Source organism: Pseudomonas aphyarum (assembly GCF_028657055.1).
In the GTDB taxonomy this organism is placed as follows: domain Bacteria; phylum Pseudomonadota; class Gammaproteobacteria; order Pseudomonadales; family Pseudomonadaceae; genus Aquipseudomonas; species Aquipseudomonas aphyarum.
The window spans coordinates 57,524-113,341 of record NZ_JAMDGS010000002.1; the positions used below are offsets into that span (position 1 = coordinate 57,524).

General features: G+C 60.7%; 56 protein-coding genes. 33 read left to right on the top strand and 23 right to left on the bottom strand.

Going from position 1 to position 55,818, the window contains the following annotated elements:
* The first annotated feature begins 20 nt into the window (after window positions 1-20).
* The 5 genes from atuD to ppnP all read left to right on the top strand — a co-directional run bounded on the left by atuD (window position 21) and on the right by ppnP (window position 4,980).
* Window positions 21-1,178, top strand: a complete 1,158-nt coding sequence (atuD, locus tag M5G18_RS01915) for a citronellyl-CoA dehydrogenase (protein WP_007908685.1) — start codon at window positions 21-23, stop codon at window positions 1,176-1,178.
* The gene (locus M5G18_RS01920; RefSeq protein ID WP_273898428.1) at window positions 1,175-1,972 is read left to right on the top strand and encodes an enoyl-CoA hydratase/isomerase family protein; all 798 of its coding nucleotides are present in this window, start codon (window positions 1,175-1,177) and stop codon (window positions 1,970-1,972) included. Before atuD ends, M5G18_RS01920 begins: the two co-directional genes overlap by 4 nt.
* 67 nt (window positions 1,973-2,039) lie before the next feature.
* A complete protein-coding gene (locus M5G18_RS01925; RefSeq protein ID WP_273898429.1) occupies window positions 2,040-4,001 on the top strand; it encodes an acetyl/propionyl/methylcrotonyl-CoA carboxylase subunit alpha in 1,962 nt (653 codons plus the stop codon).
* A gap of 69 nt (window positions 4,002-4,070) precedes the next feature.
* Window positions 4,071-4,613, top strand: coding sequence for a 3'-5' exonuclease (locus tag M5G18_RS01930; protein ID WP_273898430.1), 543 nt, complete (start codon window positions 4,071-4,073; stop codon window positions 4,611-4,613).
* Between the two features lie 82 nt (window positions 4,614-4,695).
* Window positions 4,696-4,980, top strand: a complete 285-nt coding sequence (ppnP, locus tag M5G18_RS01935; protein WP_007940055.1) for a pyrimidine/purine nucleoside phosphorylase — start codon at window positions 4,696-4,698, stop codon at window positions 4,978-4,980.
* Between the two features lie 71 nt (window positions 4,981-5,051).
* Here the strand turns inward: ppnP and M5G18_RS01940 are convergent, their stop codons facing one another.
* Complete coding sequence (locus tag M5G18_RS01940; RefSeq protein WP_273898431.1) at window positions 5,052-5,858, bottom strand: MOSC domain-containing protein; 807 nt, start codon at window positions 5,856-5,858, stop codon at window positions 5,052-5,054.
* A 90-nt stretch (window positions 5,859-5,948) separates the two neighbouring features.
* A complete protein-coding gene (locus tag M5G18_RS01945) occupies window positions 5,949-6,884 on the bottom strand; it encodes a chemotaxis protein CheV (RefSeq protein WP_090284879.1) in 936 nt (311 codons plus the stop codon).
* Between the two features lie 452 nt (window positions 6,885-7,336).
* On the opposite strand from M5G18_RS01945, the gene M5G18_RS01950 reads away from it, so the two are divergent.
* The 3 genes from M5G18_RS01950 to M5G18_RS01960 all read left to right on the top strand — a co-directional run bounded on the left by M5G18_RS01950 (window position 7,337) and on the right by M5G18_RS01960 (window position 9,840).
* Window positions 7,337-7,807 carry a hypothetical protein gene (locus tag M5G18_RS01950; RefSeq protein WP_273898432.1) on the top strand — a complete coding sequence of 157 codons (471 nt, stop codon included), beginning with the start codon at window positions 7,337-7,339 and terminating at the stop codon, window positions 7,805-7,807.
* A gap of 483 nt (window positions 7,808-8,290) precedes the next feature.
* A complete protein-coding gene (locus tag M5G18_RS01955) occupies window positions 8,291-9,184 on the top strand; it encodes a sensor histidine kinase (protein ID WP_273898583.1) in 894 nt (297 codons plus the stop codon).
* Window positions 9,181-9,840 (top strand): response regulator, encoded by a 660-nt coding sequence (locus tag M5G18_RS01960; RefSeq protein WP_007955750.1) that lies wholly within the window; start codon window positions 9,181-9,183, stop codon window positions 9,838-9,840. The genes M5G18_RS01955 and M5G18_RS01960 overlap by 4 nt, the downstream gene beginning before the upstream one ends.
* Here the strand turns inward: M5G18_RS01960 and yegS are convergent.
* The gene (yegS, locus tag M5G18_RS01965; protein ID WP_273898433.1) at window positions 9,824-10,741 is read right to left on the bottom strand and encodes a lipid kinase YegS; all 918 of its coding nucleotides are present in this window, start codon (window positions 10,739-10,741) and stop codon (window positions 9,824-9,826) included. The two genes, M5G18_RS01960 and yegS, sit on opposite strands and share 17 nt — an antisense overlap.
* A gap of 314 nt (window positions 10,742-11,055) precedes the next feature.
* Between yegS and M5G18_RS01970 the strand changes: the two genes are divergently transcribed.
* On the top strand, window positions 11,056-11,364 hold the full coding sequence (locus tag M5G18_RS01970; RefSeq protein WP_273898434.1) for a hypothetical protein: 309 nt from the start codon (window positions 11,056-11,058) through the stop codon (window positions 11,362-11,364).
* Between the two features lie 57 nt (window positions 11,365-11,421).
* Here M5G18_RS01970 and M5G18_RS01975 read toward each other — a convergent pair whose 3' ends face one another.
* Both M5G18_RS01975 and moaB read right to left on the bottom strand, forming a co-directional pair.
* Window positions 11,422-12,648, bottom strand: a complete 1,227-nt coding sequence (locus M5G18_RS01975) for a molybdopterin molybdotransferase MoeA (protein WP_273898435.1) — start codon at window positions 12,646-12,648, stop codon at window positions 11,422-11,424.
* Window positions 12,632-13,171 carry a molybdenum cofactor biosynthesis protein B gene (gene moaB / locus M5G18_RS01980; RefSeq protein WP_007955742.1) on the bottom strand — a complete coding sequence of 180 codons (540 nt, stop codon included), beginning with the start codon at window positions 13,169-13,171 and terminating at the stop codon, window positions 12,632-12,634. Before moaB ends, M5G18_RS01975 begins: the two co-directional genes overlap by 17 nt.
* 81 nt (window positions 13,172-13,252) lie before the next feature.
* Here moaB and mobA point away from each other — a divergent pair, with 81 nt between their 5' ends.
* Window positions 13,253-13,855, top strand: a complete 603-nt coding sequence (gene mobA, locus M5G18_RS01985) for a molybdenum cofactor guanylyltransferase MobA (RefSeq protein WP_273898436.1) — start codon at window positions 13,253-13,255, stop codon at window positions 13,853-13,855.
* Window positions 13,856-13,933: 78 nt separating this feature from the next.
* Window positions 13,934-14,155: a YgdI/YgdR family lipoprotein gene (locus M5G18_RS01990; protein ID WP_007955739.1), complete on the top strand. Its 222-nt coding sequence runs from the start codon at window positions 13,934-13,936 to the stop codon at window positions 14,153-14,155.
* An 83-nt stretch (window positions 14,156-14,238) separates the two neighbouring features.
* Here M5G18_RS01990 and M5G18_RS01995 read toward each other — a convergent pair whose 3' ends face one another.
* The 3 genes from M5G18_RS01995 to M5G18_RS02005 all read right to left on the bottom strand — a co-directional run bounded on the left by M5G18_RS01995 (window position 14,239) and on the right by M5G18_RS02005 (window position 15,918).
* A complete protein-coding gene (locus M5G18_RS01995; protein WP_273898437.1) occupies window positions 14,239-15,132 on the bottom strand; it encodes a pseudouridine synthase in 894 nt (297 codons plus the stop codon).
* Between the two features lie 68 nt (window positions 15,133-15,200).
* Window positions 15,201-15,518 carry a hypothetical protein gene (locus tag M5G18_RS02000; RefSeq protein ID WP_007955735.1) on the bottom strand — a complete coding sequence of 106 codons (318 nt, stop codon included), beginning with the start codon at window positions 15,516-15,518 and terminating at the stop codon, window positions 15,201-15,203.
* 163 nt (window positions 15,519-15,681) lie between these two features.
* Complete coding sequence (locus M5G18_RS02005) at window positions 15,682-15,918, bottom strand: glutaredoxin family protein (protein ID WP_007955734.1); 237 nt, start codon at window positions 15,916-15,918, stop codon at window positions 15,682-15,684.
* A 190-nt stretch (window positions 15,919-16,108) separates the two neighbouring features.
* On the opposite strand from M5G18_RS02005, the gene M5G18_RS02010 reads away from it, so the two are divergent.
* The gene (locus tag M5G18_RS02010) at window positions 16,109-17,821 is read left to right on the top strand and encodes a cation:proton antiporter (RefSeq protein ID WP_273898438.1); all 1,713 of its coding nucleotides are present in this window, start codon (window positions 16,109-16,111) and stop codon (window positions 17,819-17,821) included.
* On the opposite strand, the gene M5G18_RS02015 is transcribed toward M5G18_RS02010, so the two are convergent.
* Window positions 17,818-19,026, bottom strand: coding sequence for an ammonium transporter (locus tag M5G18_RS02015; protein WP_273898439.1), 1,209 nt, complete (start codon window positions 19,024-19,026; stop codon window positions 17,818-17,820). The genes M5G18_RS02010 and M5G18_RS02015 overlap by 4 nt on opposite strands.
* Window positions 19,027-19,344: 318 nt before the next feature.
* On the opposite strand from M5G18_RS02015, the gene M5G18_RS02020 reads away from it, so the two are divergent.
* The 8 genes from M5G18_RS02020 to M5G18_RS02055 all read left to right on the top strand — a co-directional run bounded on the left by M5G18_RS02020 (window position 19,345) and on the right by M5G18_RS02055 (window position 30,699).
* Window positions 19,345-19,659, top strand: a complete 315-nt coding sequence (locus M5G18_RS02020) for an ElaB/YgaM/YqjD family protein (RefSeq protein WP_007955729.1) — start codon at window positions 19,345-19,347, stop codon at window positions 19,657-19,659.
* A gap of 2 nt (window positions 19,660-19,661) precedes the next feature.
* Entirely contained in the window at window positions 19,662-20,048 is a 387-nt protein-coding gene (locus M5G18_RS02025; protein WP_007955728.1) for a phage holin family protein, read from the top strand.
* Window positions 20,045-20,383, top strand: coding sequence for a hypothetical protein (locus M5G18_RS02030; RefSeq protein ID WP_064598290.1), 339 nt, complete (start codon window positions 20,045-20,047; stop codon window positions 20,381-20,383). The genes M5G18_RS02025 and M5G18_RS02030 overlap by 4 nt, the downstream gene beginning before the upstream one ends.
* 123 nt (window positions 20,384-20,506) lie before the next feature.
* Complete coding sequence (locus M5G18_RS02035; RefSeq protein WP_273898440.1) at window positions 20,507-21,670, top strand: EAL domain-containing protein; 1,164 nt, start codon at window positions 20,507-20,509, stop codon at window positions 21,668-21,670.
* 68 nt (window positions 21,671-21,738) lie between these two features.
* Window positions 21,739-23,067 (top strand): deoxyguanosinetriphosphate triphosphohydrolase, encoded by a 1,329-nt coding sequence (locus M5G18_RS02040; protein ID WP_273898441.1) that lies wholly within the window; start codon window positions 21,739-21,741, stop codon window positions 23,065-23,067.
* Between the two features lie 361 nt (window positions 23,068-23,428).
* Window positions 23,429-24,055, top strand: a complete 627-nt coding sequence (locus tag M5G18_RS02045; RefSeq protein ID WP_273898442.1) for a response regulator transcription factor — start codon at window positions 23,429-23,431, stop codon at window positions 24,053-24,055.
* 8 nt (window positions 24,056-24,063) lie between these two features.
* Window positions 24,064-27,708 carry a transporter substrate-binding domain-containing protein gene (locus M5G18_RS02050; protein ID WP_273898443.1) on the top strand — a complete coding sequence of 1,215 codons (3,645 nt, stop codon included), beginning with the start codon at window positions 24,064-24,066 and terminating at the stop codon, window positions 27,706-27,708.
* Between the two features lie 48 nt (window positions 27,709-27,756).
* Complete coding sequence (locus M5G18_RS02055; protein ID WP_273898444.1) at window positions 27,757-30,699, top strand: HD domain-containing phosphohydrolase; 2,943 nt, start codon at window positions 27,757-27,759, stop codon at window positions 30,697-30,699.
* Here the strand turns inward: M5G18_RS02055 and M5G18_RS02060 are convergent, their stop codons facing one another.
* Together M5G18_RS02060 and M5G18_RS02065 are read right to left on the bottom strand one after the other, a co-directional pair.
* Window positions 30,700-31,182 carry a GAF domain-containing protein gene (locus M5G18_RS02060; RefSeq protein WP_011335287.1) on the bottom strand — a complete coding sequence of 161 codons (483 nt, stop codon included), beginning with the start codon at window positions 31,180-31,182 and terminating at the stop codon, window positions 30,700-30,702.
* Window positions 31,179-32,069 (bottom strand): ATP-binding protein, encoded by an 891-nt coding sequence (locus M5G18_RS02065; RefSeq protein ID WP_007955716.1) that lies wholly within the window; start codon window positions 32,067-32,069, stop codon window positions 31,179-31,181. Before M5G18_RS02065 ends, M5G18_RS02060 begins: the two co-directional genes overlap by 4 nt.
* Window positions 32,070-32,193: 124 nt before the next feature.
* Between M5G18_RS02065 and M5G18_RS02070 the strand changes: the two genes are divergently transcribed.
* The gene (locus M5G18_RS02070) at window positions 32,194-34,557 is read left to right on the top strand and encodes a hybrid sensor histidine kinase/response regulator (RefSeq protein WP_420793313.1); all 2,364 of its coding nucleotides are present in this window, start codon (window positions 32,194-32,196) and stop codon (window positions 34,555-34,557) included.
* Here the strand turns inward: M5G18_RS02070 and M5G18_RS02075 are convergent.
* From M5G18_RS02075 to msrB, 3 genes are all read right to left on the bottom strand, one after another.
* On the bottom strand, window positions 34,541-35,002 hold the full coding sequence (locus M5G18_RS02075) for a MarR family winged helix-turn-helix transcriptional regulator (protein ID WP_273898446.1): 462 nt from the start codon (window positions 35,000-35,002) through the stop codon (window positions 34,541-34,543). The two genes, M5G18_RS02070 and M5G18_RS02075, sit on opposite strands and share 17 nt — an antisense overlap.
* Entirely contained in the window at window positions 34,999-35,484 is a 486-nt protein-coding gene (locus M5G18_RS02080) for a glutathione peroxidase (protein WP_273898447.1), read from the bottom strand. Before M5G18_RS02080 ends, M5G18_RS02075 begins: the two co-directional genes overlap by 4 nt.
* Before the next feature lie 102 nt (window positions 35,485-35,586).
* A complete protein-coding gene (msrB, locus tag M5G18_RS02085; RefSeq protein WP_011335291.1) occupies window positions 35,587-35,982 on the bottom strand; it encodes a peptide-methionine (R)-S-oxide reductase MsrB in 396 nt (131 codons plus the stop codon).
* A gap of 225 nt (window positions 35,983-36,207) precedes the next feature.
* Between msrB and M5G18_RS02090 the strand changes: the two genes are divergently transcribed.
* The gene (locus M5G18_RS02090) at window positions 36,208-37,419 is read left to right on the top strand and encodes a pyridoxal phosphate-dependent aminotransferase (RefSeq protein WP_007955711.1); all 1,212 of its coding nucleotides are present in this window, start codon (window positions 36,208-36,210) and stop codon (window positions 37,417-37,419) included.
* A 303-nt stretch (window positions 37,420-37,722) separates the two neighbouring features.
* Window positions 37,723-38,610, top strand: coding sequence for a protease HtpX (htpX, locus tag M5G18_RS02095; RefSeq protein WP_007955710.1), 888 nt, complete (start codon window positions 37,723-37,725; stop codon window positions 38,608-38,610).
* 59 nt (window positions 38,611-38,669) lie between these two features.
* Here the strand turns inward: htpX and M5G18_RS02100 are convergent, their stop codons facing one another.
* Complete coding sequence (locus M5G18_RS02100; RefSeq protein WP_273898448.1) at window positions 38,670-39,323, bottom strand: thiopurine S-methyltransferase; 654 nt, start codon at window positions 39,321-39,323, stop codon at window positions 38,670-38,672.
* A 102-nt stretch (window positions 39,324-39,425) separates the two neighbouring features.
* Here M5G18_RS02100 and M5G18_RS02105 point away from each other — a divergent pair, with 102 nt between their 5' ends.
* Window positions 39,426-40,193, top strand: coding sequence for a DODA-type extradiol aromatic ring-opening family dioxygenase (locus M5G18_RS02105; protein ID WP_273898449.1), 768 nt, complete (start codon window positions 39,426-39,428; stop codon window positions 40,191-40,193).
* A 77-nt stretch (window positions 40,194-40,270) separates the two neighbouring features.
* On the opposite strand, the gene M5G18_RS02110 is transcribed toward M5G18_RS02105, so the two are convergent.
* Entirely contained in the window at window positions 40,271-41,944 is a 1,674-nt protein-coding gene (locus tag M5G18_RS02110) for a DEAD/DEAH box helicase (protein WP_007955707.1), read from the bottom strand.
* 422 nt (window positions 41,945-42,366) lie between these two features.
* Here M5G18_RS02110 and M5G18_RS02115 point away from each other — a divergent pair, with 422 nt between their 5' ends.
* A complete protein-coding gene (locus M5G18_RS02115) occupies window positions 42,367-43,158 on the top strand; it encodes a crotonase/enoyl-CoA hydratase family protein (protein WP_007955706.1) in 792 nt (263 codons plus the stop codon).
* Window positions 43,159-43,161: 3 nt separating this feature from the next.
* Here M5G18_RS02115 and M5G18_RS02120 read toward each other — a convergent pair whose 3' ends face one another.
* Complete coding sequence (locus M5G18_RS02120; RefSeq protein WP_273898450.1) at window positions 43,162-43,917, bottom strand: spermidine synthase; 756 nt, start codon at window positions 43,915-43,917, stop codon at window positions 43,162-43,164.
* 150 nt (window positions 43,918-44,067) lie between these two features.
* On the opposite strand from M5G18_RS02120, the gene M5G18_RS02125 reads away from it, so the two are divergent.
* The gene (locus M5G18_RS02125) at window positions 44,068-45,414 is read left to right on the top strand and encodes a class II 3-deoxy-7-phosphoheptulonate synthase (RefSeq protein WP_007955704.1); all 1,347 of its coding nucleotides are present in this window, start codon (window positions 44,068-44,070) and stop codon (window positions 45,412-45,414) included.
* A gap of 17 nt (window positions 45,415-45,431) precedes the next feature.
* On the opposite strand, the gene M5G18_RS02130 is transcribed toward M5G18_RS02125, so the two are convergent.
* Both M5G18_RS02130 and M5G18_RS02135 read right to left on the bottom strand, forming a co-directional pair.
* Window positions 45,432-46,652: a winged helix-turn-helix domain-containing protein gene (locus M5G18_RS02130; protein WP_273898451.1), complete on the bottom strand. Its 1,221-nt coding sequence runs from the start codon at window positions 46,650-46,652 to the stop codon at window positions 45,432-45,434.
* Between the two features lie 64 nt (window positions 46,653-46,716).
* Window positions 46,717-46,932: a DUF1127 domain-containing protein gene (locus M5G18_RS02135; RefSeq protein ID WP_085700039.1), complete on the bottom strand. Its 216-nt coding sequence runs from the start codon at window positions 46,930-46,932 to the stop codon at window positions 46,717-46,719.
* A gap of 97 nt (window positions 46,933-47,029) precedes the next feature.
* Here M5G18_RS02135 and M5G18_RS02140 point away from each other — a divergent pair, with 97 nt between their 5' ends.
* Entirely contained in the window at window positions 47,030-47,884 is an 855-nt protein-coding gene (locus M5G18_RS02140) for a LysR substrate-binding domain-containing protein (protein ID WP_007955701.1), read from the top strand.
* Here M5G18_RS02140 and M5G18_RS02145 read toward each other — a convergent pair.
* Window positions 47,874-48,623, bottom strand: a complete 750-nt coding sequence (locus M5G18_RS02145) for a sulfite exporter TauE/SafE family protein (RefSeq protein WP_085744971.1) — start codon at window positions 48,621-48,623, stop codon at window positions 47,874-47,876. The two genes, M5G18_RS02140 and M5G18_RS02145, sit on opposite strands and share 11 nt — an antisense overlap.
* Before the next feature lie 112 nt (window positions 48,624-48,735).
* Here M5G18_RS02145 and M5G18_RS02150 point away from each other — a divergent pair, with 112 nt between their 5' ends.
* The 4 genes from M5G18_RS02150 to M5G18_RS02165 all read left to right on the top strand — a co-directional run bounded on the left by M5G18_RS02150 (window position 48,736) and on the right by M5G18_RS02165 (window position 51,979).
* Window positions 48,736-49,692: a LysR family transcriptional regulator gene (locus M5G18_RS02150; RefSeq protein WP_273898452.1), complete on the top strand. Its 957-nt coding sequence runs from the start codon at window positions 48,736-48,738 to the stop codon at window positions 49,690-49,692.
* An 83-nt stretch (window positions 49,693-49,775) separates the two neighbouring features.
* Complete coding sequence (locus M5G18_RS02155) at window positions 49,776-50,240, top strand: MarR family winged helix-turn-helix transcriptional regulator (RefSeq protein ID WP_047295464.1); 465 nt, start codon at window positions 49,776-49,778, stop codon at window positions 50,238-50,240.
* Window positions 50,241-50,512: 272 nt separating this feature from the next.
* Complete coding sequence (locus tag M5G18_RS02160) at window positions 50,513-50,932, top strand: organic hydroperoxide resistance protein (RefSeq protein ID WP_034155242.1); 420 nt, start codon at window positions 50,513-50,515, stop codon at window positions 50,930-50,932.
* Window positions 50,933-50,965: 33 nt separating this feature from the next.
* Window positions 50,966-51,979 carry an alpha/beta hydrolase gene (locus M5G18_RS02165; protein WP_273898453.1) on the top strand — a complete coding sequence of 338 codons (1,014 nt, stop codon included), beginning with the start codon at window positions 50,966-50,968 and terminating at the stop codon, window positions 51,977-51,979.
* Window positions 51,980-52,045: 66 nt separating this feature from the next.
* Here M5G18_RS02165 and M5G18_RS02170 read toward each other — a convergent pair whose 3' ends face one another.
* Both M5G18_RS02170 and earP read right to left on the bottom strand, forming a co-directional pair.
* On the bottom strand, window positions 52,046-52,615 hold the full coding sequence (locus M5G18_RS02170; protein WP_007955690.1) for an elongation factor P: 570 nt from the start codon (window positions 52,613-52,615) through the stop codon (window positions 52,046-52,048).
* Between the two features lie 48 nt (window positions 52,616-52,663).
* Complete coding sequence (gene earP, locus M5G18_RS02175) at window positions 52,664-53,806, bottom strand: elongation factor P maturation arginine rhamnosyltransferase EarP (RefSeq protein ID WP_273898454.1); 1,143 nt, start codon at window positions 53,804-53,806, stop codon at window positions 52,664-52,666.
* A gap of 124 nt (window positions 53,807-53,930) precedes the next feature.
* On the opposite strand from earP, the gene M5G18_RS02180 reads away from it, so the two are divergent.
* Both M5G18_RS02180 and M5G18_RS02185 read left to right on the top strand, forming a co-directional pair.
* The gene (locus M5G18_RS02180; protein ID WP_085607160.1) at window positions 53,931-54,338 is read left to right on the top strand and encodes a hypothetical protein; all 408 of its coding nucleotides are present in this window, start codon (window positions 53,931-53,933) and stop codon (window positions 54,336-54,338) included.
* Between the two features lie 2 nt (window positions 54,339-54,340).
* On the top strand, window positions 54,341-54,823 hold the full coding sequence (locus M5G18_RS02185; RefSeq protein ID WP_273898455.1) for a GreA/GreB family elongation factor: 483 nt from the start codon (window positions 54,341-54,343) through the stop codon (window positions 54,821-54,823).
* Window positions 54,824-54,831: 8 nt separating this feature from the next.
* On the opposite strand, the gene cysB is transcribed toward M5G18_RS02185, so the two are convergent.
* A complete protein-coding gene (gene cysB / locus M5G18_RS02190) occupies window positions 54,832-55,806 on the bottom strand; it encodes an HTH-type transcriptional regulator CysB (protein ID WP_007955684.1) in 975 nt (324 codons plus the stop codon).
* Window positions 55,807-55,818: the final 12 nt, after the last annotated feature.

Below are 55,818 nucleotides of genomic sequence, written 5' to 3' on the forward strand. Positions count from 1 at the left end.
ATTAAAGGAGAACAATAAAAATGATCTTCACCCCGGAACACGAAGCACTGCGCCGTACCGTCCGCCAGTTCGTCGAGCACGAGATCAACCCGCATGTCGATGAGTGGGAAAAGGCTGGGCGCTTTCCAATCCACGAGATTTTCCGCAAGGCCGGCGACCTCGGTCTGCTGGGGATTTCCAAGCCGGAAAAATTCGGCGGCATGGGCCTGGATTACAGCTATTCGATCGTCGCCGCCGAAGAGTTCGGCACCATCCACTGCGGCGGCATTCCGATGTCGATCGGCGTGCAGACCGACATGTGCACCCCGGCCCTCGCCCGTTTCGGTTCCGATGAGTTGCGCGAAGAGTTTCTGCGCCCGGCGATCACCGGCGAGCAGGTCGGTTGCATTGGTGTCTCGGAAGTCGGCGCCGGCTCCGACGTCGCCGGGCTCAAGACCACCGCGCGCAAGGACGGCGACGACTATGTGATCAACGGCAGCAAGATGTGGATCACCAACTCGCCGAGTGCCGACTTCATCTGCCTGCTGGCCAACACCTCGGACGACAAGCCGCACATCAACAAATCGCTGATCATGGTGCCGATGAACACGCCGGGCATCAGCCTCAGTTCGCATCTGGACAAGCTCGGCATGCGCAGCTCGGAAACCGCACAGGTGTTTTTCGACAACGTGCGCGTGCCCCAGCGCAATCGCATCGGCCACGAAGGCGCCGGGTTCATGATGCAGATGCTGCAATTCCAGGAGGAACGCCTGTTCGGCGCGGCCAACATGATCAAGGGCCTGGAATACTGCGTCGACAGCACTATCGAGTACTGCAAGGAGCGCAAGACCTTCGGCAATGCGCTGATCGACAATCAGGTGATCCACTTTCGCCTCGCTGAATTGCAGACCGAAATCGAATGCCTGCGGGCGCTGGTCTATCAGGCCACCGAGCAATACGTGAAAGGCCAGGACGTCACCCGACTGGCTTCGATGGCCAAGCTCAAGGCCGGGCGCCTCGGCCGCGAAGTCAGCGACAGTTGCCTGCAATACTGGGGCGGCATGGGTTTCATGTGGGACAACCCGGTGGCCCGCGCCTACCGCGACGTGCGGCTGGTATCGATTGGCGGCGGCGCCGACGAAATCATGCTGGGGATCATCTGCAAACTGATGGGCATCCTGCCGGGGAAAAAGAAATGAGCGCCCTGCCCGATTGCCAGACGCTGCTGCTGGAACGGCACAACGGCGTGTTGCACATCACCCTCAATCGCCCGGAAAGCCGCAACGCCATGAGCCTGCAAATGGTCGCCGAGTTGCGCGCCGTGCTGGCAGAGGTGCGCGATGACCGCAGCGTCCGCGCGCTGGTGCTCAGCGGTGCCGGCGGGCATTTCTGTGCCGGCGGCGACATCAAGGACATGGCCAACGCTCGCGTCCAGGGCAGCGATGCCTATCGCGATCTGAACCGTGCCTTCGGATCATTGCTGGAAGAAGCGCAGCACGCACCGCAAGTGCTGATCACGGTGTTGCAAGGCGCTGTGCTCGGGGGCGGCTTCGGCCTGACGTGTATCAGCGATATCGCCATCGCCGATCATCAGGCGCAATTCGGTCTGCCGGAAACCAGCCTCGGCCTGCTGCCAGCGCAGATCGCGCCGTTTGTGGTGCAGCGCATCGGCCTCACTGAAACCCGACGCCTGGCCCTGACCGCCGCCCGCTTCGACGGCCATCAGGCGCGGCGCCTGGGGCTGGTGCATTTTGTCGAGCAGGATCCGCAGGCGCTCGCCGAGCGGCTGGATGAAGTGCTCGATCATGTCTTGTGTTGCGCCCCGGAAGCGAATGCCATGACGAAAAAGCTGCTGCTGGCCAGCGCCGGCCAGCCGTCGAGTGAATTGCTGGATGAAGCCGCGCAGTGGTTCAGCGCAGCGATGACCGGTGCCGAAGGGATCGAAGGCACGATGGCGTTTGTGCAAAAGCGCAAACCCGGATGGAGCGCCTGACCCTGTGGGAGCGGGCTTGCCCGCGATGAGGCCCTTCAATTCACCGCCAACATTCAGGAAAACCACCATGCCCGCCCTCCACAAAATCCTGATCGCCAACCGCGGTGAAATCGCCTGCCGCATCCAGCGTACCGCCCAGGCCCTCGGCTATCGCACGGTCGCCATCTTCAGCGACGCCGACGCCGATGCACTGCACGTGCAGATGGCCGATCAAGCGGTGAACATCGGCCCGGCGCCGGTGCAGCAGTCCTACCTGAACATCCCGGCGATCCTCGACGCCGCCCGGCGCAGCGGTGCCGACGCGATCCATCCGGGCTACGGTTTTCTCTCGGAAAATGCCGAATTCGCCCGCGCCTGCGAACAGGCCGGCCTGACCTTCATCGGCCCCAGCGTCGAAGCCATCGAACTGATGGGCAGCAAACGCCAATCGAAAATCGCCATGCTCGCCGCCGGCGTCCCGTGCATCGCCGGTTATCAAGGCGCCGAGCAGGACGACGCGACCCTGACCCGTGAAGCCGAGCGCATCGGTTACCCGCTGATGATCAAGGCCAGCGCCGGTGGGGGCGGGCGTGGCATGCGACTGGTGCACAGCGCCGAGGAACTGCCGGCGCAATTGCGCACGGCGCGCTCCGAAGCCTTGAACGGTTTCGGCAGCGATGAACTGATCCTCGAACAGGCGCTGACCGAACCGCGTCATGTCGAAGTGCAGCTGTTCGGCGATCACCACGGCAACCTGATCTACCTCGGCGAGCGCGATTGTTCGATTCAGCGCCGCCATCAGAAAGTCATCGAAGAGGCGCCGTGCCCGGTGATGACCGAAGAGCTGCGCCAGGCGATGGGCGAAGCGGCGCTCAAGGCCGGGCGTGCGGTGAACTATGTCGGCGCCGGCACCGTGGAGTTTTTGCTTGATGCCGATGGCAGGTTTTACTTTCTGGAGATGAACACCCGGTTGCAGGTCGAGCACCCGGTGACTGAATTGATCACCGGGCTGGATCTGGTGGCTTGGCAACTGTCGGTCGCCGAAGGCCAGCCGCTACCGCTGACCCAGGCGCAGGTGAAACTCGATGGCCACGCGATGGAAGTACGCCTCTACGCCGAAGATCCGGCCCAGGGTTTTCTTCCGCAGACCGGGCGTGTCGAAGCCTGGATGCCGGCACTGGATCGCGGTGCACGGATCGATCACGGCCTGATCGAAGGCCAATCGGTCTCACCGTTCTACGACCCGATGCTCGGCAAACTGATCGCCCACGGCGCAACCCGAGAAGAGGCCCAGCGCAAACTGCTGTGTGCGGTTCAGGACAGCGTGTTGCTGGGCGTGCAGAGCAATCAGCGGTTGCTCGCCAGCCTGTTGCAGCATCCGCAGTTCATCAGCGGGGAATTCGGCACTGGCTTCATCCCTCAACACTTCGCCGATCATGACTGCCTTCGCGCCTATTCGCCCAGTGCCGAAGAGCTGGCCATCGCGGCGGTGCTGTTTTACCAATCCGCCGCGCAGCAACACCGCGCCCCGCTGTCCGGATGGCGCAACACCGCCGGTGCGCCGCTGCTTTATCGCATCGGCCTCGACGCCCGCGACTGGAACGTGCAACTGCGCGCCAGTCCGGACAACACGTTCGCAGTGCAGGTCGCGGAGCGCGTCATCGAACTCAAACTCATCGAACACACCGTCGGGGCCATGACGCTGGAAATCGATGGCCTGCGCCAGCGCCATGCCTGTCGCCTGCGCGACGACCAGCTCTGGCTGTTCACCCACCCCGGCAGCCTGCATCTGGTGGATCGAACTCATGCGGTGATCGACAGTCAGACCAGCGTCAGTTCCGGCACGTTGAAAGCCCCGATGGATGGCGCCATCATCGATGTGCTCGTCAGCGAAGGCAGCCCGGTCAGCAAGGGCCAACTGCTGGTGGTATTGGAAGCGATGAAAATGGAGCACCCGCTCAAGGCCGGCATCGACGGCGTGCTCAAGCGGGTGCAGGTCAAGGTCGGCGATCAGGTAAAAAATCGTCAGGTTCTGTTGCAGGTCGAGTAGTCGCCGCGCGCATCCGCAAGGTTTGACTACGCTCTGAATAATCAGGACGCGGAAATCAGGAACCCTGCGATGCCCCATTGGCTGGTCATAGATCTGGAAGCCACCACCGATGAGGGTGGCTGGCCGGTTACGGAAATGGAGATCATCGAGATCGGCGCGACCCTGGTGGATCGCGCCGGTCGCGAACGGGATCACTTCCAGCGCTTCGTCAAACCGACGCGGCGCCCCTTGTTGACGCCGTTTTGCCGCGAACTCACGCACATCACCCAGGCCAACATCGACGCGGCGCAGCCGTTAAGTGAAGTGTGGCCTGCGTTCGAACGCTGGCTCGGTCAGCACGAGACACGCCTTGAAGGATGGGCCAGCTGGGGCGATTACGACCGCAAGCAGTTGCTTCAGGAATGGCAGCGCCTGCAACTCGACAGCGCCCTGAGCCGGGTGCCGCACATGAACCTCAAACAGCGATTTGCCAAGGCCCGACGCCTCGAACGGCCACTGGGCCTCAATGGCGCGTTGCAACTGGCGGGCATGCAATTCACCGGTCAACAACACCGGGCACTGGAAGATGCGCGCAATACCGCCCGATTATTGCCATTGGTGCTGCCGCTCTAGCGCAGGTGACGGCGCCATGAGCCTTGTGCATACTGGCCGACCTTTTTGACCCTTTTTAAGCCCTTTTCGAGAGGAATCGCCCATGTTTAAAGTCAACGAGTACTTCGACGGCACCGTCAAGTCGATCGCTTTTGGCACTGCTGAAGGCCCTGCGACCATCGGCGTCATGGCCCCGGGCGAATACGAATTCGGCACCAGCCAGCGTGAAATCATGCACGTGGTTTCGGGCGCACTGACCGTCAAACTGCCGGACAGCAGCGACTGGGAAACTTTCGCCGCCGGCAGCCAGTTCAACGTGCCCGCCAACAGCAAGTTCCAGCTGAAAGTGGCCGTCGACACCGCTTACCTGTGCGAATACCGCGGCTGAACCCACGGTTTTCGGCGGTCATAAAAAATGCCCGTGTCCAAGGACACGGGCATTTTTCGTTTCAGGGCCGGTTATTCGAGGATTTCCACCGGCATGCCGACTTCAAGCCGGCCGTTGCCGTCGTTGACCAGGTTCTGGCCGAACATCGCACCGTCGGCCTGGGCACGGCTCTTCTGCAGGGTCGCCAGTGGTTCGCGGTCAGCGCTGCGCTCCCCGGTCTGCGGATCGATCGTGGTGAGAATGCACCGCGAGCAGGACTTGACCACGCGGAACTCGACATCGCCGATACGGATCCGCTTCCAGCCATCCTCGGCGTAAGCATCACTGCCTTCGATCACCAGATTCGGCCGGAACCGCAGCATTTCCAGCGGACGCCCGACTGCCTGCGACAGGTGTTGCAGCGAGGCCTCACCAATCAGCAGTAGGGGGAAACCATCGGCGAATGCCACTTGGTCGTCATCGTTGCCGTACCCGGCCTGGGTCGTCCGGGCGCGATCCAGCGGTACTTGCACCAGTCGGGTCGGCTTGCCAATGAATTCGCTGACCCAACGGGCCGCCTCTTCACCGGCATCCGGCACACGCAGGGTGTCACGCCAGATGGTCACGCCACGCAGATCGTCGTCGCTACCGGGCAAGGCGACATCGATTGCCGAATGCCCCGGCGCGTTGAGCGTCAGACCGCCGCTGGCATTCCACAGCGCCGACAGCTGGCTCATCTTCGCTTCGGCACGCTGGGTCAGGAATCGCCCGCTGGCTTCGTCCACCAGCATCCAGCGTCGGTCGCCCTCAAGCCCCAGTTTGTCCAGGCCGATCCCTTGCAGGACCTCACCCTTGGCGGATTTCAACGGGTAACGATAAAGCGCGCTCAGACGCAGCATGGCCAGCTCCCTGGTGGGTCAAAAACGCCACCCTATACGAGCTTTGTCAGCGAATCAAAGGCTGACGCAGGGTCAGCCTCGACAGCTTGATCAGGCCGGCACTTCGTCGAGCATCAGACGCTGGCGCACCACATCGACCAGTTTGTCCGGCTGGAACTTGGAGAGGAAGTTGTCGCAGCCGACCTTCTTGACCATCGAGTCGTTGAAACTGCCGGACAGCGAGGTGTGCAACACCACATACAGGCCACGCAGGCGGGGGTCGTTACGGATTTCGGTGGTCAGGCGATAGCCGTCCATTTCAGGCATTTCGGCGTCAGTGAAGATCATCAACAGCTTGTCGGTCATGTGCACCCCGGTATCGGCCCAGGCCTTGAGCATGTTCAGGGCTTTCAGGCCGTCGCTGGCGATGTGCATCTTCACGCCCAACTGGCCGAGGGTGTCGCGCAATTGCGAGAGCGCCACGTTGGAGTCGTCCACCAGCAACACTTCGCGGCCACGGGCGCGTTCCAGCACCGGATCGTCCAGTTTGTCGCGGGAAACCTTGGCGTTGTACGGCACGATTTCGGCGAGGACTTTCTCGACGTCGATGATTTCCACCAGTTGATCGTCGACCTTGCTGATGGCCGTCAGGTAATGCTGGCGACCGGCGCTGGTCGGCGGTGGCAGGATGGCTTCCCAGTTCATGTTGACGATGCGGTCCACGCCACCGACGAGGAACGCCTGCACCGAACGGTTGTATTCGGTAACGATGATCGTGCTGTTCGGGCCCGGCACCAATGGCCGCATGCCAATCGCCTGGGACAAGTCGATCACCGGCAGCGTCTGCCCACGCAGATTGACCACGCCGCAGACAAAAGGGTGACGCTGGGGCATCAGGGTCAGTTTCGGCAACTGCAGGACTTCCTGAACCTTGAACACGTTGATCGCGAACAATTGGCGTCCGGCCAGTCGAAACATGAGAATTTCCAGGCGATTCTCACCCACCAGTTGCGTGCGTTGGTCTACCGTGTCGAGAATGCCGGCCATCAATGACTCCTGGGCTTGTTCTGATGAATTCACTATTGGGGGTTATCGGCTGAATCTGGCGGATCTTGATCCCGTCACAAATCACCAACAAAATGCCATGAGCAGGCATTGATGTCACATTAACATCATGCTTTACTGGCCCGGTGAAATCATCTGCTACATTCTCTTCGGCGCGACCCCGATTTGCGCCACAGGTTCCCGTGCCTAAGGGAATCCCCTAGTAACAATCAGGCCCAACCTGATATTCGCGATATCCAATAGCCATTAATGTGACGCCATTCTCATTGCATGAACGGAGTCAGGCTATTGTGTGCGATCGCAGTTCAGTGGAAACACATCCTCTTGAAACCCCAGGTCTGTGCCAATGCACACCGGGGCGCGGTCTCGCGACGATTCATGATCGTCGACACACACGGCATTCCCTCATCAGACATGACGTGGTGGAGATAAGCATGCCGAACGACCGTAGTGACTGGGCGCAGCGGTTCCCCGAATTTCTTGTCGAGGCTGAAACGCTCCTGGCCAAGTCTGAAGAATGCCTCAGCCACTTGCAGCTGATCAGCAATGACAAGGACGCCATCGACTGCATGCTGAGCACCCTCCTCAAGCTGGCGAACAAGGCCGATGCCCTGGCGCTGGGGGCGGTGTCCGAATTCTCCCTGCACCTGCATGGCCTGCTCACCCAGGTTCAGGATCACGTGGATTTGCATGCGCAGGCCCTGGAAGCACTGAAAGACTGCTTTACGCTTATGGCCTGGCAACTGGAACTGGTTGACCCAAGCACCGGTCAATTGGGCCTCGATGAAAGCGAACAGGTGTCGCTGATTGAAGCCTTTGCCTGCCAGGTCGGGCAGACTCACTTTCAAATGCCGCTCAACGGCAAGCCGATTTCCCTCGTCTCCTGGTCGGAGCGCCAAGCGTAACCGGGCACACACTGGGCAGTTCGGGCCCGTCAGTTTTCGCCGTCGAATGTCGCAATTGAATAGTTCATGCCTGCCTGCGACACCTTCCAATAAATAATTACGAGCGATGAATGCAGACTATCCTCTGCGGATGTCAGGGTTTTCCTGCGTAAAAGAAAACTTGCGGTTGCATCGATAATTATCGAATCAGGTACTTCAACTTTTCCATTATGGAACCCTCGTCCAACATGGCCTGTTTCCTGACTCTTTGGACATATAGGGCAAACGCGACCAACGGTATGTTAAGTGGTATTATGCCGCCCGTTAGTTGTTTCAGTTAATGGCATTGTGACTTCAATGAGCGGCCTCTACCGAAGTTGGCGCTCAATTATCGATCACTGAACCGTTTTGAAATCAACAACCTGAATGACAGTTTTCCAGACAGAGACCGCCAGCCCTTCTGACCGGTCTGCCCGCAGCGAACATCCATTGGCTCCATCCGCTATGTACGCCAGCCTCAAGTCAATCACCACATGGCCTCCCTCCCGAGAAAATGCCCGCAGGTTCACACTCCTGCTGTGTACGGCTTCGGCCCTGGGCAGTCTGTTGAGCTATGGCGTCTCCGCCCCGATATCGCTTGGCCTGCTGCTGATCAACGTGGCGGCTGCCGGTTGCGTCTGGACCCAACATCGTCTGTCGCGCAAATCCATCAAGTTCCAGCCTCAGGAACTCGCCGACCGTTTGCTGGAAGTCCAGGAAAACGAGCGCCATCGCCTGAGCCGTGAACTGCATGACGATATCGGCCAACTGCTGACCGCCGCCAAGCTGCAAAGCGAATGGCTCAAGCGTCGCTTGCCCGCGGACATGCAGGAACACTGTTCAGTACTTTGCGAGACGCTCGAAGAAACCCTCAACAAGGTTCGCGACGTTTCGGCCATTCTCAACCCGCGGCAACTGACCAGCCTTGGCCTTGAAGCGAGCCTGCGTGCACACCTGCTCAAGGTGTTGACCAATACGTCGGTGCACTGGAGCCTGGACTGCCAGCAGCGCCTGAATGGAATTCCCGAAGAAATGGCCGTCGCTGCCTTTCGTATCACTCAGGAAGCGGTGACCAACATCCTTCGCCATGCGCAGGCCAAAAACCTGTTGATTCGCGTGCAACGCCTGCCACAGGGCCTGACTCTGCTGATCAGCGATGATGGGCTGGGCTTTTCCCCGGCGGCGAATCCGGGTCGCGAAGGACAGCGGGGCATGGCCGGGATGGCCGAACGCATCGAGCAACTGGGCGGCACACTGAGCGTGACCAGCGAGCCGGGCAAAGGTACTCAAATCGAAGCACTATTCCCCTGGGCGCCCCGTGCACTCGAGCGGGCCAGTACGAATAAGGTTATGCGTTGACTTGTAACTTACTTCTGGTGGATGACCACTCGCTGATCAGGGCCGGCGTGCGCGCCCTGGTGCTGGATATTCCCGGTTATGCGGTTATCGGCGAGGCCAATGACGGCTCGCAGTTGCTCGAGATGGTCGAGCTGCTGTCTCCCGATATCGTATTGCTGGACATTTCCATGAAAGAAACCGGCGGTCTGGAGGCCTTGCAGCGGCTCAGACGCGTACGCCCGCACGCCAAAGTGCTGATTCTGTCGATGCACACCGACCCCGCGCTGATCATGCAGGCGCTGGAGTCCGGTGCGCACGGTTACCTGCTCAAGGACACCACGGCCACCGAACTCGAACATGCACTGGAAGCGCTGCGCAACAACGAACGCTATCTGAGCCCAGCCATCGCCCACACCGTGATCAATCAGGCGCTGACCCGTAACCTCAAGCAGCAGCCGGAAGTCGCCGAGTCACACAACCTCACGGCACGCCAGCTGGAAATCCTGCGCTTGATCGTGCGCGGCAAGTCCACGCGGGAAATCGCCAATGGCCTGGGGCTGAGCATCAAGACGGTCGAAACCCACCGCTCGCAGATCATGAAACGCCTGCAGATCTACGATGTGGCGGGCCTGGTGCTGTTCGCCGTGCGGGAACAGATCATCAGTCTGGACGACTGAGCCGGGGCGTTGTACTCAACAGCGGCGAGTCCTTGGGCAAATGCACACGCAAGGCTCGGGGGCGCGCCGCAAACCGCAGACTGTCGCCCTCCAGAGGCTCGCCGTCGAGATTGATGCAAAGCCCTTCGGCGACCTTGATTTCAACCCACGGCAAACGCGTACGCACGAACATGTTGTCGATGCCAAACCCGTCGCTGAGCAGATTTTTCAGCGTGCCGACCAGCTCCTGCGGCGCCGGCAGAATGCTGATATCCAGAAGGCCGTCGTCCACCAGCGCTTCCGGGCACAACACATGCCCGCCACCGGCCTGACGGCCATTGCCGATCCCCAGCGCCAGCAGCTCGCCACGCCAGTGAAAATCCGGCCCCTGCAATTCGCCATAGGCGGCATGCAGCTCACTGAACCGCGATAAGCCGGTGAACAGATAGGCCGCGCCACCCAGCACTTTTTTCAGATCTTCCGACGTGTTGGCGGTCACCTGGCTGCCGAACCCGCCGGTGGCCATGTTCAGGAAGATCTGCCCGCCGACCTCGCCCAAATCAATGTCATGGGCGGGTGCCTCAAGCAATTCGAGTGCTTCGGCCGGCTCGAGGGGAATAGCCGCCGCGCGGGAAAAATCGTTGGCGGTTCCCAGTGGCAACAGCACCAGACTGGCCTTGCCTGGATGCGCCGCCAGTGCTTCGGCGATGTCACGCAGGGTGCCATCTCCGCCACCGGCAATGATCTGACGGTATCCCGCCGCCAGCGCCTCCTCCACCAGCCGCTGGGCATCCCCGGCCTCCCAGGTCAGGCGCACCGCCAGTTCCCATCCCTGCTGACGCTTGTTCTCGACAGCGGCACGAACCGCCTCGTTGAGTGCCTGCTTGCCATGCAGAATCAACAATGCCTTGCGTTCACTCATTGCGGTTACTCCCGGAATTGAATCAGTACGGGACATCTTGACCCTCAAGACCGGCAAAAAAGTCGCACGTCTTCTGATTAATTCCTGCTGCCCGTCTGGCCCGTCCTACATATCGGTAATTTTTCGTACAGAACGTAAGGAATCGGCTCAATTGACCCAGCCCGGCCGTTGGTACAACGTGTGTCGGTGTTAGCGATCTTCAATTCAATTACACAAGGATGTGCATGTAATGTGTGGATACAGTTTCAGGACTTTCGATTTTTTGCATTCCGGCATTTGCCAACTGCCCCTAATAGCCGCAGGCGGGCGTTTCCATGCAAAGCCATGAAGCAAGACTATCCATGAGCCCGGTTGCCTCTCTCTCCGAAAGTCGCGCCAGTCTTAAAGACGAATTCAAATGCAGCGCCAGAAACACTGGAGAAAACGATATGGAACCGCGTGTCACCGAGCTGGAAACCCACCTCAAGTACATTCGACGCGATATGGACGAAGTCAGAGGGGACGTCAAAGCCATCAAGCATCGCCTTGCCTACTCGGCAGGGGCGACAGCGATGGTGCTCGGACTGTTGGGCTGGATTGCCAACAGCCGGTTCGATCAGCTGGTCACACTGCTCAGCCGCTGACCCGCTGAAAAGGCAGGCATCGTTTTGCGACTATGCCTGCCTTTCAAATGCCTGCAATCAACCGAGCAGCTCGCTGAGCGGAATGAATGGCACCTGATCACCCTTGGCCAGGACTCGCCCCTCCTGAACTTCCACCAGACCCTCGGCCCAGGCAGCGCTGCGCAGAACGCCCGAACTCTGGTTACGGTAGATAATCGCTTGCCCCTGCTCCAGACGTCCGCGCAGAAATTCACGGCGGTTACCGGCCTGAGGCCAGACAAATCCTGCGGGCACCGAAAATTTCAGTGGCTCGACATCCTGCACACCCTGGCGACGTAACAGATAAGGCCGGGTCAGCAAGGCAAAGGTCACCAGTGTCGAGGCAGGATTCCCCGGCAATCCAATCACCGGGACACCACGGAAATGCCCGACCGTCAGCGGCTTGCCGGGTTTGATTGCCAGCTTCCAGAGTGTCAGCTCGCCCTCTTCCCTCAATGCGATACCGAGGAAATCCGCTTCCCCGACCGAGACACCACCGGTTGAGAGAATCAGGTCTACATCCTGAAGCTCCCCAAGTCGCGCACGGGTGGTGGGCAGGTCATCAGGCAGAATACCGGCGTCCACCACTTCACATCCGAGGCGCTGCAACCAGCTGCACAACAACACCCGGTTGCTGTTGTAGATCTGTCCCGGTCCCAATGCTGTTCCCGGCTCGACCAGTTCATCCCCCGTGGACAGCACCGCCACACGAACCCGGCGAATCACCTCAAGCCCTGCGCAACCCAGCGATGCGGCCAGTCCCTGCTCGATCGGACCGAGCCGGGTTCCAGCAGCCAGGACCAACTCACCGACCGTCGTTTCCTGGCCTTGCGGGCGAATGTTCTGCCCGGCCACCATCGCCTCGATGAAGCTCACGCGCTCATCGGCATGAACCTCGGCGTTTTCCTGCATCTCGACACAATCAGCACCGGCAGGTACCGGCGCACCGGTAAAGATCCGTGCGCAGGTGCCTGGCTTCAAGGGTTCCGGTGCCTGCCCGGCGAAGATCTTCTGACTGACCGGCAACGATTCGCCGGTCCAGTCGGCCAGATTCAAGGCATAACCGTCCATGGCGCTGTTCGGCCACGGCGGCAGATCCAGTGTCGAAATCAGATCTTGCGCCAACACCCGCCCCTGAACCTGCGCCAGTGGCAAAAACTCACTCTCGGCAATCCGCGACCTCTCGGCCATTTCCAGCAATCGCGCCAATGCCTCTTCGACCGGCATCAGGCTGCCGGTCTTGCCCGGCTTACCCACGGGATTCACAAGGCGCCGCCTGTTTCAAATGAGTGACGAAATTGCACGGGCGGTGGCGTGAGTCCAGTTGCTCGGCGAGGATGCCATCCCAACCGGTGCGCACTGCGTTGGTCGAGCCTGGCAGGCAGCAGACAAGCGTGCCATTGGCCAGTCCCGCCAAGGCCCGGGATTGCACGGTGGAGGTGCCGATGTCGGCGACCGAGATCTGGCGGAACAGCTCACCAAAACCATCGACCTGCTTGTCCAGCAGGCAAGCGACGGCTTCCGGGGTGCTGTCGCGGCCGGTAAAACCGGTACCGCCGGTAATCAGCACGACTTGCACGACGTCCTCGGCAATCCAGTGGGCGACTTGCGCACGGATCTTGTACAGGTCATCTTTGAGCAGCACTCGCTGCGCCAGATGGTGGCCCGCCGCCGTCAGCCGGTCGACGAAGACCTGGCCGGAGGTATCGGTTTCCAGGGTTCGGGTGTCGCTGACCGTCAGCACCGCGATATTGAGCGGCACGAAAGGTACATCAGCCTTGGCTTTCATAGGCTCGTCCAGTTGTAGGAGAAACAGCCCGGTGTTATATCACAGCGCCCCCTTTTTTCGCCGCCCCTGCGGAGAGCTGCCATGACTTCGAACACGCCATTACCACTCTGCTCCATTCTGTTGCTGGCAGGTGGACGCGGCCAGCGGATGGGCGGCCAGGACAAGGGACTGGTGGAATGGCACGGTGAACCGCTGATCGCACATCTGCATCGCAATGTTCGGCCGTTGACGGATGACCTGATCATCTCCTGCAACCGCAATCGTGAACGCTATGCACCATTCGCCGACCAGTTGGTGAGCGATGATGAGGAGGACTTTCCCGGACCATTGGCTGGCATTCGTGCCGGCTTGAAAGCTGCGCGCCACGCCCATCTGCTGGTACTGCCCTGCGATGTTCCGCGCATCGATCTTGCACTGCTGCACAGCATGCGTGAGGCGGCCAGTCTGAATTCTGAAAAACCTTTAATGTTGCGCCATGACAATCACTGGGAACCGCTGCTTTGCGTGATCCCGGTGGCACTCCTGCCGGCATTCGAAAACGCCTGGAACGCTGGAGAACGCAGCCCCGGCCGGGTGATGCGCAATCTTGATGCCCAGGCCCTGGTTTGCCCTGACAACGATCCACGCCTGGCCAATCTCAACACCCCTGAACTGTTGAGTTCGCACAACACTGTGTCAGACTGACAGCATTCAAGGAACTTGCACGCCTTGTATACGTCTCAAGCTCAGTAACCAAAAGAATTCCCCTTCGGAGACACACTCATGACTCAACGGACCCTCGCCACTTTCATGCTCGCACTGGGCCTTGCCACCCTCGCCGGTTGCGCTTCGCCAACAGTGATCACCTTGAATGACGGTCGCGAAATCCAGGCTGTCGACGCCCCTAAGTATGATGAAGATTCGGGCTTCTACGAGTTCGAACAACTGGACGGCAAGCACACCCGCATCAACAAGGATCAGATCCGCACTGTCAAAGAGCTGTAAGTCTTCAGTTCGGCAGCGGATACAGAAAAGCCCGCAATATGCGGGCTTTTTCGTGTCTGACAGAAAAGGGTCGATACACGGGATCACCAGTCCAGCGTGATCCGGCTTTCAAACTCGCGCACCTGCCCCGTGACCGGGTCGATGAATCGCAACCCCTGCGCCAGGAGCTTGAGCGGGTTGGCGTAGTCATCTTCAACATCTTTGAGCACTTCGGGGTAAAACGGATCATTGCAGATGCTCGCCCCCAGCGCCGTCATGTGCACCCGTAGCTGATGCTTCTTGCCGGTCACCGGGTACAGGCCGTAGCGCCAGAGTTCGCCGTTCTTTTCACGAACCTCCACCGCCGTTTCGGTGTTGCTTACACCCGGCCCTTCCTGCATGCGGAAAAACGGTTCACCGTCGACCATGCGGCTCTTGTGCACCAACGGGAAATCCAGTCCGGGCAGCGCGGCCGCAATGGCTTCATAGCGTTTTTCGATCTGCCGTGTCGGAAACAGTGACTGATACGCCGACCGCGTCTGTGGATTGGCAGAGAAAATCACCAGCCCGGCCGTGTGCCGGTCAATCCGGTGCAGCGGCACCAGATGGGGATTGTCCAGGCGCCGGATCAATCGGCGAAGCAGCGTCTGTTCGACGTACTCGCCTGCCGGGGTCACCGGAAGGAAATGCGGCTTGTCCGCCACCACCAGATGCTCGTCCGCATACAGGATCGACTCGACCACCGGGATCGGCTTTTCATCCGGCACTTCACGAAAATAGTGAATGCGCAGCCCTTCCCTGTAGGGCAAGTCCAGCGCGATCGGCTGACCCTGGCCATCGAGCACCCGGCCTCGGGCGATTCGATCCAGCCATTGATCGCGCCCGATGGCACTGAAATGCTCACACAGGCAGTCGAGCACTGTCCGCCAGCTACCGGGGGGCAGATACAGCGTGCTGGCCTGATTCTGTGCGGCGGAAAATGTGGGTGTGCTGGACATACGGAAACTCTAACCTTCAAAGCAGAGCGGCATTATCCAACACCGGGCGCAGCAGACCTAGCGCGGAATCAGGCGGGGATCGATTTGAGCGCCGCCGCCTCGGTGAATTCCTTGAGCCAGCGCAACACATCCACGGCGTCCCAACGGCCCGGATCGTACAGGGCGTACAAAAGCCCCTGATATCCGACCACATCCAGTTGCTTGTGATAGCCGGCACGCTGAAACAAGGCCTCGATCTCGGCAAAGCATGTATTGAAATGCAGCTTGTTGAAGGGAGTCTTGCCTTCCGTGACCAGACCGTCCAGGCGCAATTCGTGGACGGCCTCGCGCACCACGTCAACCGACATCCCGTTCACGCTGCTTTTCAACTGTTCGACATTGACCACGGTGGCTCCCTCTGACATCCGGCTTGACCTGACGAATGCCCGGAAACGGCATGGCAGGCCAACCCAATTACTGTATGCGTATACAGTAACCGAATAACCCGAAAAGTGCCAAGCCGTGATTGAGCGAAGGTGACGAGCGCCATCAACGCAGAAGAGAAAAATCTTAACGCAGGAATGCCACCACCTGATCGGCGCTGAAGGGCCACCCCAGTTCCGCGCCGGTATCGACTCTGCGCAGGACAGGGATCCGCAGGCTGTAGGCCTCGAACCACGATTCGTCGTCAGCAATATCCACCAGTTCCACCAGCAGACCATGCTCGACAAAAGGCATCAGTTCGGCCTCCGCGACTTCACACAAATGGCACCCCAGGGTGCCGAACAACTGGCATTCAGGAAGCATGTGCGCTCAACCCCAAAAATCGAGTGATCATTCTAGGCCTGCCCGCAAAGCCCGTCGACCCACCCTCCGGGTTCGATCCCGCCCCTCGTAAAACCCTGATGTAAATCAGCCCACAAAATCGCCATTTACGCGATGCTCCGGTGTTTTTTACCTCTACGCTTGAAGAGCCTGACCTGTCCCGGAGTGTCTTGTGTTTGCCAATCTGCTGATCATTCTGGCGTCGTCCCTGGTGATGATTGCCCTGTTCCGTCGCCTGCGCCTGCCGCCTGTACTGGGCTATCTGTGCGTGGGTTTGATGGTCGGGCCGAAGGCATTCGACTGGATCAATGAAAGCGAACATCTGCCGGATCTTGCCGAACTGGGCGTGGTGTTTCTGCTGTTTTCCCTGGGGCTGGAGTTCTCCCTGTCGAAAATGATTGCCCTGCGCCAAGTGGTTTTCCGTCTGGGCAGCCAGCAAGTGCTGATCACCACATTCCTGCTGGGAGGCGTGCTGATGCTGTTGGGCATGCCGGCTACACCGGCCTTGCTGCTGGGCGCCGGCCTGTCGCTGTCATCCACGGCGATTGTGACCAAGGAGCTGGGCAGCCTCGGCGAAATCTTCAGCAGCCACGGCCAGAACGCAGTGGGCGTCCTGTTGTTCCAGGACGTGGTGGCCGTGTTGCTACTGACGTTGGTACCGGTGTTCGCCGGCAGCAGTGATCAGGCCTGGTACTGGGCGTTGCCCCTGACCTTGTTGAAGACCGTATTGCTGTTTTTCGGTTTGTTGCTGGCCAGCCGCTGGCTGCTGCCCCGCCTGTTTCAGGAAGTCGCGGCTTCCCGATCGGCAGAATTGTTCGTGCTGCTGGCACTGGTGATCGTGTTGCTGACGGCCTGGCTGACCCACTTGCTGGGCCTGTCTCCAGCCCTCGGCGCGTTCCTCGCAGGAATGCTGCTGGGCGAGAGCCATTATCGGCATCAGATCGAGGCCGATATCCGGCCGTTTCGCGACATTCTGCTGGGGCTGTTTTTCGTCAGCATCGGCATGCTGATCGACCTGCAACTGTTCGCCAGCCACAGCCTGCTGATTATCGGCATGACCTTGGGTTTGCTGGTGATCAAAGGCCTGGTGGTGGCGCTATTGGTGAAATGGCGCGGCAGCGACAGTGAAACGGCCTGGCGCAGCGGCCTCGCCCTCGCCCAGGGCGGTGAATTCTGCTTCGCCCTGATGGCGCAGATGCAGCAGAGCCGGCTGCTCCCCGCCGAACTCGGTGCCTTGCTGCTCGCCGCCACCTTCTGCTCGATGCTGCTGACGCCCCTGCTGTTACGCGCCGCACCGCGCATCGCCGCCGCCCTGCACCGCAAACCCAATCAGGAAGCGCAGATCGAGGAAATCAGCGCCCTCAATGCCGGGTTCGACGGGCATGTGGTGATCTGTGGCTACGGCCGTGTCGGTCAGTCGATCGGGCGCTTCATGCGCAATGCCGGGCAATCCTACGTCGCACTGGACAACGATCCGGTGCGGATTCAGGAAGCCGCCACCGCCGAGCGCGACGTCCATTACGGCGATTCAACCCGCGGCGATCTGCTGACCGCCGTCGGTTTGCTGCGCGCCAAGTTGCTGGTGATTGCCGTGGATCAGGCCGATGTGGCCTTGCGGGTTCTCAAGGAGGCCAGACGCCTCAACCCGACGGTGCCGATCCTGGTGCGTACCCGGGACGACAGCCAGTCGGCCGAGCTGAAGGCAGCCGGCGCCAGCGAAGTGGTGCCGGAACTGCTGGAGTCGAGCCTGATGCTCGGTTCCCATGCCCTGATCCTGCTGGGGTTTCCTGCGCACCGGGTGCAGGAGAAAGTCGATCAGGTGCGCATCGATCGTTATCGCCTGCTTCACGGCTTTTACCCCGGAGCCGACGATGAGGAGACCTAGTCCTGGCTCACCGCGCCGATCTTGTGCAGCGACAGGTCAGCGCCGTAGTACTCCTGTTCCTGGCTCAGGCGCAGACCATGCAGCGCCTTGATCGAACCATAGACAGCGAAACCGCCGATCAGCGCCACCGCCACACCGAGGGCCGTGCCGATCAACTGGCTGATCAGGCTGACGCCGCCAAGTCCACCCAACGCGGCCGAGCCGAAGATCCCGCAGGCAATGCCGCCCCACACGCCACACAGACCGTGCAAAGGCCAGACACCCAGCACGTCATCGATGCGCCATTTGACCTGCGCCGCCGTGAAGCACCAGACAAACAGGCCGCCGGCAATCGCGCCGGTCACCAGCGCGCCGACCGGGTGCATCAGATCAGAACCGGCACACACCGCCACCAGACCGGCCAGCGGGCCGTTGTGCAGAAAGCCCGGGTCGTTGCGCCCGACGATCAACGCCGCCACCGTACCGCCGACCATCGCCATCAGCGAGTTGACGGCCACCAGTCCGCTGACCCCTTGCAGGGTCTGCGCGCTCATCACGTTAAAACCAAACCAGCCGACGATCAGGATCCACGACCCCAACGCCAGAAAAGGAATGCTCGACGGCGCGAACGCCACCAGCCGACCATCGCGATAGCGCCCGTTGCGCGGCCCGAGCAGCAACACCGCCGCCAGCGCCAGCCAGCCGCCCATGGCATGCACCACCACCGAACCGGCAAAGTCATGGAAAGGGGCACCGAACTGCGCGGTCAGCCAGGCTTGCAGACCGTAGTTGCCGTTCCAGATCATGCCTTCGAAAAACGGGTAGATGAACGCCACGATCAGCGCCGTGGCGCACAGTTGCGGCACAAACCGCGCCCGCTCGGCGATGCCGCCGGAAATGATCGCTGGGATCGCCGCCGCAAAGGTCAGCAGGAAGAAAAACTTCACCAGCCCATAACCATGATCGGCACTGAGCACCGCCGCCGGTTGCAGGAAGGTCACCCCGTACGAAAGCCAGTAGCCTATAAAGAAATAGGCCAGGGTCGACACCGCAAAGTCGCTGAGAATCTTCGACAGCGCATTGACCTGGTTTTTCTGGCGAACCGTTCCGACCTCCAGAAACGCGAACCCGGCGTGCATGGCCAGGACCATGACCGCACCGATCAGAATGAACAACGTGTTGGAACTGTGAACCAGCGTGTCCACAGCGCTTTGCAGATTTTCCATGAGGAGGCAGACCCAAGGCTGAAAAAGGCACCAAAGCGGTTCATGCGCACATTTCATGCACCAAGTTGCGACTGTGCGGTCACTGATCCGGTGGTCCGGTGAACCGCTTTGGCGCACAAGGTCGATGGGCTGACATGAACCCTCATCATCCGGGCCTTGCTCTGCCCGGTTTCGCGCCCGGCAACAGCGCACTGTCACCGATCGACGCACCACGACACAGCAAAAGTTGTACCAGCCATTTGCACTGAACCTTCACACTTGGCTCATACTCGAACGCTTCAGAACACCGCTTCAGAACGCCACTTACGGAGATCCCCCATGGCCAGCATCAAGGCAAAGACTGCTCAAGAAATCCTGATGAACGACTTCCAGACTTTGGTCAGCGACACTGAACGCTTGCTGGAACACACCGCCACGCTGGCCGGTGATCAGGCTGACGAGCTGCGCGAACAGATCCACGAAAGCCTGCTGCGCGCACGGGAAACCCTGAAGCTGACCGAAGACACCCTGCGCGAACGCGGTCAGGCTGCGGTCACCGCCACCGAGGAATATGTATCGGCCAACCCTTGGCAATCGGTGGGCATCGCCGCCGGCGTAGGGTTTCTGATCGGCCTGCTGGCCACGCGGCGCTGATCATGTCGATCGGTGAATCCGGCCCGGACTCGGGTACCGCCTCCTCCACGCGTCGTCTGGGTGCTGCCGTTCTCGGCCTGCTGCATAGCCATGTCGAACTGTTCGGCATCGAACTCCAGGAACAGAAAGCACGCACCGTCAGCCTGTTGCTGTTCGCCGGCCTGGCGCTGGTGTTTGCGCTGCTGTTGCTGGTCGGCCTGTCGACCCTCGTACTGATCGTGTTCTGGGACACCTATCGCCTGGCCGCAATCATCGGGCTGTGCGTGTTCTACACCCTGGCGGCAATTTTTTGCGCGCTGCGTCTCAAGGCCGCGATCTTCGATGAATCCTCGCCCTTCCACGGCACGCTGGAAGAACTGGCCAATGACCGGGAGCGCCTGCTGCCATGAGCCTGCCTGAACTTCCGCACAACAGCTCACGCCGGGAAATGCGCAAGGCGTTGATCCGTCTGCGCATGGAAATGCATCGTCAGGAAATCCGCCACGAAACCGGCCAGGTCTTGCAACCCCTGCAACGCATGCGTGGCATGACGCAAAACCTGCAAGGCGGCTTCGGCATCAAGCACGCGCCGTTGTGGGGCGTGGCGGCTGTGACGCTACTGGGTTTCATCACGGGTAAAGGGGCCAAGAGCGGTGGCGTCGGCGGCTTGACCCGACTGATCCGCCTGGGCACCAGCCTTGCTCCGCTGATCAAGCTGGTCATGCAGAGTTCGAGCAAGCGCTGATCCCTCGCATCTGGCTGCATTCTTGCAATACCGGCGGGATTGAATCTCTTATCCGGAGGTTCAATCCCGCTTGCCTATCCGGCCGGCAGAATTCGACCAGAACAAGAACGACAAGGAGGCCCCGTGATCGACGGGCAACCGCTCGCCTGCTTTCAACCTTTCATCGATACCGCCACCGGACGCATTGCAGGGGTCGAGGCATTGGGCCGTCTGCGCCAGGCCGATGGCCAACTGGCGTCGGTCGGGCCGCTGTTCGCCGACCCGCGTACCCCGGCCATTGCGCTGCGCCGAATGGACCGGCAGATTCGCGACAACGCGCTGAGTCGACTGCAAGAAGCACCGCCGGACTGGTTTCTCAGCCTGAACATGTCACCGCGCTGGATCAGTCGCTTGCGTGCCGATCAGGCGCTGCCAAGCCTGAAACAGCTCGCCCGGCATGGCATCGACCCGCAACGGATTGTTTTCGAAATCACCGAGCTTGGCGGTAACAGCCAGCGCCTCAGCGAAGTCGTCGCGCGCTATCGCGATGCCGGTGCCCGGATCGCCATCGACGATTTCGGCGCCGGTTATTCGCAGCTCGATCGCGTGCTGGCGCTGCAACCGGACATTCTCAAACTCGACATGCGTCTGTTCCAGGCCGCCGCACTGGGCGGGCCGAGCAGTGACGTGGTCAAGGCCCTGGCGCAAATGGCCGAAAAAACCGGCTGCTGGATCATTGCCGAAGGCGTGGAAACTGCAGCGCAACTGAATTTCGCGCTGGAATGCGGATCGCGTTACGTGCAGGGATTTCTGTTCGCCCGCGCGCAGGAGGCGCTTTTCGGTACGGATGACTTCGTTGAACGCTTTGCCGAGCTGCGCCAGTCCTACGTGCGCCAGAAACTGGCCGAACGCAGCAAACTGATGTTCATGCGCCAGCAACTCAGCGAACTCATGACCATCCTGCAAACCTGGGCCCAGGCCCGCGCTCCGCTCAGCGCCCTGCCGCAACTCGACGCCTTTCCCTGGCTGCTGCGCTTTTATCAATGTGACCGCCACGGCACTCAACTGACGCCGAACCTGGAATGGCGACCCAGCGGCTGGGTCGCCGACAATCGCTACCTGGGCCACAACTGGTCGTGGCGCCCGTACTTCTACCACCTGTTGGCCGAAGGCTGGGAAGAACGGCGCCTGACCCTTTCCAACACCTATCGCGACGCCACCAGCAACCAGTATTGCCTGACCGCCGGGCAGTTTTTCGATAACGGCGAGCGCCTGCTGCTGATCGACATCGATGCGGCGGGCTTGTAGTTGCGCTTGCAGATGCCAGCCTGAACCGGGAAGCTAGGGAATCAGTCACCAGACGGAGAGAATCAGCCTTGGATTGGCATACCCTGCTCAACCGCGAACGTCTCGGCAAACCGTTGCACAGCCCGCAGGAACTTGGCCGCAGCCCGTTCCATAAAGACCATGACCGCATCATCTTCTCCGGCGCCTTCCGCCGCCTGGGGCGCAAGACCCAGGTGCATCCGGTGTCGAGCAACGACCACATTCACACGCGCCTGACCCACTCGCTGGAAGTCAGTTGCGTCGGCCGCTCGCTGGGCATGCGCGTCGGCGAAACCCTGCGCCGCGCCCTGCCCGAATGGTGCGAGCCGAGCGATCTGGGCATGGTGGTCCAGTCGGCCTGCCTGGCGCACGACATCGGCAACCCGCCATTCGGCCACTCCGGCGAAGACGCGATCCGTCACTGGTTCCAGCAGGCTGCCGGGCGCGGCTGGCTGGACGCGATGAGCGACGCCGAGCGCGGCGACTTTCTGAATTTCGAAGGCAATGCCCAGGGTTTCCGCGTGCTCACGCAACTGGAATATCACCAGTTCGACGGCGGCACCCGACTGACCTACGCCACCCTCGGCACTTACCTGAAGTACCCGTGGACCGCCCGTCACGCCGACTCCCTCGGTTACAAAAAGCACAAGTTCGGTTGCTACCAGAGCGAACTGCCGTTGCTCGAACAGATCGCCCACAAACTGGGTCTGCCGCAACTCGAAGAACAGCGCTGGGCGCGCCATCCGCTGGTGTATCTGATGGAAGCGGCGGACGACATCTGCTACGCCTTGATCGATCTGGAAGATGGCCTGGAAATGGAGCTGCTGGATTACGCCGAAGTCGAGTCGCTGCTGCTCGGTCTGGTGGGCGATGATCTGCCTGAAACCTATCGCCAGCTCGGCCCGCAGGATTCGCGTCGGCGCAAGCTGGCGATCCTGCGCGGCAAGGCCATCGAGCACTTGACCAACGCTGCCGCCCGGGCCTTCGTCGAACAACAGGACGCACTGCTGGCCGGTACGCTACACGGGGATCTGGTGGAACACATGCACGGCCCGGCCAAACGCTGCGTGCTGAACGCCAAGGACATCGCCCGCAAGAAAATCTTCCAGGACAAGCGCAAGACCCTGCATGAAATCGGCGCCTATACGACCCTGGAGATTTTGCTCAACGCCTTCTGCGGTGCGGCCCTGGAACAGCACAACGGCCGCACGCCATCGTTCAAGAGCCGCCGGATTCTCGACTTGCTGGGCAACAACGCGCCGGATCCGCATGCCCCCCTGCACGCATCGTTCCTGCGCATGATCGACTTCATCGCCGGCATGACCGACAGCTACGCCAGCGACATGGCACTGGAAATGACAGGACGTTCCAGCCGGTGAAGCTCGCCGCCCGCCCGATCCGCAACGGATCGGGCGGGCAGGCACGCTTTTACCAACGGTAGAAAACGTTACTTTTGCGTTCATTCGCAAAGCGCCAAAGATAAAGCCTGAAACAAACAAAAAGCGGTCATTTAAAAACTCTTCCCAATAAACTTTTTCTGGTTGTCTGCAAACTAAATCAAGAACGCCCCTTGAACATCTCACGCCTCTACCTACGCCAAACCCAGTTAACACGTAGTCTGATTCTCCTTTATTTGTAGGACTTATCCTAGATTGCCGCTGACCCCCTGTCAGTTCATGCGACCGCTCATTCATCTGAGCTAAGGTGCGCCCTTTATTCGCGCTCGTATGGGACTTGATTATGAACTCCGTTTTTATTGTCGACGATCACCCGGTCATCCGCCTTGCTGTTCGAATGTTGCTGGAACACGAAGGTTATAAAGTCGTCGGAGAAACCGATAACGGTGTCGATGCCATGCAGATGGTTCGCGAATGCATGCCCGACCTGATCATTCTCGACATCAGCATTCCCAAGCTCGACGGCCTGGAAGTCCTCGCCCGCTTCAACTCCATGAGTTCACCGTTCAAGACCCTGGTACTGACCGCGCAATGCCCGACCCTGTTCGGCATTCGCTGCATGCAGTCAGGTGCATCGGGTTACGTGTGCAAACAGGAAGACCTGAGTGAACTGGTCAGTGCAATCAAAGCTGTACTGTCCGGTTACAACTACTTTCCCAGCCAGGCCTTGAATCCCGTTCGTCACGATGATGTGCGCTATGCAGAACTTGAACTTTTCAAATCCGTCAATGATCGGGAATTGATGGTATTGCAACTATTTGCCCAGGGGCGCACCAACAAGGAAATTGCCAAAGGCATGTTTCTCAGCAACAAGACAGTCAGCACTTATAAAAAACGCCTGATGCAAAAACTCAAAGCCAAGTCACTTGTAGAACTTATCGAAATGGCCAAACGTAACGCACTCGTGTGAGAGTCAACATGCCCAGCCATTTAAAGAGTTTTCTGATTGCATTGAGTGCATGCCTTGGTCTGAGCACGCCTGTCACCGTTGCATCGCCCACTTTTCAGGACTTTGCCCTGCTCGCGCGCTCGACCGACAGATCGATTCCGGCCTTGTTCGAGCCATCGCAAGTGACGTGGCTGCACGCTCGCAATGAGTTGATTCTGGGAGCCTCAGCTCCCGACTATCCGCCCTTCGACATGACCACCAGCGGTCACGACTTCGAGGGGTTCACGGCGGATTACGCCGGACTGATTGGCCAGGCGACCGGCCTGCCGGTCAAGGTCAGGCGCTTCGCTTCGCGAGAAGCCGCGATTCGGGCATTGCTCGACGGCAGCATCGACATGCTCGGTACGTCCAACGGGTTCGAAGCGGAAAACGCCGACATCGTGCTGTCCAGACCCTACGCCGTCGATCAACCGGTTCTGGTCACACGCGAAGGCGAAAACCGTTCACTGACCGAAGGTCTCGCCGGCCTGAGGCTGAGCATGCTCTACCACTATCTGCCTCTGGACGAGGTGAAGGCGATGTACCCCAAAGCCCTCATCACGTCCTATCCGTCCTACCAGAACGCAATCAACGCGGTCGCATTCGATCAGGCGGATGTGTTTCTCGGCGACACCATCTCCACGCACTACATGATCAGCAAGGGTTACCTGAACAACATCCGCATGGCCAATTTTGGCAAGCACGAAGCACACGGTTTCAGCTTCGCCGTGCATCGCAACAACGCGCAGCTGACCGGCATCATCGACACCGTGCTCAAGGCTGTCCCGGGCAGCGAGCGCGAAAACATCGCCAAGCGCTGGAGCGTCGGCAGCGACACACTGCTCACCGACCAGAAGCTGCAACTGACCCGACGCGAAGAACAATGGCTGAAAAAGCATCCGGTGGTAAGTGTGGTCGTCAACGAGGCCTTCGCTCCGCTGACGTTCTTCGACAGTGAGGGCAACTTTCGCGGCATCAGTGCCGACCTGCTCGAACTCATTCGCCTGCGCACCGGTCTGCGTTTCGAGATACGCCGCAGCCGCAGCGATGCAGAGATGATCAAGCAGATTGAAAATCACCAGGCCGACCTGATCGCCGCCCTGCTGCCCACCAGCCAACGCGAAGAAACCCTGACCTTCAGCCGTCCCTACCTGGAAAACTCCTACGTGCTGCTGACCAGAAAAGCGGCCGACAGCCCGACACACCTGGGCCAGCTCAAGCGCAAACGGCTGGCGATCGCCCAGGGCAATCCGATGATCGAATACCTGCGCACCGAATTTCCACGTATCCAGCTGATCGAAACGCCGGACACCTTCAGCGCCGTGGCACTGCTCGACGAAGGTCAGGTCGAGGGCGCGGTGAACTCGCTGGTCATCGCCAACTACTTCATCACATCCCGCATTTTCGAACAGCCATTGCAGATCACCACCACCATCGGCACGCGCCAGGCGGCTTTCTCGCTGGCAACCGCCCGGGACAACACGGAACTGGGCTCGATCATCGACAAGACACTGATGAGCATCACCCCCGAAGAACTGGGCATCATCAATGGCCGCTGGCGGGGTTACTCGAGCGTTTCGCAGGGCACGTGGCGTCAATACCAGCGTTTTTTCTATCAAGTGATCGGCGGCGCCTGCGTGCTGTTGCTGCTGTCGCTGTTGTGGAATGCCTACATGCGCCGCCAGATCAGACAACGCAAGGCGGCCGAACGGGCCTTGAACGACCAACTGGAATTCATGGGTTCACTGGTCAACGGCACACCCCACCCCATCTACGTGCGTGACCGCCAGGGCATGCTGCAAAGCTGCAATGACAGCTATCTCGAAGCGTTCAATGCCCGCCGCGAAGACGTCATCGGCAAAAACGTGATGCAGGGTGCATTGAACAATGCTTTCGAGGCCCAGACGTATCAGGCCGACTATCAGCGCGTGATGGCCGAGGGCAGACCTTTGGTGCTCGACCGGCCGCTGCAGATTGGCAACCGGCAACTGACGATCTATCACTGGATCCTGCCGTACCGGGATTCCAGCGGTGAAGTTCAGGGAATCATCGGCGGCTGGATCGACATCAGTGAACGCCGCGAGCTGCTCGACGAACTTCGCGCAGCCAAGGAACGGGCGGACGATGCCAACCGGGCCAAGAGTACGTTTCTGGCGACCATGAGCCACGAGATCCGCACCCCGATGAACGCCGTGATCGGCATGCTCGAGTTGACGCTCAAGCGCATGGATCAGGCTCATCCGGATCGCTCGGGCATCGAAACGGCCTACCACTCGGCCAAGGACTTGCTGGGCCTGATCGGCGACATCCTGGACATTGCCCGCATCGAATCCGGGCGGCTGAGCCTGAACCCCGAGCGAATCAACCTGATCGATACCGTCGGCTCGGTGGTCAGAATCTTCGAAGGTCTCGCCCGGCAGAAACAGCTCTCACTGACCGTGTCCGTCTCTCCCCCTGAACTGAATGTCGATGTGCACCTCGACCCTCTGCGCTTCAAGCAGGTGCTGTCGAACCTGATCAGCAATGCCATCAAGTTCACCGAAGCAGGACACATCAGAATAACGCTGGACGTTCTACCCACGGATGACCACGAGCGCTCGGTGATGCAGTTGACCGTACAGGACAGCGGCATCGGGATCACGACGCAGGATCAGTCGCGCCTGTTCGAACCCTTCGCCCAGGCCGGCAACGGCGGGCAGCGAACCGTCAGTGGTGCGGGACTGGGGCTGGTCATCAGCCGCAACCTGTGCGAGATGATGAGTGGAAAACTGCGGTTGAGCAGCCTCCCCGGAATCGGCACCCAGGTCACTGTTTCTCTGCCGGTGGCGATCCTGCCTGCGCAAGTGGCGAGAGCTGAAGAGGAACCGCAGATTCAGGCCCCCCTCATTCCGTTGACGGTTCTGGTGGTCGATGACCATCCGGCCAACCGGCTGCTGATGTGTCAACAGCTTGAATACCTCGGCCATCGTTTCTGTATCGCCGAAGATGGCCTGCGCGGGCTGGAACAGTGGAAAAATGGCGAATTCGATCTGGTCATCGCCGATTGCAACATGCCCGTCATGAACGGTTACGACCTGACCCGGGCGATTCGTCAGCACGAAAAGCTCACTCGTCGCCCGGCGTGCACGGTTCTGGGATTCACCGCCAATGCCCAGCCGGAAGAGATCCTGCGCTGCAAACAGGCGGGCATGAACGAGTGCCTGTTCAAACCCCTGAGCCTGAACAGCCTGAGCCAATGGGTCGACAGTGTTCAGCCGTTGTTCCGTGCGCCGGTGTTCAATCTGCAAGGGCTCACGCTGCTGACCGGCGGCAATCCGTCCCAGACTCACCGCTTGCTGGCAGAGCTGCTCAACAGCAGCCGCCTCGACCGACAGGAACTACAGGCCCTGTCCGTCACCCGGGATCCCCCTGCGCTGGCCGTCATCGCCCACAAGATCAAAGGCGCCGCGCGCATTGCCCAGGCCTCGCGCCTGATCGACAGTTGTGATGCGCTTGAGCAGGCCTGCCTGCAAACATTGCCGGCTGACGAAATCGAGCGCCGCTGCCAGGCCAGCCGTCTCGCTATCCTGGAGCTGGAGCAGGCACTGGAGCAGCAACTGGCCCGGATCGCTAAAAGCAAAGTGACCGGGGTTTAACTATGCTTGGACGCAGAGCAGTGTGCTTACCTACACGGAGAGTCCGCAATGCCCAGCCCACTGCGCCCGGAACAACGCCGGTTTCCGCTGCATGTGCATATCAGCGTCATGTTCACCTTTCTGCTGCTGCTCACCGGGGTGGTGCTGGGTCTGTTCAACTATCGGCAGACCACTCAGATCATCCTGTCGAGCAGCGAGAAACTGTTCAACCGTATCGAGCAGGATGTACGTCTCGATCTGCAAGCCACCTATGCACCGATCCGGCATCTGCTGAGTCTGCTGGCGGACACCCCTGCCACCCGGTCTTCCGGCCTCGAACAGCGTCTGGCGCTGCTAAAGCCGTTCAGCCAGTCACTGACGGACAATCCGGACCTGGCCTCGCTGTACCTGGGTTATGGCAACGGCGATTTTTTCATGGTTCGACCTCTGCGCACGGCGGCGCTGAAAACCCTGCTCAAGGCGCCGGACGCGGCTGCGTTTCAGGTCTGGAGCATCGAACACGACGCCAGCGGTCAGGCGCATTCGCAGTCGCTGTTCTTCGACCAGGCCCTGTCTCCGGTCGGCCAACAGGACAACCCAACCGATCCCTATGACCCCCGCAGCCGTGCCTGGTATATAAACGCGCGGCAACAGGCCGAACAGATCACCACCGAACCCTACGTCTTCTTCTCCACCCACAACGTTGGCACAACGCTGGCCCGACGCAGCGGTGAAGACGCCGTGATCGGCGCCGACCTGACCCTCGACGCACTCTCCGCAACCCTGATCAAACACGTGGTGACACCGGCCACGGAAATCGTCCTGTTCGACGCCGAAGGCAACGCCGTGGCCTACCCTGACAGCAGCCGGCTGATCGTCGATGACCGCACGGCGCGCCTGGCCAAGGCTGCCGACTTGAGCCCCGCCCTTGGCGCCTTGTTGTCCGGCCATCAGGGAAATCGGCTCAAGGCCGATGGCCGACTATGGATCGTCGCCCGCAGCCAGTTGCAGGAAGGCGGGCCGAAAGGTTTGCAGATGGCATTGCTGGTGCCGGAGGACGAGTTGCTGGTCGATGCCTATCGCATGCGCTGGCAAGGCGCGCTGATCACCTTGGCTACTCTGCTGTTGTGCCTGCCGCTGGGCTGGCTGATCTCGCGAATTCTGGTCAAGCCGCTGCATGCGCTGGTCAAGGAAGCCGACGCAATTCGCAGTTTCGATTTCAATTTTCCCGTGACCCGTCGATCACCGGTGCTGGAGGTCGACCAGTTGAGTCTGTCGATGGCCCGCATGAAAGACACCCTGGCCAGCTTCTTCCGGATCACCGACAGCCTGACCGCCGAAACCCGCTTCGCCCCGCTGCTGCAACGAGTCCTGTTCGAGACGGTGCAGATCGCCCAGGCCCAGGCCGGTCTGATTTATCTGCGCGAAAACGATGGCAATCGGATGGAGCCCTACGGACTGGTGGTCGACGGCGCGTCCCAAGCCCTGGCCGCGTTCGATATTCAGGGGCGCAACCTTGACGCCACTGAGAGCCCCGAATGGTTCCGGCAACTGGCGAACGCCAACACGGTGGTGAGCAATCTGGGTTTTGAACAGGCCACCGACCTGCAGAAAGTACTGCTGGCCATGGAGTCGCCAAGGGTTCATCTGATCGGTATCCGCCTGCATAACCGGCACAACGAAACCGTCGGCCTGCTGGTGCTGCTGATCAATGACAGCGGCACGGCAAGTGATATGGAGAAGCTGCGGCCCGACCGCATCGCCTTCCTGCAGGCGGTGTCCGGGGCCGCGGCGGTGAGTATCGAAAGCCAGCGCCTGCAAGCCCGGCAGAAGCAACTGCTGGACGCGTTCATTCAACTGCTCGCTGGCGCCATCGATGCCAAGAGCCCCTACACCGGCGGGCATTGTCAACGGGTGCCGGAGCTGACCCTGATGCTCGCCCATGCCGCCGCGGCCAGTGAGGCCCCGGCCTTCAGCGATTACCAGCCGAACGAAGACGAATGGGAGGCCCTGCACATCGCTGCGTGGCTCCACGATTGCGGCAAGGTCACGACCCCGGAATACGTGGTCGACAAAGCCACCAAACTGGAAACCCTGAACGATCGCCTGCACGAAATCCGCACCCGCTTCGAAGTGCTCAAGCGCGATGCCTGGGTCAGCTACTGGCAAGCTCTGGCCATGGGCGGCGAAGAACAGCCACTGGCCGATCTGCGCGAATCGACCCTGACAACACTGGATGATGATTTTGCATTCGTCGCCCGCTGCAATCTGGGCAGCGAAGCGATGGCCGAGGCTGATCTGCAACGTCTGCAAGGCATCGCGCAACGCCCATGGACGCGCACGCTGGATGATCGACTGGGCCTGTCATGGGAAGAGAATCGGCGTCAGTCACGCACCCCGGCACCGACCTTGCCGGTCACCGAACCGTTGCTGGCAGACAAGCCCGAGCATCTGCTGGAACGCGCCGAGGGCGAGTTGATTCCAGAGGACAACCCGTGGGGCTTCAAGCTCGACGTCCCGCCGTATAAATACAATCGCGGCGAGCTGTACAACCTGAGCATCCCCCGGGGCACCCTGACCCGCGAAGAACGCTACATCATCAACCACCACATGGTGCAGACGATCCTGATGCTCAGCCACCTGCCCTTCCCCGGGCATTTGAACAGCGTCGCGGAAATCGCCGGCGGGCATCACGAAAAGATGGACGGCACCGGTTATCCCAAGCGCCTGAAACGCGAAGACATGAGCCTGCCGGCGCGCATGATGGCGATTGCCGATATTTTCGAAGCCCTGACCGCCGCCGACCGCCCGTACAAAAAAGCCAAGTCCCTCAGTGAAGCGCTGGGGATCATGGCCACCATGTGCCGCGAGGCGCACATCGATGCGGAGTTGTTCGGGCTGTTCATCCGCGATGGCGTGTATCTGCAATACGCCACGCGGTTTCTCGATCCACGGCAGATCGATGCCGTGGAGCCGGCGGCCGTGCTGCTCAAGGCAGGCCTTACAGCGTGATCAGCAGTCGGTCAGACGCAGGAAGATCGCCGCCAATTGTTCGATGCCGGCCTGATCGTCGGCACCGAAACGCGCGAGCTTCGGACTGTCGAGGTCGAGCACGCCGATCAGGCGACCGTCCTTGACCAACGGCACGACCAGTTCGCTGTTCGACGCGCTGTCGCAAGCGATATGGCCAGGAAACGCGTGAACGTCTTCGACCCGTTGCGTCTGCAAGCTGGCAGCCGCCGCGCCACACACGCCACGGCCGAACGGAATGCGTACGCAGGCGATCTGGCCCTGAAACGGGCCGAGCACCAGCTCTTCATTGCGATTGAGGTAGAAACCGGCCCAGTTCAGGTCATCGAGCTGGTTGAACAGGAACGCCGAAAACTGCGCAGCGTTGGCGATGAAATCGCGCTCGTCCGCCAGCAGCGACTCCAGTTGCGCGGCCAACATGCCATAGCCTTCGAGGCCCTGGCCGCTCTGTTGCAAATCAATCATGCCTTGTGCTCCAACAATTTCAGTCCCACCCAGTAACGGGCGAATTGGTACGCGCAACGTCCGTTGCGGTTGCCACGGCCGGTTGCCCAGCGCACGGCGAGAATGTCCAGTTGTTCGTCGCGCTCCCAGCTCAGGCCGGCCTTGGCGGCCAATTGGCCGATCCAGTGTTCGACGACGTTGAGGAAATGTTCCTGGGTAAACGGATAGAACGACAGCCACAGGCCAAAGCGATCCGACAGCGCGATCTTGTCTTCCACTGCTTCGCTCGGATGCAGCTCGCCATCGACGCGCTTCCAGTTTTCGTTGTCGCTTTCCTTTTCCGGCACCAGATGGCGACGGTTGGAAGTGGCGTACAGCAACACGTTGTCCGGCGCCTGTTCGAGCGAACCGTCCAGCACGCTTTTCAGCACGCGATAGTCGCCTTCGCCGGACTCGAACGACAGGTCATCGCAGAACAACACAAAACGCTGCGGCAGCTTGGCGATCTGCTCCACAACGCGTGGCAGGTCCGCCAGGTGATCGCGCTCGATTTCGATCAGACGCAAACCGGCCTTGGCGTGTTCAGCCAGCAGCGCGCGGACCAGCGACGATTTACCGGTGCCACGCGACCCCCACAACAGCGCATGGTTGGCCGGCATGCCGTCGAGAAATTGCTGAGTATTACGGCCCAGTTGCTCAAGCTGCCGGTCGACGCCGATCAGGTCCGACAGGCGCATGTCGAGGCTGACTTCCAGCGGCAGCAGATAACCGCTGCGACCGTCACGCTGCCAGCGTGCGGCGAGGCAGGTACCCCAATCGATGACCGGGCGTGGAGCCGGCAGCAGTGGTTCGATTCGCGCCAGAACCGACTCGGCGCGTTCAAGAAAAGCATTCAATCGGGAATCCACGTCTTCTCCTCGGGCTCGTTCACAGTAATGATGGCGGTGCAGCGATGACAGACAGCGTCCGATACCTGTCCCGGGCCTTGTTACAAGGCGCTTCGGGAACCCCGGAATCCGTGCATGATCGACTATGCTTGAGCAGCGAAGGGAAACGGAAGTGGTTCAACACCCCATGGATATCAAATTCACCCACCGGCTGTCGTACAAACAGGCCCGGCTTACCGTGCTGGTCGGGTTCATTCTGGGCACGCTGCTCAGCCTGCTGCAAATCGGCATCGATTATGCCAGTGAAGACGCGTCCATCAACCGTGAAATCCTGTCTTTGCTGGAAATCAGCCATAACCCGGCTTCGCGCATCGCCTACAACATCGATGCCGAACTGGCGCAGGAACTGACCCTGGGCCTGCTGCGCTCGCCGGCGATCATTTCCGCACAACTGACCGACAACAATCAGACGGTGCTGGCCAACGTCAAACGGCCGGAACTGCAAAGCGGCTACCGGATGATCAGCGACTTCCTGTTCGGCGCCAAACGCCAGTTCGAAGACCGCCTCTACCTCGATCACTTGCCCAACGAATCCCTCGGCACCCTGAAACTGGAAGTCGACACCTACGCGTTCGGCAGCCGCTTCCTGCGCCGGGCGGAAGTCACGCTGCTCAACGGGTTTGCCCGCAGCCTGATTCTCACCGGGATCCTGCTCGCGCTGTTCTACGTGATGCTGACCAAACCGCTGGTGCGGGTAATCCGCGAACTCAGCGGCCGCGACCCGCGCAGCGCCGAGCCGACCACCCTGGTATGTCCGGGCGGGCACGCCAATGACGAGATCGGCGTGCTGGTCAAGGTTGCCAACCAGCAGTTCGAAAACATCGCCACGGAAATCCAGCAGCGGCGCAATGCGGAAAACCGTCTCACCGACTACCTCGCACAACTCGAAGACATCGTGTCCGCGCGGACCGCCGAGCTCAAGGCGATCAACGCGCGGCTCAGCCAGTCCAACCAGGAACTGGAAGTGGCCCGCAGCACGGCACTGGACATGGCCGAAGCGCGTTCAGCCTTTCTCGCCAACATGAGCCACGAGATCCGCACCCCGCTCAACGGCCTGCTGGGGATGATCGCCCTGTCGCTCGACGGCCCGCTCAACGCCGAACAGCAGCAGCAACTGTCGATCGCCCACGACTCGGGCAAGGTATTGGTGGAGCTGCTCAACGATATTCTCGACCTGTCGAAATTCGATGCCGGGCAACTCGAGCTGGAACACATTCCGTTCGATCTCGGTTCGCTGATCGAAGACACCGCCAACCTGCTGTCGCAGAACGCGGCGCCGAGCGTCGAGCTGACCTGTCTGATCGATCCGTACTTCCCCGCGCTGGTGCTCGGCGATCCGACCCGGGTCAGGCAGATCGTCAGCAACCTGTTGTCCAATGCGCTGAAATTCACCCGCTTCGGCCGGGTAGATGTGCGCTTGTCCACCTGGAAGGATGGCGTCCGGATCGAGGTTTGCGACACCGGTATCGGCATCGCCCAGGAAGCGCAGGTGAAGATATTCCAGCCGTTCACCCAGGCGGGTGCCGGCATCACCCGCCAGTACGGCGGCACCGGGCTCGGGCTGGCATTGACCTACAACTTGTGCGAAGCCATGCAGGGGCGCCTGACCATCAGTTCCGAAGTGGGTTTCGGCAGTCAGTTCTGCGCCGAGCTGCCACTGCCCTGCCACACCCGAGCGGTGATTCCGCCACCGTTGCACGGCAAGGTGCTGGCGATCACCAATGCGGTCAGCGGGTTGGCGGAGCTGCTGGAAAGCCTGCTGCCGGTCTGGGGACTGACCTACGAGCAGCGAACCCTCGACGACCCGCTGCTCGGCCTGTCCCCCGACGTCATCATCACCGACTGCCCCGAATGCCTGTTCGGCCTGCGCCCGGCGATGACCGCACCGATTCTGCTGGTGACCGCTTATGGCAGCTTCATGCCCGGTGAAGAAGCCGCCGCCCTCGCCCCGTTGCAGCAGCAGGCGCGACCGCTGGCTCGCAACGCGCTGTATCAGAATTTGCGCCGGACACTGTTGCCGGACCTCACCACCATCGACCGCGCACGCCTGGAAAGCGTGCCGTCGCAGCGGCGCGGTCGGGTGCTGTTGGTGGAGGACAACCCGGTCAATCAGCTAGTGGCCAAAGGCATGCTGGGCAAACTCGGGTGTGACGTGGTGGTCGCCGCCCATGGCGTGGAAGCGCTGGATCAGCTGGAACACGACGAATTCGATCTGGTACTGATGGACTGCAACATGCCGGTGATGGACGGCTACGAAGCCAGCCGCCAGATCCGCCAAAGCGGACGCTGGCCGCATCTGCCGATTGTCGCCCTGACCGCCAACGCCATGTCCGAGGAACGCGAACGTTGCCGGGCGGCAGGCATGAGCGACTATCTGGCCAAGCCGTTCCGTCGTGAAGAATTGGCGGCGCTGCTGGACCAGTGGATTCCGACTACGACAGTGCTTTGATCTGCCCCAGCAGGTGATCGAGACCGTCGCGCAAGTCATTGAGCCGATCCAGATCCACCCCGCTGTCGCACAACAGCCGCGCCTTCAACGGCCCGACCTGTTCACGCAGCGCCTGCCCTTGCGGCGTGAGGCTCAGATGAACCTCGCGCTCGTCACGGGCCGAGCGCTGACGCTGGACCAGTTGCAGTTGTTCCAGACGCTTGAGCAGCGGCGTCAGCGTGCCGGAATCCAGTGCCAGACGCTCACCCAGCGCCTTGACCGTCGGTTGCTCCGGCGCGGTTTGCTGCCATTCCCACAACACCAGCATCGCCAGGTATTGCGGGTAGGTCAGGCCGAGCTGGTCGAGCATCGGCTTGTAGGCACGGATCACCGCCCGCGATGCGGCATACAACTTGAAACACAGCTGACTGTCGAGCTTCAGCGAATCGGCGGACAGGCTGTTCATTTGAGCAGGGCTTCGATCTCGCGGCTCAGATCCTGCGGCTTGGTGGCCGGGGCGAAGCGCTTGACCAACTGGCCGTCCTTGCCGATCAGGAACTTGGTGAAATTCCACTTGATGCCCTGGGAGCCCAGCACGCCCGGCGCGCGCTTTTTCAACTGCACGAACAGCGGATGGGCGCCGGTACCGTTGACTTCGATCTTCTTGAACAGCGGGAAGCTGACACCGTAGTTCAGCTCGCAGAACTCGCTGATGGCGCCCTCGTTGCCCGGCTCCTGCTTGCCGAACTGGTTGCACGGGAAGCCCAGCACCACCAGGCCCTGATCCTTGTAGGTCTGCCACAGTTGCTCAAGGCCTTTGTACTGCGGCGTGAAACCGCATTTGCTGGCGGTATTAACCACCAGCACCGCCTTGCCGGCGAAATCGGCGAGGGTCTTTTGCTCGCCTTTGATGGTGGTGCACGGAATGTTCAGCAGGTTATCGCTCATGGTGCGCACTCTTGAAAAATGGGTAGACGGCAAAAATAGCGAGCAATTGAATTGTGTGCAATTTAATTATTCGAAAGGCGACCCGTGGATCGCCCGTATCGGTTACTCGCGCGGCACCAGGTCCAGGCACACCGAGTTGATGCAATAACGAAGGCCGGTCGGCGGCGGACCGTCAGGGAATACGTGGCCCAGGTGCGCATCGCACTTGGCGCATTTCACTTCGGTTCGGATCATGCCGTGGCTGGTGTCACGGATCTCGGTCATGGCGTTGTCGCCGATCGGCGCGTAGAAACTCGGCCAGCCGCAACCGGAGTCGAATTTGGTCTTGGAATCGAACAACGGCTCATTGCAGCAGATGCAGTGGTAAACGCCATCGGTCTTGGTGGCGTTGTATTTGCCGGAGAACGGCCGCTCGGTGGCGCTCAGGCGGCACACGTTGAACTGCTCGGGGTCGAGCATCGCCCGCCATTCTTCCAGGGTCTTTTCAATCTTTTCCATCATCACACCTCAGCGGCTGAAAAAGCCCGATCTGTACCTTTTCCACGGATCGGGCGGCACGTATGATTGCGCCTCGTCACACGCCAGTCTGGCAGCGGGTTCCTGCGCATTCAAACGGATTGTTGGAAACCGCCGCTCGAGACACTTGCCTGTGTGAAGACGCAGGATTCCCAGCACGGTTGTCCACCCGCCGCCTGGATCGTTCATTTTCGGGATCACATCGCCATGCAGTTCAGCAAATCGAACAAGCTCGCCAACGTCTGCTACGACATTCGCGGCCCGGTGCTCAAGCACGCCAAACGCCTGGAAGAGGAAGGTCATCGCATCCTCAAGCTGAACATCGGCAACCCGGCGCCCTTTGGTTTCGAAGCGCCGGACGAAATTCTCCAGGATGTGATCCGCAACCTGCCGACCGCCCAGGGCTACAGCGATTCCAAAGGCCTGTTCAGCGCGCGCAAGGCGGTGATGCAGTACTACCAGCAGAAGCAGGTCGAAGGTGTCGGCATCGAAGACATCTACCTGGGCAACGGCGTGTCCGAGCTGATCGTGATGTCGCTGCAGGCACTGCTCAACAACGGCGACGAAGTGCTGGTGCCGGCGCCGGACTACCCGCTGTGGACCGCAGCCGTGAGCCTGGCCGGCGGTAACGCGGTGCATTACCTGTGCGACGAGGGCGCCGACTGGTTCCCGGACCTGGCCGACATCAAGGCCAAGATCACCCCGAACACCAAGGCGATGGTGATCATCAACCCGAACAACCCGACCGGCGCGGTGTATTCGAAGGAAGTGCTGCTGGGCATGCTGGAACTGGCCCGCCAGCACAACCTGGTGGTGTTCTCCGACGAAATCTACGACAAAATCCTCTACGACGACGCCGTGCACATCTGCACCGCTTCGCTGGCCCCGGACCTGCTGTGCCTGACCTTCAACGGTCTGTCCAAATCGTATCGCGTGGCCGGTTTCCGTTCCGGCTGGATCGCCATTTCCGGACCGAAACACAACGCCCACAGCTACATCGAAGGCATCGACATGCTGGCCAACATGCGCCTGTGCGCCAACGTGCCGAGCCAGCACGCGATCCAGACCGCCCTCGGCGGCTATCAGAGCATCAACGATCTGGTGCTGCCGCAAGGTCGCCTGCTGGAACAGCGCAACCGTACCTGGGAGCTGCTTAACGATATTCCCGGCGTGAGCTGCGTGAAGCCGATGGGCGCGCTGTACGCGTTCCCGAAAATCGACCCGAAAGTCTGCCCGATCCACAACGACGAGAAATTCGTGCTCGACCTGCTGCTCTCCGAGAAGCTGCTGGTGGTGCAAGGTACGGCGTTCAACTGGCCGTGGCCTGACCACTTCCGCGTGGTCACCCTGCCGCGGGTCGATGACCTGGACATGGCCATCGGTCGCATCGGCAACTTCCTCAAGTCCTATCGCCAGTAACCGGCGCTCAGTGCGCAACGGCCCGAACGTTGCGCACTGTCTGATTCAGCAACACTTCTGCTCCGCCCCTCCTCCAGCACCTTCTACACTTGCGACTCATACGAATCATGCGTGCCTGACGCAATGAGACCGGGTGCCGTGTGCCTGTCATCCATACCGGATTCGGCAGTGGGAAATATCCCATGCCCGACGAATCCGGTGTAGGACACAGTTTGAAATAGTCACTCGGTTGAATCGCCAGGTGCAGCACCTTATATACCCCGCAGTACGCTACATCTTTAGCTTGAGGAGATTTCTACAACCATGATGCGCATCCTGCTGTTTTTGGCCACTAACCTGGCGGTCGTGCTGATAGCCAGCATCACCCTGAGCCTTTTCGGCTTCAACGGGTTCATGGCGGCCAACGGGGTTGATCTCAACCTCAGTCAGCTGCTGGTTTTCTGTGCAGTCTTTGGTTTCGCCGGTTCCCTGTTCTCGCTGTTCATCTCCAAGTGGATGGCGAAGATGAGCACCAGCACCCAGATCATCACCCAGCCACGCACCCGCCACGAGCAATGGCTGCTGCAAACCGTCGAGCAACTGTCCCGGGAAGCCGGGATCAAGATGCCGGAAGTCGGGATTTTCCCGGCCTACGAAGCGAACGCCTTCGCCACCGGCTGGAACAAGAACGACGCACTGGTCGCAGTCAGCCAGGGTTTGCTCGAGCGTTTCAAGGAGGATGAAGTGCGGGCCGTGCTGGCCCACGAGATCGGTCACGTGGCCAACGGCGACATGGTCACCCTGGCGTTGATCCAGGGCGTGGTGAACACCTTCGTGATGTTCTTTGCACGGATCATCGGCAACTTTGTCGACAAGGTGATCTTCAAGAACGAAGAAGGCCAGGGCATGGCCTACTACATCGCGACCATTTTCGCCGAACTGGTGCTGGGCATTCTGGCCAGCGCGATCGTGATGTGGTTCTCGCGTAAACGCGAGTTCCGTGCCGACGATGCCGGTGCCCGACTGGCCGGTACCGGTGCGATGATCAACGCGTTGCAACGCCTGCGCGCCGAACAGGGCCTGCCGGTGCACATGCCTGACACCCTGAACGCCTTCGGCATCAACGGTGGCATCAAGCAGGGCTTCGCCCGCATGTTCATGAGCCACCCGCCGCTGGAAGAGCGTATCGACGCCCTGCGTCGTCGCGGTTGATCAAACCGGCGCACCAACGAAAAGGCCCGCAATGATGCGGGCCTTTTTTTGCCTGTCGATTACTCCCCGCAAATCCGGTAGACCCGCTCTTCCAGCCGAGTTACGCCGGCCTGCACGAACTTCCAGCTTTCACCGAGCACATCCTGCTCCTCCAGCATCTCGACACGCCAGACACTGCCCAGCAAACGCTGTACTTCGGCATCGTCTACGGAAAATGGCGGCCCGGGCATCTGCGACTGGTCATAATCCAGCGTCACCAACAGCCCCCGACACGCCGGCAGAATGCTCTGCAGATGAGCCGCATAACGCTCGCGCATCGCTGGCGGCAAGGCAATCACTGCCGCCCGGTCATACAGCGCGGTGCAGCCCGCCACGTCAGCCGCCGTCAGCGAGAAGAAATCCCCGCACCACAACTGGATCGCGCCAGCGCGATAAACCTTGAAGTTACCCTGCTCGCTCACCTGCGGCTGCAATTGCTGCTCGAGGAAGAAGTCCTCCACGGCCTTCTCCGACAGCTCGACGCCGAGCACCTGATGACCACGACCGGCAAGCCAAAGCAGATCCAGGCTTTTCCCACACAACGGCACCAGCACACGCGCCTGCGCCGGGATGGCCAGATCGGGCCAGTGCCGCTGCAAATAGGGGTTCACCTCAGGCTGGTGAAAGCCGATCTGGTTCGATTCCCACTTCTTGTGCCAAAACTCCGGCTGCATGCATCCTCCTAAGAATTCGATCAAAAGGCGTTAAAACTTATATTGGAATTAGATCAATGAACTGACTGAAGATGAGCCATCTTAACGCTCAGGAACCCTTCCATGTTTCCCAGCCTGTTTATCTCTCACGGCTCGCCCATGCTGGCGCTGGAGCCCGGCGCCAGTGGCCCGGCACTGGCGCGGCTGGCGGCCGAACTGCCACGCCCGAAAGCCATCGTCATCGTTTCCGCCCACTGGGAAAGCCATGAACTGCTGGTCAGCAGCCATGCGCAACCGGAAACCTGGCACGACTTCGGCGGTTTCCCCCGCGCGCTGTTTGAAGTGCAGTACCCGGCACCGGGCAATCCGCAACTGGCCCGCGAGGTTGCCGATCTGCTGACCGCCAACAACCTGCCGGCGCGTCTCGACCCGCAACGCCCGTTCGATCACGGCGTGTGGGTACCACTGTCGCTGATGTACCCGCAGGCCGATATCCCGGTGGTGCAGGTTTCCCTGCCCAGCCGTGGCGGCCCGGCGTTGCAGAACCGCGTCGGCCAGGCGCTGGCCAGTCTGCGCGAAAAGGGCATTCTGCTGATCGGCTCTGGCAGCATCACCCACAACCTGCGGGAACTGGACTGGCACGCCGGCCCGGAAAGTGTCGAGCCGTGGGCCCGGGATTTCCGCGACTGGATAGTCGACAAGCTGGCCGCCAACGACGAAGCTGCCCTGCACGATTACCGCCAGCAGGCACCGAACGCCGTGCGCAGCCATCCAAGTGACGAGCACCTGTTGCCGCTGTACTTCGCCCGCGGCGCTGGCGGTGATTTCAGCATCGCCCATCAAGGTTTCACCATGGGCGCACTGGGCATGGACATCTACCGCTTCGGCTGATGCCCGAATCGCAGGCAAAAAAAATCCCCGAGCCAGTCGGGGATTTTTTATGTTCGATCAATCAGCCCAGAGGCGGATCAATCTTCGCGGTAGCGACGCAGTTTCAGCTGCTTGCCGGCAACGCGAGTGTCCTTCAGCTTGGTCAGGAGTTTGTCCAGACCATCTTCCGGCAGCTCGACGAGGCTGAAGCTGTCACGCACCTGGATGCGACCGATGGCTTCACGTGCCAGACCACCTTCGTTGAGGATGGCGCCCAGCAGGTTTTTCGCCGCGATACCGTCACGCGCGCCCAGCGCGGTACGGCAACGGGCACGGCCTTCGCCCAGTGGCATCGGAGCACGACGCTCGCGGTCACCACGGTCCGGACGATCACCGGAACGCTCAGGACGGTCGCCACGTGGAGCGCTGTTCGGCACCAGTGGGCGTTCCTTCTCGATCGCTGCCAGGTTCAGCGCCTGACCATTGGTGGCCTTGCGCAGCAGCGCGGCAGCCAGGGCACGCGGGGTGCAACCGATGTCGGCGGTCAGGCGATCCAGCAGATCACCGTGAGTCGATTCGGCGTCAGCCACCAGCGGCGACAGGCTGTTGGTCAGTTTCTTGATGCGGGCATCGAGAACGGCCTGGGCGTCCGGCAGACGCACTTCGGCAACTTTCTGACCGGTTACACGCTCGATTACCTGCAGCATGCGGCGCTCACGTGGCGTCACCAGCAGCAGCGCGCGGCCTTCGCGACCGGCACGGCCGGTACGGCCGATACGGTGCACGTAGGATTCCGGATCGTACGGCATGTCCACGTTGAACACGTGGGTGATGCGCGGAACGTCCAGACCACGGGCGGCAACGTCGGTCGCAACAACGATGTCCAGACGGCCATCTTTCAGCGAGTCGATGACGCGCTCACGCTGGTTCTGAGCGATGTCGCCGTTCAACGCGGCGGCTTTGTAGCCTTTGGCGTCGAGGGCGCTGGCCAGATCCAGGGTCGCTTGCTTGGTGCGCACGAACATGATCAGAGCGTCGAAATCTTCCACTTCCAGCAAGCTGAGAACGGCAGAGGTCTTCTGGTCAGCGTGAACCAACAGGTGAGCCTGTTCGATCGCGGTAACGGTCTGGGTCTTGCTCTGAATCTTCACGTGCTTTGGATCGCGCAGGTGACGCTCGGCGATGGCACGGATCGATTGCGGCAGGGTCGCCGAGAACAATACGGTCTGACGGGTTTCCGGCATGGCCTTGAAGATGACTTCGAGGTCGTCCATGAAGCCCAGTTTGAGCATTTCGTCTGCTTCGTCGAGAACCAGGTGGTTCACGGTCTGCAGTACTTTTTCGTCGCGACGCAGGTGGTCGCACAGACGGCCCGGAGTGGCGACAACGATCTGTGCGCCATTACGGATTGCTTTCAATTGTGGGCCCATCGGCGCGCCGCCGTAGACAGCCACAACAGTCACGCCCGGCATTTGCTTGGCGTAGGTTTCGAAAGCGGTTGCAACTTGCAGCGCCAACTCACGAGTTGGGGCCAGGATCAGAGCTTGCGGCTCGCGCTTGGACGGATCAATGCGGTGCAGGATAGGCAGGGCAAAGGCAGCGGTTTTACCGGTACCGGTTTGCGCCTGACCAATCATATCGTGACCGGCGAGGATGATCGGGATCGACTGCTGCTGAATGGCCGAAGGCTCTTCATAGCCGGTAGCGACTACTGCAGCGACAATATTGGGATGAAGTTCAAGAGCGGCGAAGCCGCCGATTTCCTGGGTCATGGGTCTGCCTCTAAGTGCATCCGCAAAGACCCATGCTCCAAAGCTGCACATGCCGTGTTGAGACTCAAGAGTCGCCCTGGCAGCTTTGTCGGCGGGGATTTGCGAAAACGAATGAATGAAAAAGAATCGTCAAGGAAGAGCCCGCAATGCGGACGTGCAGCCGAAGCTGACTTCGGGGAATTGCGCTACCTAAACGCGGCCCGGTTAAAGGCCGGCGCGCACTATACCGGAATTTGCCCAAAAAGGGAGCTTTTTTTATCGGTGAAATACAGTTGTCACCGCTGTGTAACGGGGTTTTGCGGATAATCGGGCAAAGGTCTATTTTTCAAAGACCCCGGCCCTGCGGGCGATGGCGCTTAAACGATTCACCGACGTGCGGCATCTGGTCGCTGCACCCTTTCTTCCCCTGCGAGGAAACACCCATGAATCAGCCCTGCCCCGGCCGCGTGAGCCGTGCGCGCCACGGTCACGTGCATTTGATCGGCCTGGATCGCGCCGCCAAGCGCAATGCCTTCGACCTCGACCTGCTCAACGACCTGGCCCTGGCCTACGGTGAATTCGAGGCCGACAGTGACGCACGGGTGGCGGTGGTGTTCGGGCATGGCGAGCATTTCACCGCCGGGCTTGATCTGGTCAACGCCAGTTCCGCCCTCGCCCAAGGCTGGCAGGTGCCGCCCGGCGGTTGCGATCCATGGGGTGTGTTCGTCGGGCCTCGGGTCAGCAAACCGGTGATTGTGGCCGCGCAGGGTTATTGCCTGACCATCGGCATTGAATTGATGCTCGCCGCCGACATCAACCTGTGCGCCAGCAACACCCGGTTCGCCCAGATGGAAGTGCAGCGCGGAATCTTTCCGTTCGGCGGTGCGACGTTGCGCTTTCATCAGATCGCCGGCTGGGGCAATGCGATGCGCTGGTTGCTGACCGGTGACGAATTCGATGCCCATGACGCCTTGCGTCTGGGCTTGGTGCAGGAAGTCATGGCCAGCGAAGACTTGCTGCCGCGCGCCATCGAACTGGCGGAACGGATTGCCCGACAGGCGCCATTGGGCGTGCAGGCGACGCTGATGTCGGCGCGTCAGGCGCGCTATGAAGGCGAGACCGCAGCGGCTAAGAGCTTGCCGCCGCTGGTGAAGAAGTTGCTGGCCACTGAAGACGCCAAGGAAGGTGTGCGCTCGCTGGTGGAGCGCAGGCCCGGCGTTTTCAAAGGTCTTTGAAGATCAGGTCGCCGGACGGATGCAGTTGATCAACGACTGCAACGAGTAACCCAGCTTCGGCACCAGCGCTTCAGCCCGGGCGGTCAGCGCCTGCATGTCCAACGCCTGATCGAGATCCGCCGGCACGATCAGAATCACGTTGCCCTCCTTCACCGGCAGTTCCCAGTAATGCCGGTGATAGAGGCCACGCAGCAGCGCCGCCCCCAAGGGTTTGCCGTCATCGGTGGCCCATTGGTTGATTACCAGCCAGCCGCCAGGATTCAGACGTTTCTGACAATCGCCGAGGAAATTCCACGCAAGGTGCCCGGCGCCTGGGCCGACATCGGTGTACAGGTCGACGAAGATCAGATCCGCAGGTTCGGCAGTCGGCAGCAGTTCGAGGGCATCGCCGACGCGGATGTACAGCCGTGGATCGTCATCCAGCCCGAGGTATTCGATGGCCAGACGCGGTACGTCGGGGCGCAGCTCGATGGCTTCGACATCTTCCAGCGGCAGGAACTTGAGGCAGGCCTGGGTCAGCGTCCCCGCGCCCAGCCCGAGAAACAGCGCACTCTCCGGTTGCTCATGGCACAACGCGCCGATCAGCATCGCCCGGGTGTAGTCGTACTCCAGCCAGCTCGGGTCGGCGGTAAACACGCAGCTTTGCTCGATGGCATCGCCGAACTCCAGAAAGCGGTAGTCGGCCACTTCCAGCACGCGAATCACGCCGAACTCATCCTGTACCTCGGCGAGCAACAGCTCGACGCGCTCCTCAGTCATTTCGTCTCCTGGTGGTCACCGGGCGCGGTGACGCGATGGCACCGCTGTGGTGCCGTGGCAAAGCGGCGATTGTCGGCGAAGCGGCGGGAGCAGGTCACGCACTAATTGCTGCTAACATGGCCGTCCGTGCGTAGAACCTTAGAGACCGTGATGAGCCAACCCTGGAGCCCTGACAGCTGGCGCGCCCTGCCGATCCAGCAACAACCCCAATACCCCGACGCCGCGCATCTGCGCCAGGTCGAGCAGACGCTGGCCAGCTACCCGCCGCTGGTGTTTGCCGGCGAAGCGCGCGAGCTGCGTCGTCAGTTTGCCGAAGTCACCCAGGGCCGGGCGTTCCTGCTGCAGGGCGGCGATTGCGCGGAAAGCTTCGCCGAGTTCTCCGCCGCGAAGATTCGCGACACTTTTAAAGTATTGCTGCAAATGGCGATCGTCATGACCTTCGCCGCCGGCTGCCCGGTGGTGAAAGTCGGGCGCATGGCCGGTCAGTTCGCCAAGCCGCGCTCGGCCAACGACGAGACCATCGATGGCGTGACCCTGCCGGCCTACCGGGGCGACATCGTCAACGGCATCGGTTTCGACTCGGCCAGCCGCGTGCCGGATCCGGAGCGTCTGCTGCAGTCCTATCACCAGTCCACCGCCACCCTCAACCTGCTGCGCGCCTTCGCCCAGGGCGGTTTTGCCGACCTGCATCAGGTGCACAAGTGGAACCTCGATTTCATCGCCAACTCGGCGCTGGCGGAGAAGTACAGCCACCTCGCCGACCGCATCGATGAAACCCTGGCCTTCATGCGCGCCTGCGGCATGGACAGCTCGCCGCAACTGCGCGAGACCAGTTTCTTCACCGCCCACGAAGCCCTGCTGCTGAACTACGAAGAAGCCTTCGTGCGCCGCGACAGCCTGACCAACGACTACTACGATTGCTCGGCGCACATGCTGTGGATCGGCGATCGCACCCGTCAGCTCGACGGCGCCCACGTCGAGTTCCTGCGCGGGGTGAACAACCCGATCGGGGTGAAAGTCGGCCCGAGCATGAACCCCGACGACCTGATCCGCCTGATCGACGTGCTCAACCCGGACAACGATCCGGGCCGTCTGAACCTGATCGCGCGGATGGGCGCGAACAAGGTTGGCGATCACCTGCCGGCGCTGATCCGCGCAGTGCAGCGTGAAGGCAAACAGGTACTGTGGAGCTCCGACCCGATGCACGGCAACACCATCAAGGCCAGCAGCGGCTACAAGACTCGCGACTTCGCGCAGATCCTTGGTGAGGTGAAGCAGTTCTTCCAGGTCCACGAAGCGGAAGGCAGCTACGCCGGCGGCATCCACATCGAAATGACCGGGCAGAACGTCACCGAGTGCATCGGTGGCGCGCGGCCGATCACTGAAGATGGCTTGTCGGATCGCTATCACACCCACTGCGACCCACGGATGAATGCCGATCAGTCGCTGGAACTGGCGTTCTTGATCGCAGAGACGCTGAAACAGGTCAAACGCTAAATCGCGAGGGCGCTGGCTCAGTCAATTTGAGCCAGCGCCATCCGCAACCTCCCTGCACTTTCCCGCTGACAATTGAGCTGCACCTGCTCAAGCCCCAACCAGTCCGCCATCCGCCGCAAATTCAGCGCCAGCGCCAGCATCCCCGCGTCATCCAGTCCGGTTTCTTCCTCGTGCACCGCATGCACTGCCAGCCGGCCCGCCGCCCGTTCGGCGCGCAGGTCAACCCGCGCGGCAATCTGTTCGTTGTGCAGGAACGGCAGCACGTAATAGCCATAAATCCGCTTGTCCTGCGGCGTATATATCTCCAGCCGATAGCGAAAATCGAACAGCCGCTCGGTCCGGCTGCGTTCCCAGATCAGTGAATCGAAGGGTGACAGCAGCGCGCTGGTCTCGACTTTTCGAGGGATTTTCGGCTCGGGCAGGCAATAAGTAATCTGGCGCCAACCGGCGACTTCGCAGGTCAGCAGTTGCCCGTCCTCGACCAGTTCGGCCAGACGCGGGCGGGCATCGGAAGGATTCAGGCGGAAGTAATCACGCAGGTCTTTTTCCGTGCAGACACCCAGCGCCTGCGCTGCATGCAGCAGCAAACCGCGCTGGGCCTCGGCCTCGCCGGGCAATGGCTGTTGCAGCACGGAAGCCGGAATCACTCGCTCGGGCAAGTCATACAATCGCTCGAAGCCACGGCGGCCGGCGACAGTCACTTCGCCAGCGGCAAACAACCACTCCAGCGCATGCTTTTCCGCGCTCCAGTCCCACCACGGCCCGGCCTTTTCCTCGCGGGTCGACAGACTGCCGGCGCCCAGTGCGCCCTGCTCCTCGACCGACGCCAGCACCCGGCGAATGGTGTCCTGCTGCTCGCGACCGAACCGCGCCAGTTGCTGATAGATGTCCTCACCGCGCCTGGCCCGCTGCATGCGCCAGCCCATCAGCGGGTACATCGACAACGGCAGCAACGACGCCTCATGGCCCCAGTATTCGAACAGCGAACGACGTCGCCCCGAACTCCAGGCAGCCTGGTCGAGCAAGTCAGCAGAATAGGAACCGAGACGGGAGAACAGCGGCAGGTAGTGCGAGCGCACCACGGCGTTGACGGAGTCGATCTGCAACAGGCCGAGACGTTCGATCAGCCGGTTGAGGTGCATCGCCTTGACAGCCGGCGGCTGGCGCCCGTGAAACCCTTGGGCAGCCAGTGCCAGACGTCGAGCCTGTTTAAGGGAAAAGGACAGTGTCGCGGGCATGTGTACCTCCATGTCTGCTCGCAACCTACCTCACTACAAAGGGGTTTGTGTAGCGATGGCCTCATCATTTATGCATCGGATCGTCCCAGAACGGCCGCACCGATTCATGTTCGACGTCGGCGCGGCTGACCCCGATGTCCTTCAACGCTTCGTCGCTCAGACTGGCAAGCAACTCGCGTTCGCGGTGAAGTTCGTACCAGCGGCTAAACTTGTGCAGCAGATCGGAAATCAGGTGGACCGGCACTCTGTCATCGCTCACATACACTTTTTGACCTTTCATCGTGTTGCCCTCCTTTAGGGATGGCTCAAGTCTCGCGCCAGCGCTACGATCAATCCAACGAATGTTTCTGATGGCATGCATCACGGAGATTCATCAATTGTCGGCGTACCCCAGTATCGATACCGATGTTCTGCGCACCTTTGTCGCGATTGCCGATCAGGGTGGTTTTACCCGTGCCGGTGAAATGGTCAACCGCACCCAATCGGCGGTGAGCATGCAGATGAAGCGTCTGGAAGAGGACGTGTTGCAGCGCCAGCTGTTCGAACGTGACGGGCGTCAGGTGCGCCTGACCGCTGAAGGCCAGGTGTTGCTGGGCTACGCACGGCGCATCCTGAAATTGCACAGCGAAGTCTTCAACACTCTGCGCGAGCCACACATGGTCGGCACGGTGCGGATCGGCACGCCGGACGATTACGTGATGCGGTTTCTGCCGGGAATCCTGTCGCGCTTCGCGCAGTTCTATCCGCTGATCCAGATCGAAGTGCATTGCGAGTCGACCAAACAATTGCTGCAACGCACGGATCTGGATCTGTCGATCGTCACCCGCGAGCCGGGCAACGAGATTGGCCAGTTGCTGCGCAAGGAGCGCTTCGTCTGGGCCGAGGCGCAGAACTTCAGCGCCCACGAGCAGACGCCGTTGCCGCTGGCGATGTTCAACAGTGATTGCTTCTGCCGCCTGTGGGCCTGCAATGCGCTGGACGCGATGGGCCGCGAATACCGGATTGCCTACAACAGCACCAGCCTGTCGGCATTGATGGCGGTGGTGAGCGCGGGTCTGGCGATCACCGCGCAACTGGAAAGCCTGATCACCCCGGACCTGCGGATTCTCGGGGCCGCCGAAGATCTGCCGCTGTTGCCCGAGGCCAGCATCATGCTGATCCGCAACCTCAACAATCCCTCGCCGATCACCGAATGCCTGGCCGAGCACATCGTCGAAGGCTTCAAACTTTAAAGGCGAGCATCACCGCGCACAGCACCAAAAACCCGCAGAACAGCCCGCGCAGGAGTTTTTCCGGCATCGCGTGGGCCACTTTCACGCCCCAACTGATGCTGGCCAGCCCGCCAATGGCCAGCGGCAGGCCGATCATCCAGTCCACTTCGTGGTGCACCGCATACGTCACCAGCGTGACGCCGGTACTCGGCAGCGCCAATGCCAGCGACAGGCCCTGAGCGACCACCTGAGTAGTGCCGAACAGGCTGGTCAGCACCGGCGTCGCCACCACCGCCCCGCCGACACCGAACAAACCGCCCATGGTGCCCGACGCCGCGCCGAGCACGCCCAGCCACGGCCACGAATAACGCATCTCGGAAGTCGCTGCCGGACGCGCGCCGAACATGCGTACCAGGTTATAGGCCGACAACGCCACGAGGAACGCGACAAACCCGATGCGCATGGTTTGCGCGTCGATGCCCACGGCCCAGATCGAGCCGATCCACGCAAAGCAGAATCCCATCACCGCCAACGGCAATGCATGCCGGAGTTCGATGCGATTGCGCTGGTGATAACGCCACAGCGCCAGCATCACGTTCGGCACCACCATCACCAGCGCCGTGCCTTGAGCGATCTGCTGATCGAGCCCGAACCACACGCCCAGCAGCGGAATGGCGATCAAGCCACCACCGATGCCGAAGATCCCGCCCAAAGTACCAAGGGCGGCGCCAAACAACAGGTACAGCAAAAACTCGATCACAGCAGAATTCCTCATACGTCAGGCGACTCATCCTACGCAGTCGGCGCTGGCACGGAAACGCACAGCAACGCACAATGGCTGTGCCAAATCCGCATAGGCACTGAGCTGATTCATGAATCCCAATCAATTGACCGAACAACTCGGGTTGTTTCTCGATGTGCTGGAAAGCGGCAGTTTCTCTGCGGCTTCACGCCGACATCCGCTGACGCCCTCCGCCGTTGCCCGGCGTATCGACAGTCTGGAAGGCGCTGTCGGCAGCCAGTTGTTCATCCGCAGCACTCACGCGGTGCGCGCCACGCCGGCGGGTCTGGCGTTTGCCGAACGGGCGCGGCGCATCGTGGCGGAGTTGCAATTGGCCCGGGCTGAAGCGGTGTCTCTGAGCAGCGCGCCGGAAGGTCTGATTCGGGTGGATGCGCCGGCAGCATTCGGCCGCCGGCATCTGGCGCCGGTCATTGCTGACTTTCTGGTGCTGTACCCGGGGCTGGATGTGCAACTGCATCTGATCGACAGCTTCGTGGATATGGACGGCTCGAATCTGGGCAAGGTCGATCTGGTACTGCGCGCCGGGCAAATGGCTGACACCCGGTTGGTCGCCACACCGCTGGCGAGCATGGTGCGGATAGCCTGCGCCAGTCCCGATTATCTTAAGCGCCGGGGCGTGCCGAGCGAGCCAGCGCAATTGAGTGAACATGACGGTCTGGATTGGGACGGCCTTGCCCCGCCCTTCGCCTGGCGCTTCGAACAGGACGGGCAGATGCAATTGCACCGCCCGGCGCGGGTGCGCATGAGCGCCAACAACGCTGAGGCACTGGTTTGCGGTGCACTTGCAGGACTCGGGATCGCGCATCTGCCGACCTGGCTGGCCAGCGAATACCTGTTGCGCGGCGAATTGCTGCCGCTGTTCTGTGAAAACGGCCTGCCGAAACCGGAAAGTACCGGCATCTATGCGCTGCGACTGGAGCAACAGGCCAGCTCTCGCAGCCGCCTGCTGCTGGAATACCTCAAGACCCGGTTCAGCCCCGTGCCACCGTGGGATCTGGCACTGCAACGTGAGCTGGGCCGGCACTGACCGACTCGCCACCGGGCACAATTGTCTGGCGCATTAAAGATTCGAGCGCTAGATTCATCTGCATCACCGTTCAAGGCACCGACATGACCACCGACCGCGACACCACCGATCACTGCGAAGACCTGCTGCTCGACAATCAGGCCTGCTTCGCCCTGCATTCCACTTCGCTGATGATGACCAAGGTCTACAAGCCGCTGCTGCAAGCGCTTGGCCTGACGTATCCGCAATACCTGGCGATGATGGTGCTGTGGGAGAAGGATGGTTTGACCGTCGGAGAAATCAGCACGCGTCTGCTCACCGATCCTGGCTCGCTGACCCCGTTGCTCAAGCGGCTGGAAGGTGAAGGTTTGCTCAGCCGAACCCGCAGCCGTGAGGATGAACGCGTGGTGATCGTTGAACTGACTGCCCAGGGACGCGCCTTGAAAGACAAGGCCCGAACCGTTCCGCAATGCATTCTGGGGGCCAGTGGTTTCACGCTGGAGCGCCTGCAAAACCTGCAAGCTGAATTGCAGGCCTTGCGCGGTCATTTGCAGGACAGCCTCGCTTAAGACTCCCCCTTCCCTGTGGGCGCAGCCTTGCGCCTGCAGGCGAATCGCACCTTCCCCGCTGATCCCCGAAAAAAATTTTCCTCTCGTTTTACATTCAAAAAACCTTATACATCAATAGCTTGAGATCACGACCCTGCCCGATCCAAGTGCCGATTCGCGCTTTTTTCAAAAATTTATCTTGCGCGCTAAATATTAGCGAAGTACATTTGCTTCGCACCTAGTTAGCGCGCAAACAATTAGCGCAACAAACCACACTCAATGAGGCTCACACCATGCAAACTCTCTACACCGCAATCGCAACCTCCACTGGCGGCCGTGACGGTCGTGCGATCTCCAGCGACAACATCCTCGACGTCAAACTGGCCACTCCAAAAGAACTCGGCGGCGCCGGCGGCGCGGCTACCAACCCTGAGCAACTGTTCGCCGCCGGCTACTCGGCCTGCTTCATCGGCGCCCTGAAATTCGTTGCCAGCCAGACCAAACGCAAAATCCCGGACGACGCCTCGATCACCGCTCACGTCGGCATCGGCCAGATTCCTGGCGGTTTCGGTCTGGACATCGACCTGCACATCAGCCTGCCTGGCCTGGAACAGGCTGACGCACAAAGCCTGGTCGACGCTGCCCACCAGGTCTGCCCGTACTCCAACGCCACTCGCGGCAACGTCGATGTGCGTCTGCACGTCACCGTGTAATCACTGACACTCAGGCCCGTACAGGAAATGAACATGAACACTTTCAGCAAAGTCTTGACCGGTACCCTTCTCGCCCTGTCCATCCACAGCGCATTTGCCGGGGAGGTTGAACACAACACCCAGGCGTTTCTCAATGTGCTGAATGCCGGCACCGGCAAACCGATGGAACAGCTGACACCCAAGGATGCCCGCGCCGTTCTGACCGGCGCACAGTCCGGGGTCAAACTGACGCTGCCCAAGGCAGACGTCAGCGAGAAGACCATCCAGGTCGATGGCCAACCGTTGAGCCTGACCATCGTCCGGCCGGCCGGGGTCAAGGGCGAGCTGCCGGTGTTCATGTTCTTCCACGGCGGCGGCTGGGTGCTGGGGGATTTCCCGACCCACGAACGTCTGGTGCGGGACCTGGTGGTCGGTTCGGGTGCGGCGGCGGTGTTCGTCAACTACACCCCTTCGCCGGAAGCGCATTACCCGGTGGCGATCAACCAGGCTTACGCCGCGACCAAATGGGTGGCCGAACACGGCAAAGAGATCAACGTCGACGGCAAGCGTCTGGCGGTGGCGGGCAACAGCGTCGGCGGCAACATGGCGGCAGTCGTCGCCTTGATGGCCAAAGACAAAGGTACTCCGGCGATCAAATTCCAGGTGCTGCTGTGGCCGGTGACCGACGCCAGTTTCGACACCGGTTCGTATAACCAGTACGCCGAGGGGCACTTCCTCACCCGCAACATGATGAAGTGGTTCTGGGACAACTACACCACCGACGCCAACCAGCGGAACGAGATCTATGCCTCGCCGCTGCGGGCCACGACCGCGCAGTTGAAAGGTCTGCCGCCTGCACTGGTGCAGACCGCCGGGGCCGACGTGCTGCGTGACGAAGGTGAAGCCTACGCCCGCAAACTCGACGAAGCCGGCGTGCCGGTGACCTCGGTGCGCTACAACGGCATGATCCACGACTACGGTTTGCTCAACGTAGTCAGCCAGGTGCCGGCAGTGCGTTCGGCGATGCTGCAAGCCTCGGAAGAACTGAAGCAGCACCTGAAGAAGTAATTTTCATCAGGCACAAAAAAGCCCGACTCAATGGTCGGGCTTTTTCTTTTCCGCAAAAAGCAGTGCTTATTTGGCACGACCTTTGTAGGAACCGCCTTCGCGGGTATCGATCTCGATCATGTCGCCGATTTCGATGAAGTCAGCAACCGACAGCTCGGTACCATTCTTCAGTTTGGCAGGCTTCATCACCTTGCCGGAAGTGTCGCCGCGAGCGGAACCTTCGGTGTAGTCAACCTGACGCACGATGGTGGTCGGCAGCTCTACGGAAACCAGACGGCCTTCGAAGAATACGGCTTCGCAAACGTCGGTCATGCCTTCTTCCACGAATGGCAGAACGCTTTCGATGTCTTCGGCGTTCAGCTCGTACATGGTGTAGTCGGTGGTGTCCATGAACGTGTAGGAGTCACCGCTGATGAAGGACAGGGTCGCTTCTTTGCGATCCAGGATCACGTCGTCCAGCTTGTCGTCCGCACCGTAAACGGTTTCGGTCTTGTAACCGGTCAGCAGGTTCTTCAGCTTGGTCTTCATGATCGCGCTGTTACGGCCCGATTTGGTGAATTCAGCTTTCTGAACCAGCCAAGGATCGTTGTCGATACGGATCACGGTACCGGGTTTGAGTTCTTTACCAGTTTTCATTGCGAATATCCGAATTTGGATGGGATTTACAAAAATCTAGGCCGCGTATCATATCCAATTTCGGTAAAACTGTACCAGCGCCGTCGCAAGATCCGCCTGCAAGGCCTGTTCCAGACACCACGCGCGGGCATTTTCCTGCAGTTCGGGCCAGTGTTTGCGGGCCTCAAGCCAGTGGTCGCCGATAGGCTGCCCGGCACTCCAGGCACGCCATAGACCGTTCATCGCCTCGGCTGCAGCCGGCGAAAGGCGTTTTGTGTAGAGCCCAAGGAAGGCGTCGAGCTTGTCGAGATGGATGTCTTCGTCCTGCTGATAGATGTGCCACAGCATCGGCCGGCCCGCCCATTGCGCCCGGACAAACGAGTCCTCGCCGCGCACTGCGTTGAAATCGCAGCACCAAAGCAATTGATCGTATTGATCCTGCCGGACGAACGGCAGCACCTGCACGGTCAGCGACTGACGAACATGCTTCGCCCCGACCGCCAGCGATTCGACCCCGAGCCAACGGGCGACATCGCCGAGAATCCGCCCTTCCGGCACCAGCAGATGAGTGGGCGTCGAGTCAGCCGCGAGCACATCCAGCCAACTCGCGAGTCCGGCATTCTCGTAGGCAAACAGCGAGATCAGTTGCGCATCGGGCGCAGGAACGATTCCCAGACCGTGCAGGAATTGTCGCTGCGCCTCGGGATCCTGCTGAAACTGCTGACGCCGTTCCAGCAAACCGCTTTCACGCAACAAGCCGCCGGTGCCCGGCTGGAATCCTGGAAAGAAAAAGTACTTCTGCACCGACTTGTACTTCACCGAAGGCAAACCGTGGCAACCGACCACCCAGTCTTCAGCGCTGAGGTAATCGAGGTTCATCCACAATGGCGGCTTTTCCCGTGCTGCCATGGCGTCCATGTAGGCGCTCGGCAACTGGCAGGCAAACGCGGCGATCACCACGTCGGCTGCGTCTGCCTCCGGCCATTCGGCCGGCCAGTGCCGGACTTCCACGCCCTGCTGCCATTGCTGATCGAGGCCGATGTCGATTTCGGGGCAGATGCGTTCGAAGGCGCGCAGGTCATCGACCCACAGCCGAACCGTCATCGCATGCTCGCTGACCAGTTGCCGGGCCAGACGCCAGGTCACGCCGATGTCGCCATAGTTGTCGACGACCGTACAAAAAATGTCCCAGCGGGTGTTCAGTGGCGGCATTCAAGGCTCCCGTTGGCAAAAGCGCCGATTGTCCGCATAAATGTCTCCATGCAGAAGAGCCGACGGCAATTAATCTTCGTGCGACAATCGCCACTCGCCCGCATTCATCCGCCAGGAGGCAGCCATGCCCTATCGTCCCAACCCGCGTCGCCCCTTGCCTGTTCAGCTTAGCGCGCTGCAATTGACCGGCAGCATTGCCCTGGGTCTGTGGCTGGGTTTCCTGGCCATTGCGCTGACGTGCTGGCTGGCTTCACGCTTTTTCTTCAATGAACAACTGGCGCCGGTTGCCCAGGCCGTACAGCAACTGGCCAATCCACCGGCTGTCCGGGCGGTGCCGGACATTCCGCCGCAGAGTCCGCTGTTTGAACAATACGAAGAAAACCTGCGCAAGAACGAGCAACAGGCACGCCTGGATCAGGCCCGTGGCAGCACACGCAATCTGTCGAACCCGAAATGCCAGTTCTGGCTGCAACAGGACCAGACGGCCCCGAGCGAAAAGAGCCGCGCCAACGTCCTGCAATTCTGCGATTAATCATGAATAAACAGATCGTTCACCAACTGATTCTCGACAAGCTGCGCGTCGACCTCGACATCGCCGAACGCGCGGCGCAAACCGCTTACGAAACCGCGACCCACGAAGAAAACATCGCCGAAAACAAGTACGACACTCTGGGACTTGAGGCGTCGTATCTGGCGGCGGGCCAGGCGAAACGGGTCGAGGAAATTCGTCAGTCACTGGCGCTGTGCCAGAACCTGACGCTGCGCGCGTATGACGATCAACGCGGGATTGAAATCGGCGCCCTGCTCGGTCTGGAAGACGAAAACGGTCGTGAACAATGGCTGTTTCTGGCGCCGGATGCGGCGGGTCTGAAAGTCGACGTGGTGGGTCAGCCGATTACCGTCATCACCCCGCGCTCACCGCTGGGCAAAAGCCTGCTGGGCAAGTTCGAGGGTGACGAGGTGGAGATTCTGGTGGCGGGCACCCGGCAACAGTTTGCTGTCACCGAGGTGCTGTAGACAGGGGCTTAGTGAACCGGCAGTTCGACGCCTTCGAACAGCTCTTCCAGTTCCTGCTTGTTGTGGCACTGAATGGCCTTGGCCATGACTTCGCGGGTCAGGTGCGGCGCGAACTTCTCGATGAAGTCGCACATGAAGCCGCGCAGGAAGGTGCCGCGACGGAAACCGATCTTGGTCACGCTGGACTCGAACAGTTCGCTGGCATCGAGCACCACCAGATCGTTATCCAGTTTGGTGTCGACCGCCATTTTCGCCACGATGCCAACACCCAGGCCCAGACGCACGTAGGTTTTGATCACGTCGGCGTCGGCCGCGGTGAACACCACTTTCGGCGTCAGGCCGCGATGGCTGAAGGCTTCGTCGAGTTTCGAACGACCGGTGAAACCGAATACGTAAGTCACGATCGGGTATTCGGCCAGCGCTTCGAGGGTCAGCTTCGGCAGCTTGGTCAGCGGGTGGCCCTGAGGCACGACCACGCAACGGTTCCAGCGGTAGCACGGCATCATCACCAGATCGCCGAACAGCTCCAGCGCTTCGGTGGCGATGGCGAAATCGACGGTGCCGTCAGCGGCCATTTCGGCGATCTGCATCGGCGAACCTTGGTGCATGTGCAGCGCCACGTCCGGGTATTGCTTGATGAAGTTGCTGATCACCGGCGGCAGTGCATAACGCGCCTGGGTGTGGGTGGTGGCGATCGACAGGGTGCCTTTCTTCTCGTTGGAGAATTCCTGGGCGATCTGCTTGATGCTTTCGACCTTGCGAAGAATCTCACCGGCGGTGGTGATGATGCGCTCGCCGGCCGGAGTGACGCGGGTCAGGTGCTTGCCGCTGCGGGCGAACACTTCGACGCCCAGTTCGTCTTCCAGCAGGCGGATCTGTTTACTGATGCCCGGTTGCGAGGTGTAGAGGCTTTGGGCTGTAGCGGAAACGTTGAGGTCGTGGTGCGCCACTTCCCAGATGTAGCGCAATTGTTGAAGCTTCATATGAATCCCTCA

Excerpts from the sequence above, each read along its gene's own strand:
- atuD (WP_007908685.1), top strand. The coding sequence starts at position 21 with ATGATCTTCACCCCGGAACACGAAGCACTGCGCCGTACCGTCCGCCAG.
- M5G18_RS01920 (WP_273898428.1), top strand. The coding sequence starts at position 1,175 with ATGAGCGCCCTGCCCGATTGCCAGACGCTGCTGCTGGAACGGCACAAC.
- M5G18_RS01925 (WP_273898429.1), top strand. The coding sequence starts at position 2,040 with ATGCCCGCCCTCCACAAAATCCTGATCGCCAACCGCGGTGAAATCGCC.
- M5G18_RS01930 (WP_273898430.1), top strand. The coding sequence starts at position 4,071 with ATGCCCCATTGGCTGGTCATAGATCTGGAAGCCACCACCGATGAGGGT.
- ppnP (WP_007940055.1), top strand. The coding sequence starts at position 4,696 with ATGTTTAAAGTCAACGAGTACTTCGACGGCACCGTCAAGTCGATCGCT.
- M5G18_RS01940 (WP_273898431.1), bottom strand. The coding sequence starts at position 5,858 with ATGCTGCGTCTGAGCGCGCTTTATCGTTACCCGTTGAAATCCGCCAAG.
- M5G18_RS01945 (WP_090284879.1), bottom strand. The coding sequence starts at position 6,884 with ATGGCCGGCATTCTCGACACGGTAGACCAACGCACGCAACTGGTGGGT.
- M5G18_RS01950 (WP_273898432.1), top strand. The coding sequence starts at position 7,337 with ATGCCGAACGACCGTAGTGACTGGGCGCAGCGGTTCCCCGAATTTCTT.
- M5G18_RS01955 (WP_273898583.1), top strand. The coding sequence starts at position 8,291 with ATGTACGCCAGCCTCAAGTCAATCACCACATGGCCTCCCTCCCGAGAA.
- yegS (WP_273898433.1), bottom strand. The coding sequence starts at position 10,741 with ATGAGTGAACGCAAGGCATTGTTGATTCTGCATGGCAAGCAGGCACTC.
- M5G18_RS01970 (WP_273898434.1), top strand. The coding sequence starts at position 11,056 with ATGCAAAGCCATGAAGCAAGACTATCCATGAGCCCGGTTGCCTCTCTC.
- moaB (WP_007955742.1), bottom strand. The coding sequence starts at position 13,171 with ATGAAAGCCAAGGCTGATGTACCTTTCGTGCCGCTCAATATCGCGGTG.
- mobA (WP_273898436.1), top strand. The coding sequence starts at position 13,253 with ATGACTTCGAACACGCCATTACCACTCTGCTCCATTCTGTTGCTGGCA.
- M5G18_RS01990 (WP_007955739.1), top strand. The coding sequence starts at position 13,934 with ATGACTCAACGGACCCTCGCCACTTTCATGCTCGCACTGGGCCTTGCC.
- M5G18_RS01995 (WP_273898437.1), bottom strand. The coding sequence starts at position 15,132 with ATGTCCAGCACACCCACATTTTCCGCCGCACAGAATCAGGCCAGCACG.
- M5G18_RS02005 (WP_007955734.1), bottom strand. The coding sequence starts at position 15,918 with ATGCTTCCTGAATGCCAGTTGTTCGGCACCCTGGGGTGCCATTTGTGT.
- M5G18_RS02015 (WP_273898439.1), bottom strand. The coding sequence starts at position 19,026 with ATGGAAAATCTGCAAAGCGCTGTGGACACGCTGGTTCACAGTTCCAAC.
- M5G18_RS02020 (WP_007955729.1), top strand. The coding sequence starts at position 19,345 with ATGGCCAGCATCAAGGCAAAGACTGCTCAAGAAATCCTGATGAACGAC.
- M5G18_RS02025 (WP_007955728.1), top strand. The coding sequence starts at position 19,662 with ATGTCGATCGGTGAATCCGGCCCGGACTCGGGTACCGCCTCCTCCACG.
- M5G18_RS02030 (WP_064598290.1), top strand. The coding sequence starts at position 20,045 with ATGAGCCTGCCTGAACTTCCGCACAACAGCTCACGCCGGGAAATGCGC.
- M5G18_RS02045 (WP_273898442.1), top strand. The coding sequence starts at position 23,429 with ATGAACTCCGTTTTTATTGTCGACGATCACCCGGTCATCCGCCTTGCT.
- M5G18_RS02050 (WP_273898443.1), top strand. The coding sequence starts at position 24,064 with ATGCCCAGCCATTTAAAGAGTTTTCTGATTGCATTGAGTGCATGCCTT.
- M5G18_RS02055 (WP_273898444.1), top strand. The coding sequence starts at position 27,757 with ATGCCCAGCCCACTGCGCCCGGAACAACGCCGGTTTCCGCTGCATGTG.
- M5G18_RS02060 (WP_011335287.1), bottom strand. The coding sequence starts at position 31,182 with ATGATTGATTTGCAACAGAGCGGCCAGGGCCTCGAAGGCTATGGCATG.
- M5G18_RS02070 (WP_420793313.1), top strand. The coding sequence starts at position 32,194 with ATGCTTGAGCAGCGAAGGGAAACGGAAGTGGTTCAACACCCCATGGAT.
- M5G18_RS02075 (WP_273898446.1), bottom strand. The coding sequence starts at position 35,002 with ATGAACAGCCTGTCCGCCGATTCGCTGAAGCTCGACAGTCAGCTGTGT.
- M5G18_RS02080 (WP_273898447.1), bottom strand. The coding sequence starts at position 35,484 with ATGAGCGATAACCTGCTGAACATTCCGTGCACCACCATCAAAGGCGAG.
- msrB (WP_011335291.1), bottom strand. The coding sequence starts at position 35,982 with ATGGAAAAGATTGAAAAGACCCTGGAAGAATGGCGGGCGATGCTCGAC.
- M5G18_RS02090 (WP_007955711.1), top strand. The coding sequence starts at position 36,208 with ATGCAGTTCAGCAAATCGAACAAGCTCGCCAACGTCTGCTACGACATT.
- htpX (WP_007955710.1), top strand. The coding sequence starts at position 37,723 with ATGATGCGCATCCTGCTGTTTTTGGCCACTAACCTGGCGGTCGTGCTG.
- M5G18_RS02100 (WP_273898448.1), bottom strand. The coding sequence starts at position 39,323 with ATGCAGCCGGAGTTTTGGCACAAGAAGTGGGAATCGAACCAGATCGGC.
- M5G18_RS02105 (WP_273898449.1), top strand. The coding sequence starts at position 39,426 with ATGTTTCCCAGCCTGTTTATCTCTCACGGCTCGCCCATGCTGGCGCTG.
- M5G18_RS02110 (WP_007955707.1), bottom strand. The coding sequence starts at position 41,944 with ATGACCCAGGAAATCGGCGGCTTCGCCGCTCTTGAACTTCATCCCAAT.
- M5G18_RS02115 (WP_007955706.1), top strand. The coding sequence starts at position 42,367 with ATGAATCAGCCCTGCCCCGGCCGCGTGAGCCGTGCGCGCCACGGTCAC.
- M5G18_RS02120 (WP_273898450.1), bottom strand. The coding sequence starts at position 43,917 with ATGACTGAGGAGCGCGTCGAGCTGTTGCTCGCCGAGGTACAGGATGAG.
- M5G18_RS02125 (WP_007955704.1), top strand. The coding sequence starts at position 44,068 with ATGAGCCAACCCTGGAGCCCTGACAGCTGGCGCGCCCTGCCGATCCAG.
- M5G18_RS02130 (WP_273898451.1), bottom strand. The coding sequence starts at position 46,652 with ATGCCCGCGACACTGTCCTTTTCCCTTAAACAGGCTCGACGTCTGGCA.
- M5G18_RS02135 (WP_085700039.1), bottom strand. The coding sequence starts at position 46,932 with ATGAAAGGTCAAAAAGTGTATGTGAGCGATGACAGAGTGCCGGTCCAC.
- M5G18_RS02150 (WP_273898452.1), top strand. The coding sequence starts at position 48,736 with ATGAATCCCAATCAATTGACCGAACAACTCGGGTTGTTTCTCGATGTG.
- M5G18_RS02155 (WP_047295464.1), top strand. The coding sequence starts at position 49,776 with ATGACCACCGACCGCGACACCACCGATCACTGCGAAGACCTGCTGCTC.
- M5G18_RS02160 (WP_034155242.1), top strand. The coding sequence starts at position 50,513 with ATGCAAACTCTCTACACCGCAATCGCAACCTCCACTGGCGGCCGTGAC.
- M5G18_RS02165 (WP_273898453.1), top strand. The coding sequence starts at position 50,966 with ATGAACACTTTCAGCAAAGTCTTGACCGGTACCCTTCTCGCCCTGTCC.
- M5G18_RS02170 (WP_007955690.1), bottom strand. The coding sequence starts at position 52,615 with ATGAAAACTGGTAAAGAACTCAAACCCGGTACCGTGATCCGTATCGAC.
- earP (WP_273898454.1), bottom strand. The coding sequence starts at position 53,806 with ATGCCGCCACTGAACACCCGCTGGGACATTTTTTGTACGGTCGTCGAC.
- M5G18_RS02180 (WP_085607160.1), top strand. The coding sequence starts at position 53,931 with ATGCCCTATCGTCCCAACCCGCGTCGCCCCTTGCCTGTTCAGCTTAGC.
- M5G18_RS02185 (WP_273898455.1), top strand. The coding sequence starts at position 54,341 with ATGAATAAACAGATCGTTCACCAACTGATTCTCGACAAGCTGCGCGTC.
- cysB (WP_007955684.1), bottom strand. The coding sequence starts at position 55,806 with ATGAAGCTTCAACAATTGCGCTACATCTGGGAAGTGGCGCACCACGAC.